The 57,671-nt window shown below is 55.7% G+C and carries 50 protein-coding genes (1 of these 50 only partly in view); 18 read left to right on the top strand and 32 right to left on the bottom strand.

What is annotated here, in order from left to right; translation table 11 throughout:
• Positions 1 to 398 precede the first annotated feature (398 nt).
• Positions 399 to 1,235, top strand: coding sequence for an FkbM family methyltransferase (locus MSL71_RS14830; protein ID WP_180141724.1), 837 nt, complete (start codon positions 399 to 401; stop codon positions 1,233 to 1,235).
• A gap of 469 nt (positions 1,236 to 1,704) precedes the next feature.
• Here MSL71_RS14830 and MSL71_RS14825 read toward each other — a convergent pair whose 3' ends face one another.
• Both MSL71_RS14825 and MSL71_RS14820 read right to left on the bottom strand, forming a co-directional pair.
• Positions 1,705 to 2,010, bottom strand: a complete 306-nt coding sequence (locus MSL71_RS14825) for a hypothetical protein (protein WP_180141721.1) — start codon at positions 2,008 to 2,010, stop codon at positions 1,705 to 1,707.
• Between the two features lie 444 nt (positions 2,011 to 2,454).
• The gene (locus MSL71_RS14820; RefSeq protein WP_180141719.1) at positions 2,455 to 3,066 is read right to left on the bottom strand and encodes a flavodoxin family protein; all 612 of its coding nucleotides are present in this window, start codon (positions 3,064 to 3,066) and stop codon (positions 2,455 to 2,457) included.
• A gap of 312 nt (positions 3,067 to 3,378) precedes the next feature.
• Here MSL71_RS14820 and MSL71_RS14815 point away from each other — a divergent pair, with 312 nt between their 5' ends.
• Together MSL71_RS14815 and MSL71_RS14810 are read left to right on the top strand one after the other, a co-directional pair.
• Positions 3,379 to 4,350 carry a LysR family transcriptional regulator gene (locus MSL71_RS14815; RefSeq protein WP_180141716.1) on the top strand — a complete coding sequence of 324 codons (972 nt, stop codon included), beginning with the start codon at positions 3,379 to 3,381 and terminating at the stop codon, positions 4,348 to 4,350.
• Between the two features lie 380 nt (positions 4,351 to 4,730).
• A complete protein-coding gene (locus tag MSL71_RS14810) occupies positions 4,731 to 5,495 on the top strand; it encodes a class I SAM-dependent methyltransferase (protein ID WP_246317800.1) in 765 nt (254 codons plus the stop codon).
• Between the two features lie 127 nt (positions 5,496 to 5,622).
• Here the strand turns inward: MSL71_RS14810 and aspA are convergent, their stop codons facing one another.
• Positions 5,623 to 7,035, bottom strand: a complete 1,413-nt coding sequence (gene aspA / locus MSL71_RS14805) for an aspartate ammonia-lyase (protein WP_180141714.1) — start codon at positions 7,033 to 7,035, stop codon at positions 5,623 to 5,625.
• Positions 7,036 to 7,663: 628 nt separating this feature from the next.
• The gene (locus MSL71_RS14800) at positions 7,664 to 9,235 is read right to left on the bottom strand and encodes a sigma-54 interaction domain-containing protein (RefSeq protein ID WP_180141712.1); all 1,572 of its coding nucleotides are present in this window, start codon (positions 9,233 to 9,235) and stop codon (positions 7,664 to 7,666) included.
• A 205-nt stretch (positions 9,236 to 9,440) separates the two neighbouring features.
• Between MSL71_RS14800 and MSL71_RS14795 the strand changes: the two genes are divergently transcribed.
• Positions 9,441 to 10,175 (top strand): DUF169 domain-containing protein, encoded by a 735-nt coding sequence (locus tag MSL71_RS14795; RefSeq protein WP_180141710.1) that lies wholly within the window; start codon positions 9,441 to 9,443, stop codon positions 10,173 to 10,175.
• 117 nt (positions 10,176 to 10,292) lie between these two features.
• Here MSL71_RS14795 and codB read toward each other — a convergent pair whose 3' ends face one another.
• Positions 10,293 to 11,561, bottom strand: coding sequence for a cytosine permease (gene codB, locus MSL71_RS14790; RefSeq protein WP_180141709.1), 1,269 nt, complete (start codon positions 11,559 to 11,561; stop codon positions 10,293 to 10,295).
• Between the two features lie 523 nt (positions 11,562 to 12,084).
• Positions 12,085 to 13,068 carry a phosphoribosyltransferase gene (locus tag MSL71_RS14785; protein ID WP_180141707.1) on the bottom strand — a complete coding sequence of 328 codons (984 nt, stop codon included), beginning with the start codon at positions 13,066 to 13,068 and terminating at the stop codon, positions 12,085 to 12,087.
• Positions 13,069 to 13,547: 479 nt separating this feature from the next.
• On the opposite strand from MSL71_RS14785, the gene MSL71_RS14780 reads away from it, so the two are divergent.
• Together MSL71_RS14780 and MSL71_RS14775 are read left to right on the top strand one after the other, a co-directional pair.
• Complete coding sequence (locus MSL71_RS14780; protein WP_180141705.1) at positions 13,548 to 14,354, top strand: crotonase/enoyl-CoA hydratase family protein; 807 nt, start codon at positions 13,548 to 13,550, stop codon at positions 14,352 to 14,354.
• Between the two features lie 2 nt (positions 14,355 to 14,356).
• A complete protein-coding gene (locus tag MSL71_RS14775; RefSeq protein WP_180141703.1) occupies positions 14,357 to 14,890 on the top strand; it encodes a GNAT family N-acetyltransferase in 534 nt (177 codons plus the stop codon).
• On the opposite strand, the gene MSL71_RS14770 is transcribed toward MSL71_RS14775, so the two are convergent.
• The 6 genes from MSL71_RS14770 to MSL71_RS14745 all read right to left on the bottom strand — a co-directional run bounded on the left by MSL71_RS14770 (position 14,877) and on the right by MSL71_RS14745 (position 19,714).
• Entirely contained in the window at positions 14,877 to 15,437 is a 561-nt protein-coding gene (locus MSL71_RS14770; protein ID WP_218951044.1) for a hypothetical protein, read from the bottom strand. The two genes, MSL71_RS14775 and MSL71_RS14770, sit on opposite strands and share 14 nt — an antisense overlap.
• A gap of 122 nt (positions 15,438 to 15,559) precedes the next feature.
• A complete protein-coding gene (locus tag MSL71_RS14765; protein WP_180141701.1) occupies positions 15,560 to 17,008 on the bottom strand; it encodes an amidohydrolase family protein in 1,449 nt (482 codons plus the stop codon).
• A gap of 233 nt (positions 17,009 to 17,241) precedes the next feature.
• Entirely contained in the window at positions 17,242 to 17,694 is a 453-nt protein-coding gene (locus MSL71_RS14760; protein ID WP_180141699.1) for a DUF3465 domain-containing protein, read from the bottom strand.
• Positions 17,695 to 17,772: 78 nt separating this feature from the next.
• Complete coding sequence (locus tag MSL71_RS14755) at positions 17,773 to 18,270, bottom strand: GNAT family N-acetyltransferase (protein WP_180141697.1); 498 nt, start codon at positions 18,268 to 18,270, stop codon at positions 17,773 to 17,775.
• A 184-nt stretch (positions 18,271 to 18,454) separates the two neighbouring features.
• On the bottom strand, positions 18,455 to 18,976 hold the full coding sequence (locus MSL71_RS14750; RefSeq protein ID WP_180141695.1) for a GNAT family N-acetyltransferase: 522 nt from the start codon (positions 18,974 to 18,976) through the stop codon (positions 18,455 to 18,457).
• Between the two features lie 195 nt (positions 18,977 to 19,171).
• Positions 19,172 to 19,714, bottom strand: coding sequence for a GrpB family protein (locus MSL71_RS14745; protein WP_180141693.1), 543 nt, complete (start codon positions 19,712 to 19,714; stop codon positions 19,172 to 19,174).
• A gap of 425 nt (positions 19,715 to 20,139) precedes the next feature.
• Here MSL71_RS14745 and MSL71_RS14740 point away from each other — a divergent pair, with 425 nt between their 5' ends.
• From MSL71_RS14740 to MSL71_RS14715, 6 genes are all read left to right on the top strand, one after another.
• The gene (locus MSL71_RS14740; protein ID WP_180141691.1) at positions 20,140 to 21,696 is read left to right on the top strand and encodes a zinc finger protein; all 1,557 of its coding nucleotides are present in this window, start codon (positions 20,140 to 20,142) and stop codon (positions 21,694 to 21,696) included.
• Between the two features lie 114 nt (positions 21,697 to 21,810).
• Positions 21,811 to 22,725 (top strand): lysophospholipid acyltransferase family protein, encoded by a 915-nt coding sequence (locus MSL71_RS14735; RefSeq protein WP_180141689.1) that lies wholly within the window; start codon positions 21,811 to 21,813, stop codon positions 22,723 to 22,725.
• A 308-nt stretch (positions 22,726 to 23,033) separates the two neighbouring features.
• Positions 23,034 to 24,662, top strand: coding sequence for a hypothetical protein (locus MSL71_RS14730; RefSeq protein WP_180141687.1), 1,629 nt, complete (start codon positions 23,034 to 23,036; stop codon positions 24,660 to 24,662).
• 111 nt (positions 24,663 to 24,773) lie between these two features.
• Positions 24,774 to 25,340, top strand: a complete 567-nt coding sequence (locus tag MSL71_RS14725) for an LPP20 family lipoprotein (RefSeq protein ID WP_180141685.1) — start codon at positions 24,774 to 24,776, stop codon at positions 25,338 to 25,340.
• A 331-nt stretch (positions 25,341 to 25,671) separates the two neighbouring features.
• On the top strand, positions 25,672 to 26,076 hold the full coding sequence (locus MSL71_RS14720) for a hypothetical protein (RefSeq protein ID WP_180141683.1): 405 nt from the start codon (positions 25,672 to 25,674) through the stop codon (positions 26,074 to 26,076).
• Positions 26,073 to 27,302 carry a transglycosylase SLT domain-containing protein gene (locus tag MSL71_RS14715; RefSeq protein ID WP_180141681.1) on the top strand — a complete coding sequence of 410 codons (1,230 nt, stop codon included), beginning with the start codon at positions 26,073 to 26,075 and terminating at the stop codon, positions 27,300 to 27,302. The genes MSL71_RS14720 and MSL71_RS14715 overlap by 4 nt, the downstream gene beginning before the upstream one ends.
• A 12-nt stretch (positions 27,303 to 27,314) precedes the next feature.
• Here MSL71_RS14715 and MSL71_RS14710 read toward each other — a convergent pair whose 3' ends face one another.
• Positions 27,315 to 27,782 carry a hypothetical protein gene (locus MSL71_RS14710; protein ID WP_180141678.1) on the bottom strand — a complete coding sequence of 156 codons (468 nt, stop codon included), beginning with the start codon at positions 27,780 to 27,782 and terminating at the stop codon, positions 27,315 to 27,317.
• 453 nt (positions 27,783 to 28,235) lie between these two features.
• Here MSL71_RS14710 and MSL71_RS14705 point away from each other — a divergent pair, with 453 nt between their 5' ends.
• Together MSL71_RS14705 and MSL71_RS14700 are read left to right on the top strand one after the other, a co-directional pair.
• Positions 28,236 to 28,850, top strand: coding sequence for a YkgJ family cysteine cluster protein (locus MSL71_RS14705; protein ID WP_180141676.1), 615 nt, complete (start codon positions 28,236 to 28,238; stop codon positions 28,848 to 28,850).
• A gap of 356 nt (positions 28,851 to 29,206) precedes the next feature.
• A complete protein-coding gene (locus tag MSL71_RS14700) occupies positions 29,207 to 30,886 on the top strand; it encodes a DEAD/DEAH box helicase (protein WP_246317799.1) in 1,680 nt (559 codons plus the stop codon).
• Positions 30,887 to 30,970: 84 nt separating this feature from the next.
• On the opposite strand, the gene MSL71_RS14695 is transcribed toward MSL71_RS14700, so the two are convergent.
• From MSL71_RS14695 to MSL71_RS14660, 8 genes are all read right to left on the bottom strand, one after another.
• Positions 30,971 to 31,378 (bottom strand): hypothetical protein, encoded by a 408-nt coding sequence (locus tag MSL71_RS14695; RefSeq protein ID WP_180141672.1) that lies wholly within the window; start codon positions 31,376 to 31,378, stop codon positions 30,971 to 30,973.
• 182 nt (positions 31,379 to 31,560) lie between these two features.
• Positions 31,561 to 31,935 carry a hypothetical protein gene (locus MSL71_RS14690; RefSeq protein ID WP_180141670.1) on the bottom strand — a complete coding sequence of 125 codons (375 nt, stop codon included), beginning with the start codon at positions 31,933 to 31,935 and terminating at the stop codon, positions 31,561 to 31,563.
• A 369-nt stretch (positions 31,936 to 32,304) separates the two neighbouring features.
• Positions 32,305 to 33,498, bottom strand: coding sequence for a metallophosphoesterase (locus MSL71_RS14685; RefSeq protein WP_180141668.1), 1,194 nt, complete (start codon positions 33,496 to 33,498; stop codon positions 32,305 to 32,307).
• 314 nt (positions 33,499 to 33,812) lie between these two features.
• Complete coding sequence (locus MSL71_RS14680) at positions 33,813 to 34,544, bottom strand: amino acid ABC transporter ATP-binding protein (RefSeq protein ID WP_180141666.1); 732 nt, start codon at positions 34,542 to 34,544, stop codon at positions 33,813 to 33,815.
• Between the two features lie 2 nt (positions 34,545 to 34,546).
• Positions 34,547 to 35,551: an amino acid ABC transporter permease gene (locus tag MSL71_RS14675; protein WP_180141664.1), complete on the bottom strand. Its 1,005-nt coding sequence runs from the start codon at positions 35,549 to 35,551 to the stop codon at positions 34,547 to 34,549.
• Between the two features lie 204 nt (positions 35,552 to 35,755).
• A complete protein-coding gene (locus MSL71_RS14670) occupies positions 35,756 to 36,571 on the bottom strand; it encodes a transporter substrate-binding domain-containing protein (protein ID WP_180141662.1) in 816 nt (271 codons plus the stop codon).
• Between the two features lie 80 nt (positions 36,572 to 36,651).
• Positions 36,652 to 36,816, bottom strand: a complete 165-nt coding sequence (locus MSL71_RS14665) for a hypothetical protein (protein WP_092209903.1) — start codon at positions 36,814 to 36,816, stop codon at positions 36,652 to 36,654.
• A gap of 32 nt (positions 36,817 to 36,848) precedes the next feature.
• Entirely contained in the window at positions 36,849 to 37,607 is a 759-nt protein-coding gene (locus MSL71_RS14660; RefSeq protein WP_180141660.1) for a dimethylarginine dimethylaminohydrolase family protein, read from the bottom strand.
• A 526-nt stretch (positions 37,608 to 38,133) separates the two neighbouring features.
• Between MSL71_RS14660 and MSL71_RS14655 the strand changes: the two genes are divergently transcribed.
• Positions 38,134 to 38,742 carry a MarC family protein gene (locus tag MSL71_RS14655; RefSeq protein WP_180141658.1) on the top strand — a complete coding sequence of 203 codons (609 nt, stop codon included), beginning with the start codon at positions 38,134 to 38,136 and terminating at the stop codon, positions 38,740 to 38,742.
• Here MSL71_RS14655 and MSL71_RS14650 read toward each other — a convergent pair.
• From MSL71_RS14650 to guaA, 4 genes are all read right to left on the bottom strand, one after another.
• Positions 38,735 to 39,193, bottom strand: a complete 459-nt coding sequence (locus tag MSL71_RS14650; protein WP_180141656.1) for a hypothetical protein — start codon at positions 39,191 to 39,193, stop codon at positions 38,735 to 38,737. The genes MSL71_RS14655 and MSL71_RS14650 overlap by 8 nt on opposite strands.
• Before the next feature lie 26 nt (positions 39,194 to 39,219).
• On the bottom strand, positions 39,220 to 40,752 hold the full coding sequence (locus MSL71_RS14645) for a SidJ-related pseudokinase (protein ID WP_180141634.1): 1,533 nt from the start codon (positions 40,750 to 40,752) through the stop codon (positions 39,220 to 39,222).
• Between the two features lie 76 nt (positions 40,753 to 40,828).
• Positions 40,829 to 41,659 (bottom strand): coiled-coil domain-containing protein, encoded by an 831-nt coding sequence (locus MSL71_RS14640; RefSeq protein ID WP_180141632.1) that lies wholly within the window; start codon positions 41,657 to 41,659, stop codon positions 40,829 to 40,831.
• Between the two features lie 6 nt (positions 41,660 to 41,665).
• Positions 41,666 to 43,198 (bottom strand): glutamine-hydrolyzing GMP synthase, encoded by a 1,533-nt coding sequence (gene guaA, locus MSL71_RS14635; RefSeq protein WP_180141630.1) that lies wholly within the window; start codon positions 43,196 to 43,198, stop codon positions 41,666 to 41,668.
• A gap of 498 nt (positions 43,199 to 43,696) precedes the next feature.
• On the opposite strand from guaA, the gene efp reads away from it, so the two are divergent.
• Positions 43,697 to 44,260 carry an elongation factor P gene (gene efp, locus MSL71_RS14630; RefSeq protein ID WP_180141628.1) on the top strand — a complete coding sequence of 188 codons (564 nt, stop codon included), beginning with the start codon at positions 43,697 to 43,699 and terminating at the stop codon, positions 44,258 to 44,260.
• Between the two features lie 92 nt (positions 44,261 to 44,352).
• On the opposite strand, the gene topA is transcribed toward efp, so the two are convergent.
• From topA to MSL71_RS14595, 7 genes are all read right to left on the bottom strand, one after another.
• Positions 44,353 to 46,650 carry a type I DNA topoisomerase gene (gene topA / locus MSL71_RS14625; protein WP_180141626.1) on the bottom strand — a complete coding sequence of 766 codons (2,298 nt, stop codon included), beginning with the start codon at positions 46,648 to 46,650 and terminating at the stop codon, positions 44,353 to 44,355.
• Positions 46,647 to 47,792: a DNA-processing protein DprA gene (gene dprA / locus MSL71_RS14620; RefSeq protein WP_180141624.1), complete on the bottom strand. Its 1,146-nt coding sequence runs from the start codon at positions 47,790 to 47,792 to the stop codon at positions 46,647 to 46,649. The genes topA and dprA overlap by 4 nt, the downstream gene beginning before the upstream one ends.
• Before the next feature lie 171 nt (positions 47,793 to 47,963).
• A complete protein-coding gene (ybgF, locus tag MSL71_RS14615; protein ID WP_180141622.1) occupies positions 47,964 to 48,737 on the bottom strand; it encodes a tol-pal system protein YbgF in 774 nt (257 codons plus the stop codon).
• A gap of 241 nt (positions 48,738 to 48,978) precedes the next feature.
• Complete coding sequence (gene secF, locus MSL71_RS14610) at positions 48,979 to 50,028, bottom strand: protein translocase subunit SecF (RefSeq protein WP_180141620.1); 1,050 nt, start codon at positions 50,026 to 50,028, stop codon at positions 48,979 to 48,981.
• A gap of 23 nt (positions 50,029 to 50,051) precedes the next feature.
• The gene (gene secD, locus MSL71_RS14605; protein WP_180141618.1) at positions 50,052 to 51,656 is read right to left on the bottom strand and encodes a protein translocase subunit SecD; all 1,605 of its coding nucleotides are present in this window, start codon (positions 51,654 to 51,656) and stop codon (positions 50,052 to 50,054) included.
• Between the two features lie 228 nt (positions 51,657 to 51,884).
• Positions 51,885 to 52,193 (bottom strand): preprotein translocase subunit YajC, encoded by a 309-nt coding sequence (yajC, locus tag MSL71_RS14600; RefSeq protein WP_180141616.1) that lies wholly within the window; start codon positions 52,191 to 52,193, stop codon positions 51,885 to 51,887.
• 352 nt (positions 52,194 to 52,545) lie between these two features.
• A complete protein-coding gene (locus tag MSL71_RS14595) occupies positions 52,546 to 54,006 on the bottom strand; it encodes an Rne/Rng family ribonuclease (RefSeq protein ID WP_180141614.1) in 1,461 nt (486 codons plus the stop codon).
• An 871-nt stretch (positions 54,007 to 54,877) separates the two neighbouring features.
• On the opposite strand from MSL71_RS14595, the gene leuS reads away from it, so the two are divergent.
• Positions 54,878 to 57,466, top strand: coding sequence for a leucine--tRNA ligase (leuS, locus tag MSL71_RS14590; protein ID WP_180141612.1), 2,589 nt, complete (start codon positions 54,878 to 54,880; stop codon positions 57,464 to 57,466).
• Positions 57,467 to 57,530: 64 nt separating this feature from the next.
• On the top strand, positions 57,531 to 57,671 hold the 5' end (the start) of the coding sequence (lptE, locus tag MSL71_RS14585) for an LPS assembly lipoprotein LptE (protein ID WP_180141610.1). The gene runs 378 nt beyond the window's last position; 141 of the gene's 519 nt are visible here — the first part of the coding sequence; its start codon is at positions 57,531 to 57,533; its stop codon lies beyond the right edge, outside the window.

Genomic DNA, 57,671 nt, shown 5'->3' with positions numbered 1-57,671 from the left:
AGCCCCAGGTTTTCAAACGCATGGACTGTACGCGCATCCATTAGATGTTCACATATATTCCTGTTGTGGTGGAAGGCAGGGTTAAGCCAGTTTAAAATATCTTTCTATAGATGTATATGAATACACCCTTGCATTTGTGTGGACTAAAGAGTAAGAAATAGCGTTTGGGTGAATAACTCGATTTGTTTTATCAGAAGAGTTTCGAATGAGGAATGGTAGGATAAAAGTGAATCCATAGGGAACTTTGTTTGTTTCGAGAAACTAATTCTGAATACGGTGTATGGTTAGAGCTATTGAATGAGACGGAGTATTGGACAGGAATAGCTTGTAACCTGTAAGGATACAGCACAACTTTATGCTCCAAAACCTAATGCAAGTTAAATATAGAAAGATATTACATGAAGCCGAAAAATTTATTTCAGCTGATGGGCTTTAAAGGAAAGCCCAAGCACTTTTCGTATGAAATCATGGAATGCAGCATTAAAAATATTGGCCCCGTCAAGTACGCACAATGGTTGCACCCAAATGCAGTCGACCAAATTATAAATGCCGATCTTGTTGATGCTTACGGCGAATACATAAAGGAAGGCGATTTCTGTATTGATATTGGGGCACATTGCGGCGACACATCGTTGCCCATGGGATTGGCCGCTGGAAAAACAGGGAGCGTGTTGGCATTGGAACCCAACCCTTATGTCTATCCGGTCTTGGAAAAAACGGCACGGTCAAATAGTGACATTGCAAATATAAAAACAGTTATGGCTGCCGCTGGGTTAGAAGAAGGCTTCATGGTGTTTGAGTATTCAGACTCTGGTTTTTGCAACGGGGGACGTCACGAGAATATCTCGGCACTGAGGCATGGTCACGCATTCAACCAGACGGTTTTTGCTATCAACCTTGAGCAGGAACTAAAATCAGACTATGCAGCCTTGCTGCCAAAGCTTAGCTTTATAAAAATAGATTCTGAAGGCTATGACCTTTATATCCTTCGGTCTATTGAAGGTATTCTTAAGGAGTATCATCCTGTTATTAAAGCGGAGGTGTTTAAGAAGACGGATTATAATTATCGTAATCAGCTGCTGAGTTTTTTACTGGAGAGGGGGTATTCGGTTTTTAAGATTACCGGTGAACCCTTGACAAAGGGTGAACCGCTTACTCAGAAGAATATTGATGTCGGAACACATTATGATATTTTAGCATTGCCTGATACCTGTTCAATGAAGATTGCCTCGTGACCGAACGTCTCATTAAGCCTTTGCTTAAGACGTAAGGCCTTCGAATAGAGAAGGGGGGGGATTGTTCCTTGCTTCTTGGCCGACAGGAGAAAGCCCACCTCGGGGCTTGAGGTGGGCTTTTTTTTACGAACGGCATTGGGATCACCCATTTAATATCTTGTAAAGTTAAGTTATCGATAATATTTGTGCGTTATATTGCTAATCAATCGATTCTCCTATTCGATATAGGATAGGTTTGATGCCATTGTCTTCCTGAAGTGTGGGGCCTTCCTTCGGAATAGTCAATTCCGCGTTTTGGCAGTAGCCTTGCATAAATGAATTTCAAGATAAAGCTTGTGCCTATATCTCTGGTGCTAATCAGGATGAATATGAGTAGGTCGGCGCGGTCACTTTGAGGGCCTGGCCTTAAAAACCTGAGTGCTGTGAATATCGCATAGAGACTTTGGCTTCGTTGACCTATACCCTGGCTCTATCCGTTTTTCCCAAAAATACCCATTTCCTTCATTCTCTTTTGCTCTTCTTGGTAAATGATCATCATGCGGTTTATCTTGTTGTATTGCCGGGTCAGCAGGTCTTTAGTGATGGTCCGAATCCCCCACCGCTTGAAGTCAAGGTGCAAGCAGTTCCCACCTGAATCATCTGTCTCCTCCAGTTCGGTTAATAAATCACCAACCGATTTGAGCAATCGGTGAACGTCTTTGATGGAATCACACAACTCGGAAATCTCCGACCCGGTAAACATGTCGGGAGAAGATAAGCTGCTTAATGAGGTCATGATGAAGCCCCCAGTTTCATTAGTGGCTAATTGACAGTGAATAGGAAATAGAATTTCCCCAGAATGTTCTCAGCGGATTGATTCCCTCCAGCCTGTTAGGTGCAGGGAACCAAAAAATGTCGATATTGGAAAATTGTATCGTGAAATGCGCAATCTCTGTTCGGGTGAAACCTCTATGATTATAGGTTCTCCGTCATTTTTACAGAACAAACCCGACTTCTTCTCAATGTTTAAGTGCGAAGGTGGCAATTGAAGCCGTTCGTATCCGTTCTAAAACCTAAAATTAGGGGGGGTCACCCGAAGGGTGAGAAAACTGTGCGGAAACGGTGGGTTATATTTGCCTTTTTGAAAATTCTAAATATTGTCGAGTAATCATCTGTAATAATATCTTATCGATTTGGCCCGGTCGTTTTTTATGCAATGTCCGGGCTAAAGTTTTGTGAGTCAGATCGCCTTGGCAAGCTCCCGACCCAGTTGAATGGCTTGGTCCAATACCGCCTGGTCATCGCCGACTTTGCCTTTGTCAAAAATGCCGTAAACAGGAAGCTCGCCTTTCATCTGATAGCCAACATCAGCCAATGGCAGCCGCATGGCGTCCAAGGTGACACCCATGAATGCCGGGTTTGGCTGTTCACAGATTCCGGCAATCAGCGCTTGTCGGCCCTGGTTAGCCAAATGGCTCGAAAATTTTCGAGGGCGGTCATCTGTAAATTGATAAAAGCAGTAGAGTCTGTCGATAAAGGCCTTGAGCCATGAGGTGATATTGTAGTTGTGGGTCGGCGACACCATGATCAGCCCCCGAGAGGATCTGAACTTGGGATAAAGTTCCTGCATGTCGTCATCAAGGCTATGACAGGCCCCGTCGGTGCGGCAGGCTTCACACCCGATACAAGGCAGGATATGGAAATCTCGTAGTTGAATGACTTCACAGGAAATATTTTCCGTTCGAACACCCAGCGCGAAATGATTAAGTAATACATCCGAGTTTCCGCCTTCTCTGGGGCTGCCGCTAATAGCCAGTACTTTTTTTTCAGGGTATTGTAATATACTATTCACTTAAAACCTCTAATCCTTTTTTTGAGACACCGATATCTTGTTTGTTTTTTTGATGTCCCATATAATGACCGTTAATATTTGCTTGTAGAGCCTATCCAAAAATAAATCACTGCGAGTGAAAATGAATTGTAACCATTGGGATGGAAGGACATTGATTGCTCTGCTTCTTTACTTGCCAATTGGTCATCTGTTGATGACTTCTCTTGTTTGTAATGAAATTTGTCTATAGACAAAGAGATACTATGCAGAACAGTGAAATGCCATTTGGAATAACCGAACGAGTTGTTATGTATTCATGAACAAGGATGACCAATGGAACTCTACCAGCTGCGGACGTTTGTAACGGTTGCGGAAGAAATGCATCTCACCAAAGCCTCTATGCGGCTCTTTCTCAGCCCCCCAGCGGTGAGCGCTCACATTAAAGCCCTGGAAGAAGAGTTGAGTGTGCGTCTCTTTGACAGAACGCCTAAAGGAATGGAGCTCACGGAAGAGGGGCATCACCTGAAGGCCCAAGCAGAGAAGGTGCTTTCCTCGGCAAACGACTTTCTCAATCATGCCAAGCTGTCCGGTCAAGAACTGATAGGAGAATTTACACTGGGGTATTGCTCAAGCGGCAGTCTGCTGCGGATTCCGGAACTGGTGTTGGAGATGGCCTCCCACCATCCGAACCTCATGTTAAACCTGGAGCAGTGCCTCAGCTTAAAGCTTGTTGATGCCCTGAGAAAGCGTGATATTGATGCTGGATTTTATTTCGGGAATGACAATCCGGCCGAGGTAGAGTTGGTTAAACTGAAGACCATGAATCTGGTAATCGCTGCACCTGAAAAATGGCGGCAGCAGATTGAATCAGCCAAATTGAAAGATTTGACTGGTTATCCATGGATCTGGACTTCTGAGGAGTGTTCCTTCCGAAAGGTTGCCGATGCGGCCATCACCATAAGGCGGCTCAACCTTAGCCATGCAATTGTGGTGAACGAGGAGGCGACATCTAAGGGCTTGATTCAGGCAGGAGTCGGTCTTGCTCTGATGTTGGAAGATGAGGCCAGAGATGCGGAAAAGGCAGGGCAGTTGGTAATCTGGGATAAAGAGAGCCTCAAGATTGATCTATCCCTGGCCTGGCTCAAGGGTCGAAAAAGCGATCCCTCCATCAAAGCCTTAAAGGCCCTGGCTCGGAATATTTGGCAGTCGCCCCCTTGTGGTGGTGGGGAGTTAACTTCATTGGGGTCACCCATAGAAAGACCTCTGGTTGTTCCTGAAAAGGAGCTTGTCGGCGCAATTGACTAAAGGGTGATTTGCTGGGGATGAAATATTTTATTGACGGTCCCTCTGGACGGGATAGTGAAATTCCTAACAAATTTGGGTGCAACGGGGAGGGTGTGAGGGAGGCATTCTAGGTTAGGCACAATAAGGCTATTGATGCTGGGCAACACGACATGTGTGCGTCATGGTCTCAGCAGAGATAGGCATAGCCTCATCATTATTATCTTTTCGATTTAACAATGCGAATGCAGCCGACGCAAATAACCGTGCGGCTGCTTGGCGGTTTTGGTTTGCTGGTAGAGTAGTCTCTCATTTAATATATTGAAAATAACATCTATTAAAGCGTCTTGAGGTGAATGGTGGACACTGATTCATATATCCGTAGCCTTTTGGTGGCGAATCCCTTGAGAGAGTCGATCCTTCGCAGCGTGATCGAGGCAATACAGCTCCCTGCCGGAAGCAGCGGACTGGATGCGGGGTGTGGGATCGGGCTTCAATGTTTGCTGTTGGCCGAGGCGGTGGGATTCTCCGGGCATGTCACCGGGCTTGACCAAGCCTCGGGGTTATTGAATTGCGGGGAAGAACTTGTGAAAGAGGCAGGTCTTTCACAAAGGATTTCATTTCAGAAAGGGGATGTGACAACTCTTCCCTTCGACAATCATACCTTTGATTGGGCATGGAGTGCCGATTGCATTGGGTATGCTCCTTTGGAGCCGCTGCCGCTGTTGAAAGAACTCTCACGGGTGGTGAAACCCGGTGGGATTGTGGCAATATCTGGATGGTCTTCGGAAAATCTGCTTCCTGGATATCCTCGTTTGGAAGCCCGTCTGAGAGCGATATCGGGTGGACTTGCTCCTTTTATACACGGGAAGAAACCAGAGACGCATTTCCTGCGTGCACTGGGGTGGTTTCGTGACATAGGTTTAAAGGAACCCAGGGTAAAAACTTTTGCTGATGGTTTCTATGCTCCCCTCAGCTATGAAATACGAGCAGCGTTGACGGACTTGATTGAAATGCGCTGGCCGGATGCAGAGCGTGAGCTGTCATCCGATGACTTGTCAGAATTCCAACGGTTGTGCCTGCCGGACTCACCGGATTTTATCCTGAATCTTTCAGACTATTATGCCTTTTTCACACACACACTGTTCTGGGGCTATGTTGCCGGATGACTTGCACAGACGTGGGAAAGAAGGGGGAAACCCGCATTTTTACCTTCAAAGTGTTTGACTGTGAGAAGGCGTCCATACATTAGGGTAAAAGCCCCCGGCCATGATTCGCCGGGGGCTTTTTGTTCTGTTAGTCTTTTTTATGGAAATACCGGGGCTTGATCATGTTCTCAGGGGAGAGGATGTCGTCCAGGTCCTCTTTTTTCATATACCCCTTGGCAAGGACGATGTCGTACACTGACGTGCCGGAGGCAAGGGCCTCGTGGGCCACTTCTGTGGACTTTTCATAGCCGATATAGGGGTTCAAGGCCGTGACCAGGCCGATGCTGTTGCGGACGTAGTTGCGACAGACGTCTTCGTTGGCGGTGATGCCGTCAACACATCGGGTTGCCAGGGTTTCAAAGGCGTTGCGCAGGTACATGAGAGAGCTGAACAGGCTGTGGGCGATCACCGGTTCCATGACGTTGAGTTCCAGCTGACCGGCCCCGCAGGCCATGGTGACGGTCATGTCCGCACCGGCTACATAAAAACAGGCCTGATTGACCACTTCGGGAATGACGGGGTTGACCTTGCCCGGCATGATGGAAGACCCCGGGGCCATGGGGGGCAGGTTGATTTCGTTGAAACCGCAACGGGGGCCGGAAGACATCAGGCGCAGGTCATTGCAGATCTTGGAGACTTTCACCGCAACACGCTTGAGCACCCCTGAGAGCTGGACATACGCTCCGGTATCCTGGGTCGCTTCCACCAGGTTTTCGGCCTTGATCAGGTTGATGCCCAGCAATTTGGACAGCTTTTCCGTCACCAGATCCGCATATTCGGGATGGGCGTTCAAGCCCGTGCCGATGGCGGTGGCTCCCATGTTGATCTCACGCACCAGGTCCGTGGTTTCCTGCAGGCGCATCATGTCTTCGCCGAGCATCACGGCGTATACGGAAAATTCCTGTCCCAACGTCATGGGCACGGCGTCCTGGAGCTGAGTACGCCCCATCTTGATGATGTCCTTGAACTCCTCGGCCTTTTTTTCAAAGGACTTTTTCAAAAATGCCATGGCCTCGATAAGCTGGCGTATTTTGGCAATCAAGGTGATACGCATGGCTGTGGGGTACACGTCATTGGTGGACTGGGACATGTTCACATCAATGTTCGGGTGCAGGAACTCGTACTCACCGCAGCGATGGCCCATGCCTTCCAGGCCGAGGTTGGCGATGACCTCGTTGGCGCACATGTTGGTGGAGGTTCCTGCACCGCCCTGGATCACATCGACCACAAACTGATCGTAGTATTTCCCTTCCAGGATCTTTTTACAGGCCAGTGTGATGTGTTTTGACTTGTCTTCCTCCAGCAACCCCAGCTCACAGTTGGCCTGAGCTGCGGCCATTTTGATATATGCCAGGGAGTCGATCAGCTGGGGATAATGGCTGATGGGAATGTTGCTGATTTTGTAGTTTTCAGCAGCTCTCAGGGTCTGGATGCCGTAATAGCATTCACAGGGGACTTCTCTTTCACCGATGCAATCATGCTCAAGACGATAACTTTTCACTGCATTTCCTTCTTACTATCACTGTGTTCCTGTTTCCCGGGGCCAACAGCACATGTTGCTCTGCCGGGGAATATATCAATTGGGTACAGGGTGGTTCCGTGTACTGCATCCCATTCACTTCATTTCTTTCTTTCAGCTACCAGAAACGGCCGCTTGAGAGAAGGGGGCAGGCATGCATATTTGATACTATCCTCTTTGAAAGAGTCTCCCAGGGAACTAACATGCTAAAATAGCATTGTTAATTTTTTTGCTTATTTTTAGAATGATTTATTTTGGCTTTGCAGAAAAACAGATCGCTATGAATTGGCGATCAGTCTCTATAGACGCGGGTATCTCCCCGTCACTCAGGCGGTTTGGCGGGATCGAAAGGTGAAGACCCCCATTTTTTAATTCCCGGGTTTACCCCCACGGGAACTGACGCCGAAGGCTTGGTGCCAATCGAACCCGTTCCTCTTCTGATGATTCAGTCATCGAAAATGACGATCACAGAAGCCTGGGTGAGCTGGATTTGCATGGTCACAATGCAAGAGGGATGTGGTGGAGAAAAAAATTGTAAGGAGGGGCGTGGACGGCATGTTGTCCACGAAGCGGTTCACGGAATGGTATCCCTTGCGGCGATGTCCCAACTCTACGAGGGCTTTTGGGCTTTTGTTCTATGGAACCGGATGTTGAGCTTTTTTATTTTACTTCTCAGGGTGTTCGGCTTCATGTTCAGGAGTTTTGCAGCGCCATTGGGGCCTTCTATGCGCCCGCCTGTGCGCTTTAACACCTTGACGATGTATTGTGAAATCATGTCATCGAAGGGGATAATGTCATCATCGTTTTTATCCCTCGGAATTTCCGAGGCGTTACGTGTGGCAGAATTGATATGCAGGTGATCAAAGGTGAGTGGGGTGTTGCGGTTTAGAATCAACGCTCTTTCGATGATATTCGAAAGTTCTCGTACATTGCCGGGCCAGTCATAGTCCATCAACTGATCCATGGCCCGGGGGGCAAGTCTTTGAGGCGGGTAAAGGTTTAAATCTTTGGCTTTTTTTTCGATAAAGTAATGGGCGAGGGCCGGGATATCTTCTTTTCTCTTCCTTAGCGGCGGAATGTGGATAGGAAAAACGTTTAGTCTGAAGTAGAGATCCTCACGAAATGTGCCGGATTTAATCAACTCATCCATATCTCGATGGGTTGCAGCAATAATACGTGTATCCACAGGAATTGTTCGGGTGCCTCCCAGGCGTTCGATTTCCTTGAACTGGATAGCCCGTAACAACCTGACCTGGGCAACCAGGGAGAGCTCGCCGACTTCATCTAAAAAAAGAGTGCCGGAGTCAGCGCGTTCGAATTTTCCTCTTTTTTGGGAAACAGCACCGGTAAATGCGCCTTTCTCATGGCCAAACAGCTCAGAGTCTATAAGGTTTTCCGGGATAGCCCCGCAGTTAACCTTGACAACCGGTCCTTCGTGTCTTTTTGAAAACTGGTGAATAGCATTTGCAATGACATCTTTGCCTGTGCCTGTCTCCCCAAGAAGCATCACGGGACTTTCCACTTCAGCCACATGCCGGGCAAGGGTCATGACCTCTTTTAAGCCGGACTCCGCGCCTATGATTTTATCCCCCGAGATTTTCATCAGTTCAAGGTAGAGCCTCTGGGTCTCTTTTTTGAAATTTTCCGAGCGGTTCTGTACGTCACGGTGCCTCAGGGCATTGGACATGGCCATCGAAAATGGCTCCTTTACTGCTGAAAAGAGCTTTGCATGGTCTGCTGTGTAGGCATGTTGAGAAAAAGAGTACAGGGAAATCGTTGCAGGGAAACTGTCCTCAAAGTCCACCGGCAGGACAAGATTGGATGCTTCCTTGAGGTTAAGGACTTTGGCAAAATCCTTACTGATGGGATTAATGTTCGGTGCATTGAAAATCAGGACATCGTCAATTTTTTTATTCTCTTTTTTCTCAAAATACCGTTGCTCTTCTTCTATGGATTCAGGTGAGAACGGAATAAGAATATCCTGAATTTCGACCCCTTCTTTTGTTACCCTGACAATACTGACTGTGGCGCCGTTAGGTTCGGTAATATCGAATTGAAGACCATCTGCCGGGATGTATTTCCTGATATACTGAAAGCACTTAAAGAGCGCCTTTTCAAGGTCAAGGCTGCAGCAAAGGCTTAGCGTTACATTTCGGAAAAATTGGTGTTTATCAACCGTCATCTGAACCCCCTTTACGTGAACCAGACAAAATAACCATGATATTAAATAGTTTATCATGTAGCCACGAAATTTAGTAGCTGAAAGCCATTTAATATCGTGGTTTTGAAAAATGCGTCTCGATATTTATCGTATTTACGGCCTCTTATATTTTGGCATGTCTTTTGAAATAATAGATATCAACTTTTAAACACAAGGGGAATTGTAAATGAATTCAGAAATAGTAAAAGAGAGCCTGAGGAAATTTTCAGAAGTCGTGTCTTTTAATTATCCTGCCATCGGCTGGTATTTTTCACCTGAAGAGATAGAAGACTCGTTTGTTTATCAAAAGGAACGATGGGTCTGCATGTTCATGTATCTGAAAATGATGATGAAACAGGGAAAAAGAATCCGGTTTTCAGAGGATAACGGCAAGGCATGCACCGGCTCGACGGAATATTTTGGCTTTGCAGAACTGGAAGATGACGGGGGCGTATTTTTAGCGGAAACCGAACGGTTTTTTAAGAATCTCGAGCTTTCAAAGGCATATACCCGTGAGTCGGCAACCCTTATCCAGCCGCCAAAAGAAAAGTATCTGTACATGGAACAAGTCGAAAAGATCGATAAAAACAGGGAAATTGAGGTCGTGAATGTTTTTCCGGCAGACCTCACCAACCTGACAAAGCTTGTCACCCTGTCAGGCTACGACAGCACGGCCAGTTTGATGGACAATGTGTTGATTCCCAACTGTTCGGGTTGCCAGTCTGTCTTTACGCTTCCCTATAATGAAAAATTTCAGGAGCATCCCAGGAGTATCGTCGGGTTCATGGAGCCCATGGTCAGGAATTTTGTTCCAGAAGACATGGTGTCCTTTTCGTTGCCTTCCACTCGTTTTGTTGAAATGGCGAACAATATTGAAGGCAGTTTTCTTGATAAAAATTTCAACAATCCCAAAGGTTTTTGATTCTTTGCCGCCGGATCAAAGGCATATCGGCGTTATCAGCCATAAAAAAACCGATGCCCACGGGAGTGCGGGCATCGGTTTTTCGCGTTTTATGTGTGTCGCTGATTTGCTTATGAATTAAGCCGCTTCGCTTTCAGGCCTTTCGCCGTTTTTGATGATGAGTCCCATCACATGTTCAGCCACAAGGTAGACACCCACGGCGGCCAGGACGCTGTTGACCGGGGCGATGCCGGGGATCACCCTGGCGGCTGCCACGCCTGCGGCCCACGCCAGGATGGCGGTGGGGCGAATGGTTTCGAAGCGGGTTTTATCCAGGTGGCCATAGAGGCGCTTGCGGACCATGAAGTAGTCTGCGATGAGGATGCCGCCGATGGAAGGGAGCATGGTGTTCAGAAAGGCGAGCCAACCAACGAAGTTGTTGTAGAGGTAAAGGGCGGCAAGGGTTCCCACCACACCGTTGGCAAGGACCACCCATTTTTTGGGCAGGCCGGTGATGTTGGAGAAACCGAGGCCTGAGGCATAAAGGGCGTTGTCGTTGGTGGTCCAGATGTTGAGCCCCAGGATCACCATGGCCCAGACGATCATGCCCTGTTTCAGGAGCACGTCGGATATATCCGCCTGCTGGTAGAAGGCCGCGCCCACGGCGCCGAAGAGAAACATGAGGCTGTTGCCGAGGAAAAAGGCCATGACCGTGGTGGAGACGGCGGTTTTGGTGTTCTTGGAAAACCGCGTGAAGTCCGGGGTGAGGGTGCCGCCGCTGATGAAGGAGGCCACGCAGATGCCGATGGCCGTGAACAGGCCCATGGGCTCGGCAGGGACCATGGAAAACCAGGCGTCCAGGCCGCCGAAGTCGGTGAATGCATTGCCCACGGAGAAGCTGCCCAGGACGGCGATGGAGGGCACGGCGATGAAGCTAAGAATGGTCAGCGCGCGGATGCCGAACCAGGCCGTGGCCGTCATGACAAGGCCCGAGGCCAGGATGAGGGCGTGGATGTTCCATCCGGTGACCTTCTGGACGGGAAGGGCGAACATGGCAACCCCTACGCCGAACCATCCCACCTGGGTGATGGACAGGAGAAAGGAGGGGAGGTAGGAGCCTTTTTCCCCAAAGGAGAACCGGGCAAGCAAATGGGTTGAGAGACCGGTTTTGGCGGCGATGGCCGCAAGCAGACCTGTGTAGCATCCCAGAAGAAGGTTACCGGTCATCACCGTGGCGATGAGCTGCCAGGCGGTGAGCCCGGTGCCGAGCTTTCCGCCGGACCACATGCTGGCGGAAAAAAAGGTAAAGCCGAGCATCACCACCAGCATGGGCCAGAACCCTTTGCGGTGGGAATCAGCGACATGGGTGAGGGCGAAATCAGCGTCTGTTGTGTGGTCTTTCTTCATCTGTTTCTCCTATAATATGTACTAAAAGCGTGCCTCCGGGGTGCAGGGGATGAATCCCCTGCACCCCGGGTTCGCAAATGCTCCGTGCCTTCGTTCCTCAGGTACGTCACACTTGCTGACGGGCTTTGCCCGTGACAAGCCGCAAAAACGTTTCGGTTGCAAACGAATCGTCATGATGCGTGGAGGTTACCGTAAACCTCAGGACTCGTTTTGTTTTAAATGCCTGGTAACTATTCAGCTCAAAAAAAACAGCCTCCGGCGGCAAGGTGTGCCACCTTGAAAGCAGGTTGCGGATGTGTTTTGCCCCTCGTTCCTCGGGTCAAATCACATCCGCCTTTAAAGTAAAAATTCACTCAAAAAGATTTTTTAAAACCTGTTTGTTAAACCCGCCTTTATAAAATCAGGCAAACGTTTAGCCCCCGGCAGGGCCGCCGGAGGCATAAGCTGAATAGTTACAATGCCTGTTTGTCAAATTTTTCAAAAGTTTGGCCCCCGGCAGGGTTGCCGGAGGCATTTTTTCCTATCAGGCGTCCAGCTGTGATATCTGCTTCCGGCAGATTTCGGCCAGGTCCACTTCGCTAAACCGGCCCGCGTCGAGTTCGGGGAATCGTTCTTCGAGCAGCTCGGCAAAGCCCATGCCTTTTTCCGCCAGGGCCAGGGTGTCGCCCCAGTATTCTGTGAGGTCCGCGATGTACTCCGGGGTCCAGAAGGCCCGGGAACCCGCATCGTAGATGGCGCAGCGCTGGATGGGGTAGGAGGGATCTTCGTACTGGGACTCGATGAACTCCGGTGCCATGAGGGCGCCCTTGCGCAGGAGGTCGGTGCCGGTGATCTTGATGGTGAGGGGCGTCTCTTCCGTGGGGACCACAAAACGGCCTTCCAGGTAGATGAGGGTGGTGCCTTCGTAGGAGGGAAACCGCTTGCGGCACATGGCGTCGGCCGCTTCCAGGATCTCCTCGGCGCGGGGCCCGCCGAAGGTGAAGAAGACGATGGATCGCAGTGCGGTTCCCTGCTTTTCGGCTTCGGCCACCAGGGCTTTCATGGCATGCTCCAGGCTGGTACCGGTGGCCACCACATCCCCGATGACGATGCTGGCGGTTTTGGGCATGTAGACCTTGCTGTACTCGCTCTCCATGATGTGCCAGTTCTCGGGGTCACCGTCTACGCGGGCGCGCTGGGCGCTGATAAAGGAGCAACCGTGGCGGTTCCAGCCGAAGGCGTCGGCCAGGGCTTCCCGGAGGCCGAAGTTGAGTCCGCCGCGGAGGATATCAAAGACGATGGTTTCGTCTTCGGTGAGGCAGGTTCGCTTTTCGGTGTTGAGGATGGACAGGACACGCGTGCAGGCGGCCTTGAGGCGACGGGTGTAGTCGACTCCCATGACTCTGGGGTCGTTTGCGATGGCACGTGTTTCCGGGGTGGAGACAACAAGTCGGTTGACCGTTGACGGGGTATGGTCTTCAATGCGGTGAATGGCGCATTCGGGGGTGTTGACGACGGGGTGCAGCATGGGCAGTTCTCCTTGGGCGTTGTACGATCCGCCATGGTCTGCCATGGCGGAGCCCGCCGCAGGGCATTCCCGCTGAGTGCGGCAAAGGGAGTTGCACCGTAAGGTTTTCTCCAGGCACAAAAAAACCCGCGCGATGACGGGTACCCTGAGCCGGTGCCGACAAAAGAGCACCATGCTGCGAGCTTACGCTTTTTAATAGGAGATTCCTTCGGTGTCAAGTCTTCTGTCATGAAAAAATGCATCGGCCTCTTCTGAAAGGTAAGGGCACGGCCCTGCCCGCTGCATCTTCCAGGCCTTATGGTACAACTCCTTGATGGTGCGGGGTTTTTCATTTTCGGTGAAATATGGGGCCTGGTTTGTTACAGTGTCTGAGACAACGGCCCGGCCTCACATCGGCCCGGATATTTCACGGCCTGCTTGCCATGTATCCGGCCCCGGCGGGTCACCGGAAAGGCTCACTTGATGGGAAAGGAGAGACCATGAACGGGTTTACCGACATTTGCGTGGAGCAAAGCGGGCGGGTTGTGACGGCAACCCTGAATCGCCCGGAGAGTCGCAACGCCATCACCGGAGAGACCATGGTGGAGGACCTATGCAGGCTGGTGGACGAGGTCAACAAAGATCCCGGCATCAGCGTCCTGGTGTTGACGGGAAGCGATCCGGCCTTTTCATCCGGGGGCAACATCAAGGACATGGCCGGGAAAAAGGGTATGTTTGCAGGGGAGGGGCCGGAGCTGGTGGCTCGGTACAAGAATCATGTCCAGCGAATCCCCCTGGCCATGGAAACCCTGGAGATCCCCGTTATTGCAGCCGTCAACGGACCGGCCGTGGGGGCCGGGTTCGATCTGACCCTCATGTGCGATCTCCGTATCGCCTCGGAGCGGGCGACATTTGGGGAGACTTTTCTCAATGTTGGGTTGATCCCCGGTGACGGCGGGGCCTGGCTCCTGCCACGGGTCCTGGGGATGGCCAAGGCCTGCGAACTGGCCTTTACCGCAGAGGTCATCGACGCGCAGCGCGCCCTGGAGATGGAGGTGGTCTCCCGTGTGGTGCCCCACGGGGCCCTGATGAAGGAAGCCGCGGCCCTGGCCGAAACCATTGCGGCCAAGCCGCCCCGGGCCCTGCGCATGACCAAGCGGCTTCTCAAGATGGGGCGGAACACGGAGCTGCCTGATTTTTTGGAAACCTGCGCCCTGATGCAGGCCCAGTGCCACGGCTCCGAGGACCACAAAGAGGCCCTTGCGGCCATGTTTGAAAAACGAGAGCCCCGCTTTACAGGAAAGTGACCATGGGAATCAATCTGATCAAAAGAGAGCTTTATCCGGTGTCCGGCCTGTGTTCGGACGGATTCCGGACCCCACGCCTTGCCGTGTCTCCCTTTGTCCCTTCGGATGTCGCAGGCATGGAGACGGGGTTTGACTCGTCGTCCGTCTGGAGGTTTTCACGGGGCATCGACTCGGCTGCGTCTGCCGGAGAGTGGCTGGTCTCCACCCTGGAAGATGCCTCACAGGAGGCTTTTACCGTTCGGATACGGGAGACCGGCGAGCTGGCTGGGTTTTGCGTGCTGTTGCCTTTCGGCAAGGATCGTGTGGAGGCGGGGGGCTGGCTCGCGTCGCAGTTCTGGCGCCGGGGCCTGGGGCGTGAGCTTCTGGATGCGTTGACTCAGCACACCTCCGATCCCAAGGGTCATTGCCCCCTGGTGGCCGATGTGGACCCGGAGAACAAGGCGGCCTGCTCTCTCCTTGCCTCCGCAGGGTTTGTGGCCTGCGGAGGGCTCTGGGCGCACCATTCGGTCTCTGGGGGTGGGGCTATCGCCACTTGAATACCAGGTCGTAATCGGAGGTCGTTTCCACCGACGTGTCTGCGTCCTTGATAAAGACCTGCTTCTCATCGGATACAGGGTAGGTGAGGTATTCCGAGCACTTGGCGGACTGTCCGGTGCCTACGACGATTTTTGTTCCGGGCTTCAACCTGCCCACCACCAGTTTGTCTAATGGGGACCACTGGTAGCAGATTTCACAACCCGAGCGATAGGCGGAGACCAGACCCGTGGGCTTGCTGAAGGACCACCACTGGCCCATTTTGCTGTGCGGGTTTGTGCTGTTCCACGCTCGGTAGATGGTAACGTCTGAATTTTCTTTGGCCACATACACCTGGCCCCAGCACAGTTTGCCCTTGTCGGGCGCTCCCAGTGCAAGATCCAATAACACACTGTCCTCCGCCGCTTTGAATTGGTCTTTAAATGCTGCGGGAATTTCCGTATCTCCGAGACAATCCGGCGTTAAGGCCGTGGTGACGGTTTTGTTGTCCATGGAAGAGCAGCCAAAGGCAAATAAGACAGAGAGTAAAAGAAGTGTTTTTTTCATCATGGGGTACCTGTGGTTGGGGTGTTGTTGTCATGCGGCGGGCCCGGCGGGTTTTGACGGGGTGGTCTCCAGAGCAGTGTCAGCAAGGACACATGGGTTCGAGGGGCCCATCCCGTCAGCACGGATTATTTCATCATTGAAGCTGAATACTCAGACATTTCGGCTTCGAACGATTCAAAGCGAAGGTCAAGGGACCGAAGCAATGAATCTTTATCTTCTTTAGAAAGAAAAGAGTGGTGAATACTGTTGTATACATACGCTTTGATTGCTTTGTAGCTGGGTTTATATCGTTCCGCCAGCAACACGTACTCACCGGTCAAATTGTTTCTGGAAACCCCGGAATCATCCGTGCAGATAACCATCGGGACGCCGTAGGCGGAATAGATAAGATACGGGTGGGTGTTGCCCTTGACACCCAGGATAAATTCATTGCTTGTGAGGCAGATCTCAACGGCAGCGTTTTCTTTGATTTCCTGCAACAGGCCAACGGGGTCTTCTTCATAGGGCAGGTCCACGCCGTGCCCGATCCTCTGGGCTTTGGCGACCTGGATTGCCTGGGAAATATGGAAGGTGAGATTTTTGGGGCGCACCATGCCAAGGGTCAGCTCTCCCGCATGCAGTGACCTGTTAACATTCGGAAATTTTTCATGCAAATATGCAAACATCTGCATGTGTAAGGCGTAATCCTTGATGGCAACCACACCGTTTTCAGGGCCGACGATGTTGACGCCAACAAGGAGGTCGGACTGATCAACGGCCTTAAAAGCAGAATAAAGACCTGAAAAGACAATGCTTGGCGGGCTGTTTCGTGATGTGTATGTCTGATAACGCATCATAAAGCGGTCATCATCTATGCCCTTGTGAGCAGCTTCCATTGTGGTGATGAAGGCGTCGATTTTTGTCTTAAACCCATCATCTGCATCCATTTTCGAAGACATCTCATCCAGATGAGCCCAAACAGATTCGGGGCTGGCATTCTTTCTGATGTGCTCATCAAAGGACGTATCCGAATACGAGTAACCAACGGACTTAAGCATCACTTCAATAAAGCTGACATTTTCTTTGATGGCCCGCTCTTTTAAAATCATCAGGCCTTGATTGTAGTTCTGGGCGATGGGTCCAAAGTAACCGAAGGTGTCGAAAAAGTTTTGGTCGGGGGGCGGCTGTGAGTGGTAATGGTTCTGGTAGTCGTTGTCGGACCAGCGTGTCAGCAGGGTTCTGTAGAGGCTTGTGTCGGAACGTAATTCATCAACAGACAGACTGGTGTCCGTCTTGACCTTGCTGATATGAAGTGTCTCTTTGTCTATCCAGTAACCGGCGTCCTTGACCCAATCCAGATATGTTTCCGCGTAGATACTTCCCGAATAATGGTTGTGCAGGTCGCCGCCCTTGGGCATTTTGGACATGAAGAGGGTGAGTTGGGCGGTGTTCGGAGCCTCGCCCTCGATCAATTTGTCGTACAGCAACGCTGTTTTCCGTTCATTGTCGGCATCAGCATTTGATTTGATTTCGAAGGTCGAACATCCGACGATCGCCAACATTGCAACCATGATTGTGCATATTCTAAACTTCATCTCTCTCCCCAAATCATTACGACACATTCGTTACTGCCGACGCTGGTACCCGCGGGCTTGTATGCCCGGCACGGGCAAGATCTTCGTCGATACGTCCTTATAAGAGGGAATACTACCGGCCAGAAAACGATTTAACATAAGTACTAACTTAAGACAAGGCTGGCCTGGATGAAGTCATTTGGCGGGATGCGGGGCGAAGGGTAACCCTGGCTGGGTTGTTGCAGGGATCAGGCTCACCGGTACAGTTTGCCTCCATGGTTCAACCAGCCGTCCTCATGACGCCCGCTGGGGTCATGATGCGTCCAGTGAACTACGCCCCCTTTGGCGTTCCATTCGTACTGGCCGTAGAAATTGATGTGGTCGCCGACCCGGAGAGCGTCAATGCGTGGGGCAAGGTCAATGTTGTGGGCAATCAGAAGTGTCTGACCGGAATCAAGCCGGATAATAAAGCGTTGGTGCCTGCTCCCCCGGGTGTCGTCGGGCAGCATGGTGATCACTTTGCCTGAACCACCGACCTGAATACCGCTGAGCTTCTCGTCAAATGCTCTCTGGAGGGCTTCATCGCTTGAAGACACCTCGGAGGTGAAGAGGGAAAGGATGGGTTTGATGGAAAAAGGGACGTTAAACCGAGTAAAAGCCCCGTAGGCACCCAAGCCGATAAGGATGATAATGACTGCTTTTTTCATGTCAGGCTCCGTATGCTGTTGGCTCAGGGCACGTCATACCCGGCGGTGGGTTGAAATTGATTGCGCGAGTCTATCGGTTTAAGGCAAAGACCCAGTCGGCATAATTGTCGGTTCCCTCTTTTTGACAAAAATTTGTTGTTCATGGTTGATTTCAGTTTTTTGAAAGCCACACACCTTTTCGTAAAAGTAATGGTTTCTTGTGGCCCAGGTGGGCGTTTCAAGTCTCCAGTATTTTGATGGATACCTTGTTTCAATGAAGTTCCAGGCTTTCCGTCCGATCTGCATGTTGTGAAAACAGGGGTCGATGAAAAGTGCGCCCAGAATGCTCATGCCTTGCTCAACCCACCAAATAATAAAGGCGCCAACGCTTTTGTCGTCAAGGACGATTTTATAGGCGATTGATTTTGGATCATCAATGGCCCATTTTTGAAGGAACGACCCATCGTTATAGCCCGGTGGACCGCCTTTTTCGATACCGTCATAAATCTTGGCATCGTTCTCAAAGGCCCTTGTCATGGGGCCTGTCAGGCCATCGATATCGTTTTCCTCTAAAGGGATGAATTGGATGTCAGGCATTGGTCATATCCCACTGATGTTGAGCACTGAAAAACGTCGGCACTGCTTTTTGAGAACGCTGGCATGATCCTGTTTTGCCTCATAAGGCTTTTTACAGAGCACGCCCTTTATACCGGGCAAATTCGTTTTCCTGCCACCATATATGTGGCAGATTAAAAAAGTCAAATGTGCAGGCCTGGTGCCGTCATTCTGTCTTCTCGATTATTTTTCTGTACTCAAAAAGCCTGAACGGATTGTTGGGGATTGGTTGGGATTCACCAATTTTAGTATAGCCGTTTTTCTCGTAAAAATGATGGTTTCGAAACGATTTGTGAGGTGTTGACAGTACCCATTCTGCTGCGTTGCTATACTGCTTTTCGATTAGCCCTAAGGTCGTCGAGCCAATTCGTCTGTCTTGATATTCCCCACTGATAAAAAAGTACTTTATTTCGATTCGGTCACCATCCGATGGAATGACGCAGATGCCACCAACAAGGTCGCCGTTTAATAGAATTTTGTAATAATGGCCTTTTTTAATCTCTGATTGATGCCAGGCCAACGACTCAATCCCCGGTGGGTAAGAGCCGTACTGATCATAGTCAGTTGTGAACGCCTCCACACTCAGGGCTTTGAGGGCTTCGGCATCATTTATATTTGCCGGTTCGAGTGTTGTCGTCGTCAATTTTATGTCTCCCTGCTTTTTGCCTGGTGCGATGATGCGGTACATGACGTATGGATGCTTCACCCAGCGGGTGTCGAAGACGGACGTGGTGTAGAACGTCCGTTTAGACCTCGCCGGTGTGGCTGATTTGAATGTTAAAAAAAGTTGTTATGATCTGGATGCCTTTCTGGGGCGCCCGGTATACATCCGATGTGAGTGCCATATTGATCCGGGTTGCGTGGAGGCAGGGGGGAAGCCCGGCTACTCTATTTCGTTTGCTTTTTTTATTGCATATATTTCAGTAAGAGAAAAATTATATTGAGCCAGAACGCTTGAGATAAATTCCGTTTTTGCTTCGCAATAGGCATCTACATTATTGGGGTACTTTTCGGCAAGTTCATGTTTGAGTCGTGCATACCTTTTGGCAGTTTCAGGGTGACCTCTCAGGTGGTCTCTGAAAATAAGGTGGTTTTTGACTGCCAACGCATGAGGGGCACATACATATGCGTTGTGGGGATGTATCGGGTTGCTGATTTGAAACATTTCCCGCCCCTCGAGGCCTAAATTCCCTCTATGGTAATAACCGATTCCTTCAAGTGCTTTTTTTGCAGGCTCAAAATGATCGAAATCATCTAAGATAATATCAATGTCTATTATTGGTTTGGCGTCTAATCCTTCGACAGAGGTGCTCCCGACATGCTCAATGCGACATGAGATGTCCTGAAGGGCATACGATAGCTTAGATGACAAGTCTTCGAACCAGATTTTCCATTCTGAAGAATACGTGACAACATGAACGCTCATATTTTACAAAATCCGATAGCTAAAATGGTTACGGCCAGTAGAGGGCTCTTTATAACGTGCTTTTTCTATCTGCTCTACCGTTTATCAGGGGTTTTGATGTGTGATCTGTCCGGGGAATGTGTGACCCAACCTCGTGAATATATATTTACTCTATTAAAATAGATAATTTCAAGGGGGATCCGTCTCGGTTTGCAAGTGCACCGAAAAGGGCTGTGAGTTTTTGCTGCACAAGCAGGCATGATGTCCGGAGGGCGGATGGCCGCGACGGCCGTGTTGGGGTCGGGCCTTAGGGCCATCTCGGTTGCGCTATGGGGCCAGTTGTTGTACGTTTAGCTTGTTTTGACAAGCTGGCCGTTACCATTACAAGTCCTTAATCTATACTCCTCGGTACCCCACAGGTGACTATGTCGAGTTCTACAAATGGGATGAAATGCCCGGTATGCGGATATCTGAATGACCCGGAGGATGTGGAGTGCATTGCCTGCGGATCGGACATGGCCCTCTCTGCTGAGTCCATTGCCATTGAAAAGCAGCGCAGCAAGGAGGCCATGGAGCGCTATCGCCTTCAGCAGGAAGAGCTGCGGCGGGAACTGGGCATAGACGAACCCGAAGAAGGGCCCCTTGTCATGGCCCGGGAAGAGGAAACCCCTGCGGCTTCAGAACCCGGCGACTCTGGCCCCCTTGAAACATCCCTTGAGATGGAGAGCATCCCTTCTGATTTTTATTCAGACGTGTTTTTGTGCCCGCAATGCGGCTTTCGGAACGCCCGGGAGGCCATCGAGTGTGTGCGGTGCGGGGTGATATTCAGCAAGCTCAAGGGAATGGGCGATAAGGGCGTTACTGAGTCTTCGGACTTGCCCGGTGGCACGGGACCTGTTCTTGATGACCTGGGAGAGGCGCCCCTCGATACGGGGACGGGATACTCTCCTTATGTGCCCGGTGCAAAGCTCGAGTCCAGGTCCACCGGAGAAAAGGTGAAGGCCGCCTGGCGGGACGTTGACTTGTCGGGGAAAAGCGAGTCCGCGTTGAAGGGGCTTGGGGGCATGGGCACCCGGATGAAGGCTGTTCCACCGAAATGGTACGGGCTGGCCCTGGGGGTGGTTCTGCTTCTTGTCGCTCTGCCCTTTGCATGGAAGGGGGGCCTTTTACTTAAATCTGAATGGGCGCAGCGCTCACGGGTGAAGCTTGAAGCCTCCCTGGTGGATGAGTTTACCGGGAACCGTGCGGCCATCGGGGCAGAGGTGAGAGCCTTTGCCGATTCGGAAAAGTTTGAAGAGGCCCGGGCCGTTTTGGATCGGTTCGATATCGAGCCCCTCCAGGCAGAGCTTGAACCCTTGAAACGGTATCTGGAAGAGAAGGAAACCTACGCCAGGGTGCTGGCGGTTCCGGCCTGGAAGTTTGAAACCAATTACACGCTCTTTTCCCGCCTCGTTGCGCTGTCACCCTCCAACACATTTTACAGGTCCAAACAGGAATTTTACAAAAAGCGCCTGGCAGGGCAGTGCCATGACAAGGCCCTTCGGCTTTACCAGAGCCGGAAGAACGATGCGGCAAAGAGTGCAGAGGCCGTCTCCCTTATAGAGAAGGCTGTGGGGTTTTATCCCAAAAATCGGGCATTCAAAGAGCTTCGAGCCAAAGTGATCTACGCAGACCTTCTTTATTACAAGGGGAACGGAAGCCTTCAGATGGCCCTTCGTGATGAGGGTCTGGGAAAAAGTCTTTATAAGAAGCAACGGAAAATCACCATCTGGCTTCGCAACACAAGCGATGAAATTCTGTATATCAATCCGGACTTTTTTACCCTCGAGACCCGGAACGGTAAGAGCTTGAAATATAACAACGTCATGGAGACCGGCTTTCAGGGTAAGCTTTCGCCCGGTGAGAAAACAGCGGGGGTTCTTTATTTTCGAAGTCTGGCCATGCCGAGGGCGCTGACCTTTGAACACCTGGTTGCAGGGACCATACAAAGGGAGTTTCCTTGACCAGTCGGCTGTGATATGCCTGTGTCCGACATGGATCGTTGCGTCAACGGCAACGACCCGGTGCCGCGTGCGGCATTGTTTTTTTAGGATTTTCAGCATGGTTTGGACGATTTAATGAACAAGCGTTTCGTGAAAAAGATCAAGAATGATATCATCTACTACGCCATTTTGGCTCTCATCACTCTGCTTCGGACGCTGAATCGGCGTGCCTCTATCCTGTTGATGCGGGGCGTCGGGCGCCTTGCCTGGTACCTTGCTGTCCATGAACGAAAGAAGAGTCTTCGCCATTTAACACGTGCGTTCGGGCATGAGATGTCCCGAAAGGAGATTATCCGCCTGTCCAAGGGCGTGTTCGACAATCTTTCCGTGTGTGTCGCAGATGCCGTGCGATTGCCGAACCTGGTACGCCAGGGGCTGGATCGTATTGTGAAGGTAGAGAATTTTCACTATCTTACCGATGCGGTGGCCAAGGGCAACGGGGTCCTGCTCCAGACCGGTCACTTCGGCAACTGGGAGCTCATGGGGACCTGGCTGGTTCAGAAGGGGATCCCCTTGCGCGTCATCGCCAAACGCTCCTATGACCCGAGGCTCGATGCCATTATCGTGGGCTACCGCAACGGGGCCGGATATTCCAATACCGCACGCGGAAATGCTTTGAAGACAATGCTTGACGGTCTGAATAACGGCTGTGTGTACGGCATGTTGTTTGACCTGGACACCAAGGTGAAAGGGGTCTTTGTGGATTTTTTCGGCAAGCCTGCCCACACCGCGGTGATCCCCGCCATGATGGCGGTAGAGCACGATATTCCCATTGTTCCCGTGTTTATTCGTCTCAATGACGACTATACCTATACCATTGAGTGTCAGTCGCCTCTCTCTCTTCAACACACCGATGAGCCTTACGTCGATGCACAGGTGAACACCCAGACCTGTTCCAATGTATACGAGTCCATGATTCGCCGTCATCCCAGGCAGTGGATCTGGATGCACTCCCGATGGAAAAAGCAGCCCCCGAAAGCCGCTGCGTGATGCATCCCGTCCGTTTGCCGGGGGTGCCCTTTCCGGGCACTGCGTCCTGCCTTCCCCGGCGCAGCGAAACCCGTGGGAACAAAGGGTCGAGATATCTTTTGACCCTGTGATCCCACTCACAACCCCCAACCGGATTCCTGTGGTAAATATATGGGTAAGTGGCAAGGCTGTCATGCCCGCGGTGCGGGCCGGCAGGCAGCGCGAAAGGCCATTGAAAACAGGGGCGTGTTCATGTATTTTTTAAAAACAGACTAATGAAGAAAACACCATGGCTCCTGCCATCTTCCATACACGGAGACTTTCATATTATGGCTTCATTTAACATACGCATACGCACCGGTTGTCTCGTCGCACTGGCGTTGCTGATAGCGATGCCGCTTTCGGCCGACGAATTCGAAGATTTTGCCAAAAGTGAGATGGGAAGTTTTGCCCAGTATCGCGATGAGCGGGATGCTGAATTCGTCAATTTTCTCAAGGCCCAGTGGGCGGAGTTCGATGCCTCCCGCGGGGTTGTCAGGGACAGTATCCCCAAGCCGTCGGCCATCCCCGTGGCCAAGCCGCCGGCTCCTGTGACCGAGGGCGAAGAGGATGGGGGGCAAGCACCCCCTGAACCTGCCACGCCTGTGGGGGAGATCGTGCTTCCTGCCTTGCCGCCGTCTTTGCCTCCCGAGCCCGTTGCTCTTCCCGGTGAGGACGGGGAAGAGGGCGTTACACCGGCCCCGGCAGAGCCCCCTGTGGTGGTGGTACCTGTGCCCGAACCGGACGTTCTCGTGGTTCCGGAAGAGCCCTCACCCTTTGACGAGCCTTCCGGCGTAGAGCCCGAGATGATCCCTGTTGGGCTTTCCGTCTCCTTCTTCGGTGCAAATCACCTGTTCCGCGGCGAGTTCTCTTTTCCCGAGGCGTCCCTTACGCCTCCGCTCAAGCCGGCCATCGCCGCCTACTGGGAAGCCATGAGCCAGTCGGCGCAGTTTGAGGCCTTTTTGTCCCAGGCCCGGGACATGTCCGGGGACCTCGGTCTCAATGACTGGGGATACCATAACTTTCTTTTTACCTGCGGCCTGGCCGTGCACGGCAACGACCGGGATCTGGCCAACCTGTTTACCTGGTTTATGTCCGTTAAGAGCGGGTACGACGCCCGGGTGGGGTATTCCGATGATCGGGTCTATCTGTTGCTTCCGTCGCGAAACACCCTCTACAGCGTGTCGTACCTTACGCTCCAGGGAACCCGGTACTACGCCGTGACCTTTGACGGCAGCAGGGAAAAGCTGGGGAAGCTTTACACATACAAGGGCAAGTATCCCAAGGCTGACCGCCTGATGGATTACCGGCTTCTCAAGGTGCCGACCCTGAAGCCCGAGATTACGGAGAAGGAGCTTCGTTTTGAGTACGGAGGGGAGCCCCAGTCCGTTAAGGTCTCGTACAACCAGAGCCTGGTAGACTACTACCGGTACTATCCCCAGACCAACATCAAGATTTACTTTGATGCCCTGACTTCCGATGAACTGAACTACTCCATGGTCAGGGAATTGAAGGAAAAACTCGAGGGCAAGAGCGAGAAGGAGGCGGTGGATTACCTCCTGGGCTTTTCCCAGAAGGCCTTCGCCTACAAAACCGATGATGATCAGCTCGGCCGTGAAAAGTACATGCTCCCCGAGGAGACCATCTGGTATCCCTATTCGGATTGCGAGGACCGATCCTTTCTTTTTGCTTACCTCGTTCGCCGGATCCTGAAGCTCGATGTGGTGGGGCTCAATTACCCCGGCCATGTGGCAACGGCGGTTCGGTTCAACGATAACGTACCCGGAGATTACGTGGTGATGAACAACAGGAAGTATATCGTTTGTGACCCGACGTATATCAATGCATCGGCCGGTATGGCGATGCCTAAATACAAACGACGGAATCCCGATGTGGTGAAAATCCGGAACTGGCAGTAACCGACTTCCGTGTTACAGCTATGACCCTGGTCAAGGATGCCGTGAAAAGGTGGTGGTCTCGAAAAAACGATACCGGGCTGCCCCATCAATTACACAAAGGAGAATGAGACGATGAAACGAGTATGGACAGCGGTACTGCTGGTGGTATGTTGTGCATTTGTGATGACCGGTTGCCAGAGCAGCCCCCAGGTTGCGCCCAGCGATCTTCCCTCTTGGGTCCTGATGCCCCCTGAAGGCGGGATCAGTGCCGTGGGTTCCGCCAAGGTCGGCCCTGCCGGGATGAGCTTTGCCAAGCTTGAGGCGACCTCCAATGCCCGTGACGAGATCGCTCGCAGCATCAACGTCAAAGTGAAGAACATGATCAAGAACTTCACTGAGACCACCGGCGTCGGCGACGACACCACCGTGGACAAGGTGTTCACCAATGTGTCCAAGCAGGTTGCCAAGGTGGATCTTACCGGAAGCCAGATCAAGAACGTTCATCTGGACAAGGCCAATGAAGAGATCTACGTGCTCGTGGCCCTTCAGCCCGAAGCTGTTGCCGGGGTTGCCGACGCCATGAAGCAGGCGGCCGTGACCAGCTACAAGAACGACAAGGCCCTCTGGCAGAAGTTCCAGGCCAAAAAAGGCCACGAAGAGCTGGATAAAGAGATCGAAAAAGAGTTCGGCAGCATGTAGTCCTTCGGGTGCCGCTGACCGGATGATTCCACGACGGGGGGAGGGCTGCTTAGGCCCTCCCTCCCTGGGTGGGCGTGATAGAGGGGGGTGAGGGCTCGCGTGAAACGCCGGGTGGCATTGAACACCGGCGGGCACCGGTCAGGAACGATACATGACGCGCCTTTCGGGTGCCGTGGGCGAGAGTTTCTCTGATTTTTTTTGCCGCGTGTGTGATACCTGTTCACAGGCGCGGTGTTTTGTTTTGTGATGCGGGGTGGGGGCCCGAATGCTCGGGCAAAATATGGATCGTCCGGACGCGTGGGCGGACGTGCATCACATGGGAGGATGCGGTGTGAAACGAGTATATGTGCTTGTGGGTATGATGGCCTGTCTGTTGGTTTTGGGGGGATGCACCGGTGCAACGGCACCTGCCACACATCCTCCGGCATGGATCCTGAATCCGTCGGACGGCGGGGCGATGGCCGGTGTGGGCAGTTGCCGTCCTCACCTTAACGGCTACAGCGCCCAGAGGAAGCAGGCCATTCGGCGTGCCCTTGATGAAATTGCCATGCAGAAGGGGACAACCATCAGCAACGTGTCCCTGGTGGGCACAACCGGCACCAGGGCCGGAACGAGTACCAGCATGGAGAGCTGGAGTTTCCAGACTGTCGACAACCAGACGGTGACGGCTGTTGTCAGGGCATCCTGGAAGGACCCTGTAACCGAGGAGCTGTTTGTATGGGTGGTTTCAAAATGAATGTACGGTGTGCAGTCGCCCTGCGGGGGGCTGCTTTGGCCCTTTGTTTTGCCCTTATCTGTGGGGTGACGGCCTCGGCATGGGCCGAAGGGATGGCAGACGCCCAGAGCGAGTTTGCTGCCTTTAAATCCGATGAAGCGGATTTTGAGCGCTACAAAACGGGAATCGCCGACGAGTACGCGGCTTACAAGGCCATCATTGACGAGGAGTTTGCGTCGTATCGGAGCAAGATCCTCAAGGTCTGGGGCGTGCCCGAGGTCTCCACGAAAAAAACCTACGTGGGCTACTCCTCCGATTTCAAGGTAAAGAAGGTCGTGGACTATGAAAAGGGAGTCATCAAGGTCAGCGTGGTGGTTCCTGCATCGGAAAAGAAGCCCGAGAAGGTCCTTGAAGGGCACCTAAAGGACCTGATGCACCAAAGCGCCAAAGGGGCGTACAAGGCCGACCAGTTTACCGCGGGGGTGGAGAAGAAGCTGAAAAAGCAGGTGGCCCCCTCGCAACTGGAGCAGGCCGACGTGGGGAGCAAGCCCATTGTGGCCGACATGGTGACGGGGAAGCTTCGCCCCTCCGACAAGGAGATCGATGCGTCCATGGCCGGGCTGATGGGAACGGCCACAACGGCCGTAAAGAAAGCCCCCAAACAGGCCGGGGCCAATGTGGTAACCCTGGAAGTGAAGATTCCGTCCACGGGGCGGGCTGTCAAGGCCAGGGCCTATCTGCCTGACGTGAAGAGGCAGGCCGCCAAGCGCGGTGTGGACCCGGCCCTTGTGCTGGCGGTCATGGAGACGGAGAGTGCGTTCAACCCCATGGCTCGTTCTTATGTGCCGGCTTACGGGCTCATGCAGATCGTGCCCAAAAGTGCCGGTCGGGATGCCTCCAAGGTGGTCCTCGGCAAAGATGTTGTGCTCTCGCCGTCGTACCTTTACAACGGACGGAACAACATCGCCATGGGCGTGGCGTATCTCTATATTTTAAACGATCGCTACCTGGCGTCCGTCAAGAACCCGGAAAGCCGTCTGTATTGCGTGATTGCGGCATACAACACCGGTGCGGGCAACGTGGCGCGGGCCTTTATCGGCACCACGAATATCGAGAAGGCGGCAAAGAAGATCAACAGCATGCCGCCGGAGAAGGTCTACAAGGTGCTTGTCCGGAAATTGCCCCACAAAGAAACCCGCGACTATTTGCAGCGGGTTTCCATGCGCATACCGACGTATCGGGCGTAATGTGTATTTTTATTAACCGATGCCGTACTCCAGGGGGCGGGAGGCCTGCTCTTCGCCTTCTGGGTCGGACGGCGGGCTGGAGAGATTAAAGAAGCCGGATTGGCCGGTGATGGTCCAGCCGGTGGTATCCCAGAGGTTGGCCCTCTCCATTTCTGAGCCGTGGTAGTAGAGTTCTCCGAGGGGGGTTGTGAGGGTCTCTCCCTTTTTGCCTGAAACGGGAGAACCGTTATGAAAGAGGTCTCCGTGGATGCCCTGGCTTCGTGTGCCTTTGTTGGTGACGTAGACCACGAGCTTCCAGCCCTCTTTTTCGTAGATTCGCTCGGGCATCTGTTCGCATGCCCGGGTTGTTTTCATTGCTGCGTTGTGGCCCATTTCGCGCGAGGCGTAGGTGGACCCGGATTTCATGGTGGTTCCACCGCAGGACGCGATGAAAACCGTTAAGGCCGTTACGATCAGGATCGACACTTTTTCAAGGCTCATGCAATCAAACTCCTTACAGAAAAAACGTGGCACGCCGCAGGGGGTGTTGCCGGGATTGCTGTCAACGCATTAGACAGTCACAGGCGTTGTCGTAAATCCCAAGGCGCCCTGTTGCCGGGTGTCTATGTCAAACGAGTCCATACATATCACAATTAACTTCCTGAATCCACCTTAAAAAATGCTTTTCATGGGCGCCGGGCTCCAATGGGGGGAGGGAACTTTTTTTCGCGGGCGGGTATTTACCTGGAGACAAACAAAGAAATAAGTTGACATCCTGCCGTGAATGACCGATGCTCCCGTCCGTACCTGACTCCTTTGGGAGATGTCCTTATATCAAGGCGACCTCATATCTGAACGTTCCCGCCCTTTTATAAAGTCCTTCTCAAGTTGGATCCAACATGGTGTTGAGTGCCTTTGGGCCAGGTTTATCCCTTACTTGAAAAGGTGAAAACCATGGCTGAAGGTGCATGGGACGCCGCGGTCCGCGAGGTGCTGGTGCGTGTTGCCGAAGAGTGCCCGCAGGAGGAAGCAGGCCCTCGTCTTGCAGCTGTCGGCTGTGAGATGGGCGAATACATGGTGGCAAAGGTGGAGGCGGATCAGGGGCTTGAAGGGGTCTCGGACTGCCGGAAAGGATGCGGCTGGTGTTGTCATGCCCAGGTTCCCGTGTCCCGACCCGAAGCGGAATGGCTGCGTGACTGGATGGATACCCATTTTCAGGCGGCCGAGCGCGACGACACCCTGAAGCGGATCGCCCGCAACCTGGACCTCACAAAGGGCCGCTCCCTGGATGAGCGCGTCGCTGTCTGGCACCGGACGCCTTGTATTTTCCTTCATGAAAACGTCTGCCGGGTTTACCCGGTACGGCCCCTGGTGTGCCGAGCGTGGCACGCCGTGGACAAGGAGCAGTGCCGAAGGGCCTTTCTGGCCCGGGAGGCAAACGCCGAAGTCGACAACACCCCCTTCAGGAATTTTATCCTCGGGGTGGTTCGGGACGAACTGGCGCGCCTCATGTCCTGGCCCGGAAACGGTGTTTTGCCGCTCCCGGAGGCCATGGCGTTTCTGGTGTAGAACCGCACCTTTCTCCGCGACTGCACCCCCATGGTTATGAAAACCGTTTTTATTTGATATGTTCGGGCGATCCACCGGGCTGATCCAATGCCTGCGTGCCGCCCTTTTTGTATGCCCTGTTCCCGGACCCCTGTCCGGGGCTTGCGGCCTTCAGGGAAGGCCTTTAAGAAAAATATGTTCGCGACACGTCCTGGGTTTGATGTCTCTTGTGCCTTGTGATGCACTGCGGTGCCGGTGCGAGAAAGGGAAGATATCAGTGGATTCGGTGACGGTTTGCGACAACAACCACCACCACGCCCGTGCGTGATGAAAGAGAGTAAGCGAATATTATGTCCCTTTGTTTTGATGAGTTTGGATTGCGTCAGGAACTGGTTGACGCCGTAGCCGCCCTTGGGTTCACCGAGCCCACCCCCATTCAGGAAAAAGCCCTGGACACCCTGCGAGAGAACACAGGGGACCTTGTGGCCCTTGCCCAGACAGGAACCGGCAAGACCGCTGCCTTCGGCCTTCCCCTGATCAACCGTATCCAGACGGACAACCGCCGTATCCAGGCCGTTGTGCTCTGTCCCACCCGTGAACTCTGCATCCAGATTTCCCGGGATTTCCTTGCCTTTGCAACGAACATCCCCTCACTTCAGATCGCCTCCATTTACGGCGGTTCCTCCATTGCCCTTCAGATCCGTCAGGTCAAGCGCGGATCTCAGATCGTTGTGGCTACCCCGGGTCGTCTGCTGGACCTCATGGGACGTGGCGTGGTGGATCTCTCCAATGTGACCAATGTGGTTCTGGACGAAGCAGATGAGATGCTCAACATGGGTTTTAAAGAGGCCATTGACGACATCCTCAAGGAGACCCCGGACTCTTCGGCAACCTGGCTTTTCTCCGCCACCATGCCCAAGGGGGTCGCGGCCATTGCCCGTGGCTTCATGACCGATCCGGTGGAGGTGACCGTGGGCAAGAAAAACAGCACCTCGGCACGCATCGACCACGAAAACTACGTGGTTCGCCCCGGCGCACAGCTCGTGGCCCTGAAGCGCATCATCGACGGCTACCCGGATATCTACGGGGTCGTCTTTTGCCGCACCCGCCATGAAACCCGGCAGGTGGCAGAATCCCTTCTGGAGGCGGGCTACGATGCCGATGCTCTCCACGGTGACCTCTCCCAGCAGCAGCGCGATGTGGTGATGCAGCGTTTCAGGAACCGTCGCCTCAAACTCCTCGTGGCAACAGACGTTGCCGCCCGCGGGATCGATGTGGAAGGGATCTCCCACGTGATCCACTTTGGCCTCCCCGATGAGGTGGCGGCCTATACCCACCGCAGCGGGCGAACGGCCCGTGCGGGTCGATCCGGAAAGTCCCTTGTGATCATGAGCTGGCGCGATCACCGCAAACTCGGCCTTGTGGCCGCGCGGTGCGGGATTCGTTTTAAGGCGTGCAAGGTGCCCGAAGGGGAGGCCATCTGCAAACTCAAGCTGGCCGATATGGTGGAGAAGCTCAAGGCTGTTGAGGTGGACTACGACGCCGTGGGCGAGTACCTGCCTTCTGTTTACGAATCCCTTGAGGGGTTGACCAAAGAAGAGCTGATCAATCAGATCGTGGCCGAGCGGTTCAACAGTGTGGCCGCAGCCTACAAAGGGGCGGAGGACATCAACGACCGCGGTGCGCAGCCCCGTCGTCCCCGTCAGGACCGTGGGAACCGATCCTACGGTGACTCCCGCTCTTCAGGCATGCAGCGCATTACTTTCAACAAAGGGGCCAACAACCGCATCAACCAGGGTGCGGTCATTCGCCTGGTGTGCGAACGTGCCGGTATTTCATCCCGCCAGATCGGACGCATCGACATCGGCAAGGACGCCTCCTACTTCGAGGTGGAAGGCGGGCTGGCCCGTCACGTATTCCATGCCATGAAAGGGGCGACCCTGGACGGGCAGCGCCTGTTCGTTGAGATGCAGGGTGGAGGGGACTCCGCCTGGCGCGGCGCGCGCCGGACCAACCGTGGCGGCGGTCGCCGACCCCAGGGGCGACGCGCTTCCTGAGCCATGCCCTGACATGTGATTTCGTGAAAACAAAAAAAAACGGCCGACGTCTGATGACGTCGGCCGTTTTTGGTTTATGGGGGATCAGAAAAAGAATCCGCCGGTTCCGATGCCGGCCGGGATGGTGATGACCGTGGCCGCTGCCGCAGGCATCATGAGAAGGTCCTGGCTGACCGTCTGGAATTCACGGTGAATAAGGTGGGGCTGCTGCACCGTGTGGTTCATGTCCCGGATCTCCCTGAGCACATCGGAGGGCACAATGGCATTGAGGGTCGAAAGGACCTGGATTGCGTCTTGCCGGTTCTTCTCTTCGCGGCGTTGCTCTTCCGTTGCCCTTTCTCCTTGAAGGGTGGCAATACCGCTCTGGGCGGTTACGTCCATCATCTCCCGGTCTGTCATGCCTTTGAGCTCCGCAAGGGCATAAGGGGCGGTGAACACCAGGCTGCCAATCATCACTAACGTATATGCGCATTTCTTTGTTGCAGGTGTCATCTTTGTTCTCCATGGGCGGGCCGATCCGGGGGGCCCCGTTGAATCGGGGGCCCGCCGGATTAAACCCGTACCGGTAGTGTTCCGGGCCCTCGGGATGCCGCTGCGGTTGGGGTGGTGAGCGGCACGGGCCCGTTGGAACCCGGCTGGCGGGATGGTTGCCGTACGTTGGGAGTCGGGAAGGCTTAGGGGTTGGTGATTTTCAGGGCTTCGTCGATGAAAAACTGGGGAAGCCGCCCGGGCGTGGCCTCATCAAAAAGCTGGCTGATGGTCTGGCCGGATGCCTTTCCTGCCTCGAAGTTGGCGAACTCGGTGAGGCGTTCGTGGGAGTTTTCCACCGGGTATTCGGTGGTGTTGTTGCGCCTCAGGATCTCCCGGTTGACCTCGGTGTTGCGTTCGGCAAGGTGTGCGAGGGCATGCTCGGAGTGGATGCCCCTTGCGCCGGAGATGGCTTCCATGGACCCCTCGGAGAGGCTTTGGGGTTCTGCCTGGGCGTTGACGGCAACAAGAAGGGCGCCGACGGCAATAAGGGCCAGAATGGTTGACGAAGGTGTTTTCATGGGGCTTCTCCCGTGCCTTGGTCAGGCTGTTGCATGGTTTGGTGTGTCAGGCCGTCACTGCACGCGGAGAAGAGGTGAAAGGGGCGTCGGTTGAAAGCTGGCTTTGTGACCTGAGGTGTTGCTTACAGGTAATTCACGTTCCATACCAAGGCAGAGAAAAGGGGGCTTTTTTTTTAGGCAGGGGGAGCGATAGGGGGGAGATGGCTTGAATGACGAGGACTTCCAGAGCTTATGATCGCATGTGGGGGAAGGCCGGTGCAAGGCTTGGGTACAGGTGTACCACTTTGGTTTTGTTCACTATACCACATCTGTGGGGATCTTTCCCCTATGGCGAATATGGGAGACGTTCACTATCTGGAACACAGGGGGTTACGAAAAGAGGTGGAGGGTGATCTCCGACGGGGAACCGAGGCGAAAAGGGGGGCCCCAGAAGCCCGTGCCGCGGTTGATGTAGAGGCGGTGGCCGTCTTCCTCGTAGAGCCCTGCCACCCACGGCTGGACCGCGTGGATCACCCAGGTGTAGGGCAGGTACTGCCCGCCGTGGGTGTGGCCGCTGAGGGTGAGGTGGCAGTTCTGGGCCTTGGCCTCGGTGAAGGAGAGGGGCTGGTGGGCCAGGAGAATCCGATAGGCGTCTTCCGGGGCACCGGAGAGGGCCTGCTTCGGGCTGGAGGCGTGTTCGGGCACCAGGCGGCCTGCGTGGTAGTCCGTGACCCCCGCAAGGACCAGGGGCGCCCCCTTGTAATTCAGGGTCAGGTGGCTGTTGAGGAGCGTGGTGAAGCCCAGCCGTGCGACTTCGTCGAGCCAGGGACGCACCCCGGAGTAGTACTCATGGTTGCCGGTGATGAAGTATTTACCCATGGGAGGGGCAAGGTCTGCCAGGGGAGCGACATCATCCCTGAGCATGGCCACGGATCCGTCCACGAGATCCCCGGTGAAGACCACCATATCCGGTGACAGGGCAGAGACCTGGCTTACCACCCGTTCCACCATGCCGCGACGGATGGTGTGGCTGACGTGGAGGTCGCTGATCTGGACAATGCGAAGGCCCTTGAGACCGGGCTGCTCCGCAGGGTGGGTGACGGTGACCACCTCCGGTGCCTTGAGTCCCCCTTTAAGGGCCAGGCCGGCAAGGGTTGCGGTGCTTCCTGCGATGGCCAGGTTGATGCCGTTGATGAGAAAGCCACGGCGGGCAGGGACAAAGGGCAGGGCCATGGCCGCGTGGCCCTTTGTGGAGGTAAAAGGCAGCAGGGAGATGAGGGCCCCCGCCAGGTCCCGTGCCATCACCCCGCAGATCAGGATGGAGTAGATGCCCATGAGGAGATAGCCCACCCAGGCCATGGCATCGAAGAGGGGGCCTTTCTGCCCTAAGGTGCGCAGGTAAAAAAGCAGGGGGGAAAAGAAGAGGGCGTAAAAAAGGCTCATCCAGAGAAGAAAACGGATAAAGACCGGCAGGGGCAGCTGGTTGAAGAAGCGGATCCCGCCGAACCAGATGAACACGGAGATGGAGACGACAAGGAAGAGGATAAAGAGGCTCATGGCTCGATTCGTTGTCTGGGTTGTCATGGCGTCAGGGCTGCGCCGGGTGGCAGCCTGTGTCGGTAACGCTTGGCCTCCGGTGGTGTCGGAGATCAGGCGGGGTTGTTTTTTCTCATGAAATCTCAAGGCCAATAGGCATGATCCATAGTAGAGCAATATGGGGACGCGGCACAATCTCAAAATACGAGGTGCCGGTGTGAGGGCATAAAAAAAGCGGCCGCCCTGTGGAGGGGCTGGCCGCTTTTTATTGGTATCGGGGCACAAATACCGCGATGCGCTAAACCGGATGTCTTACGGGTCGGGTGCGCTTATCTGCAAGGCACCGGGATGACCTGTCCGGGTTAAAGGATCTGGTTTAGAAAGGTCTGTGTGCGCTCGCTTTTGGGGTTGGAGAAGAACTCCTCGGGCGTGCCCTCTTCGATGACGCACCCGCCGTCCATGAAGATGACCCGGTCGGCCACCTCCCGGGCAAAGCCCATTTCATGGGTGACCACAACCATGGTCATCCCCTCTTTGGCCAGGCCTTTCATGACGTCCAGTACCTCGCCCACCATCTCCGGGTCCAGGGCGCTGGTGGGTTCGTCAAAGAGAATGACCTTGGGGTCCATGGCCAGGGATCGGGCAATGGCCACGCGCTGCTGCTGGCCGCCGGAGAGCTGGTTGGGGTAGACCTGGGATTTCTCCTCGATGCCCACTTTTTTAAGGAGCATCATCCCCTTTTCCTCGGCCTCGGCCTTGGATCGTTTTCTCACGCTCATCTGGGCCATGGTGAGGTTTTCCAGCACGGTTTTGTGGGGAAACAGGTTGAAGGACTGAAAGACCATGCCCGCTTCGGCCCGGATGGCGTTGATGTTGGCCTTGGGGTCGAGGACATCGTCGCCGTCGATGGTGATGGAGCCGCTGTCGGCGTACTCCAGTCGGTTCAGGCAGCGGAGGAAGGTGCTCTTCCCGGAGCCCGACGGGCCGATGATGACCACCACCTCGCCGGGGGCCACCTCAAGGGAGGCGTCCTTCAGGGCGTGGATTTTGTGGGGCGCATAAAAATATTTATTCACATGTTGTGCACGTATCATGATTACACCGCTCTTTTTTCAAGTTTCTGGACAAGCAGGGAGAAACCGAAGGTGAGGACCAGGTAAAGGGCCGCACAGACGATCCAGAGTTCAAAGGGTTGCAACGATGAGGTGACCACCTCACGGGTGACTTTGGTCAGCTCACGGACGGAAATGACCCCCAGCAGAGAGGAGTCTTTGATGAGGCTGATGAACTGCCCGGCCAGGGCCGGTAAAATCCGGTTGATGGCCTGGGGCATGATCACCTTGCGCATGGCCTCGGCGTAGCTCATGCCGAGGGAACGGGCCGCCTCCATCTGGCCCACCTGCACGGACTGGATCCCCGCACGGACGATCTCTGCGGTATAGGCGCCGGTGAAGATGGCCAGGGACAGGATCCCGAACCAGAGGGTAGGGATCTTGGAAATGCCCAGGTCCATGAGAATTCGGTTGACCAGGGTGCCGATGACAAAATACCAGATCATCAGCTGAACCAGCAAGGGGGAGCCTCGAACCAGTTCAATATAGGTGATGGCGGACCACTTGAGGGCCGGGTTGTCCGAGATGCGCATCAGGCCGGTGACAATGCCGATGACCAAGGCCAGGATGATGGCGTAGAAACTCGCCTTGAGGGTGATCCAGAGGCCGTAGAGGAGAAGGCCCGTCTGCCACTTTTTTTCCATGCCCAGGGGGTCGCCGGCGTAGATATAGTCGCCTTCCGCCGCAAGGAGGCTGCTGGTGGGAAGGGTGTAGGTCTCGGCTTCGCCGACGCCTTCCACGGTGACGCGGGTGGTTTTGCCCTCGGTCTCAATCCGGGCCACGAGGCCGTCGATTTCGCTTAAGGTCTCCACCTCATCCTGATACACAAAATAGTCCGGCACCTGGTACCAGCGCCACACGTAATCCACCGACTTGGTGGCCACATACAGGCCGGCCATGCCGAGGATGAGGGCGACGAAAAAGATGCCTGTCCAGAGGGTTTTGTACGCCTTGGGTCGCGGCGCATCCAGACCCGGGTAAAGTGACATGTCCTGCTCCTTTGTCCGCGGCCGGCATGTGTCGTTCTGCCTGAGGGCTGCGGGAGGGGTCGCACCCGAACCGCTTGCCCGGGGGCGTCGGTTCGGATCTTAAAGAGGGTGAATCGGTCGGCACACAAGGCGGCCACGCAACAAATCACCCCGGAAGCTCAAGGCTGCCGGGGTGACTGTGTGCGGAAAACCGTCGGGGTCCGATTACATATTTTTAAACCACTTGGTGCTCGTGATCCACTTGTGGTGGAGACGGTCGTAGGTGCCGTCAGCCTTGATCTGGCGAACGAAGTTGTTCAAAAAGTTGAGGAAATCGGGGTCGCCTTTGCGGATGCCCATGCCCAGGGGCTCGTAGGTGAAGGGCTCGTCCAGGAGGATCGCTTTGCCTTCTCCGTGCTGGGCCATGAACACGACGCCGAAGGGCAGGTCGTAAACAAAGGCGTCGGACTGGCCGTTGACCACGTCCATGGCGCCGTCGGCCTCTTTGTCAAAGGACTTGTATTTGGCTTTGGGGATCATGCGCTTGGTGGCCATCTCGCCGGTGGTACCGATGCGCGAGGCAACGGTGTACTTGGGATCGTTGAGATCTTTGTAGGAGTGGACCTTGTCCTTGAGGCGCTTGTTCAGGATGATGGCCTGACCCACCACGATGTAGGGCTCGGGGAAGTTGATCTGGGTGTTGCGGCTCTGGGTGATGGTCATGCCGCTGAGGATGACGTCGAACTTGTCGGTGAGCAGGGCGGGGATGATCCCGTCGAAATCGGTGTTGACGATGGTGAGCTTGACGCCCAGGGACTTGGCCAGGAGCTTGGCGATGTCAATGTCGAAGCCGACGATGTTTCCCTTTTTGTCGGTCATCTCAAAGGGCTGGTAGCCCGGGTCAAGGCCGATGCGGAGTTCTTTGCGTTCCAGGATCTTGTTCAGAGTGGACTTCTTGGCCAGTTCAATGTCGTCTGCGAATCCCTGGGCGGCAAATGCCAGCAGGCACAGGGACGCAATCAGCATCTGTTTGAGCTTCATCGGTGAATAATCCTCCAGTTCGTTCTCTCCGTTAACACATAACCCTTACGGTCAGGCGTGGGCAAGGCACGGCCTTTGGGTCAATACTTGCCTTCCGTAAGGACCTCTTTGATGATCATTTTTTTCCGACAGACGGGGCAGTCCGGCATTTTTTCATCGGGAAGGTAGATGATCTGGCTGCGTTTGCACTGCGGGCAGTGCACCTCCACCGCTTCCCTTTTGTATCGGTTTTTGATGACGTCCATGGGACCTCCTCGTCAAAAAAAGACAGGTAACATTAAAAACGAAGGGACAGGCAGGTGAGTCCCCCGTCCATTTTCCGGGTTTCGCTGGTGTCGAGTTCCACGATGGGAAGCTCCAGCGCCTCAAGTTTTGCCCGTGTTTTGGGGAAGCCCTTGGGCATGATCAGTGTGTCGTTGATAAGAAGGGTGTTGCCTGCGTACTCTTCTTCCGGGTCCAGCACGATGAGGGTGTAGTCCTTGAGCTCGCTGCGGTCTTTGAAGGCGTCGGTGACCAGCAGGGTGTTTTTGCCCACGTAGTTGACGCTGGACTTGAAGTGGAGACCGGCGGCCACGGGGACGGGTGTCCAGGTGTAGCCGTGTCGGCTGACGATGTCGCCAAGCTGGGAGGCACCCTCCTGGTTTGTTCGGTCGGAGACGCCGATGAAGAAATGGCGATCCACCATGAGGATATCGCCGCCGTCCACGGTGCCGGGGGCCGTGATCTTTTCAAGGGTGCGGTGGGCGGCCAGGGCCTTTTCGATGGTGACCTCTTCGCCCTTTCGCGCATCGGCTCCGGGGTTGGTGATGACGGCTGCTTCAGGAAAAACCACGGCGGTGTCCTCCACAAAGTGGGCATCCGGGTAGGCCTCTTCCGCCTCAAGCTCCTCCACTGCAATGCCAAGGTCCTTCAGGGCCTGAACATAAGCGGCGTGCTGAGCAAGCATTGTATCATAATCCGGGGCACCCAGGGCCTGCGTGGTGATGCCGTTGGCGAAATTTTTACAGGGTTTTCTGACGATAGCTTTTTGAAACATAGCGAAACCACCAACTCCTTACAACAATAACGGTAACCGATCCCTTCCACAGCAGAAAAACGGCAACCATGCATAGCCATGGTGCCGTCGGCGGGCAACAAACGGGTCAACAGAGCCGGGACCGTTATGCGGGCAACCCGAGAGTGCGAACGTATCCTAAAAAATAGATGACGTTACGTTTTTAGTCGTGGAAGGGAGTCATGTCAACCCTATTTCAAAAGGGGCCCGGAAAATAGGGGGGCGACGAAGCGAAAGCCCGGGCGTTCCGCTGAAACATCCAGAGATACAAGGGGTTGCCGGGCGGGTGAGGCAGGAACAGAGGGCCCGGTTTTAAGCTCGGTATGGAAACTCCTTTCTTTTGTTCTTCAGGTGGGTTAGAAAACAGGGGTTGCCTCTTTGAAGCATTCCTTAAAAAAAACGGCGGTGGGCACAACCGCCTGTGCCGGGCCTTTTTCGGCCGGACGGGTGGCTGGTTGTGGCGTGCCGCTTTTTATCACCTTATCATTCGTTTTTCTGGAACCGAACCATGCCCGTTGAAACCTTTCTCCACGCCCTGACATCGTATTTTGTCATCATCGACCCCTTAGGGGCCGCCATTATTTTCTATGCCCTCACCGACGGAAAGGGCCGATCCTACAGCCGCACCATGGCCGTGAAGTCCATTGCGGTCTCCACGTGCATTATCCTGACCTTCGGCTTTTTCGGGGAGGTTATCCTGACCCGCCTGGGCATCAGCATCGAGGCGTTGCGCGTGGCCGGGGGGCTTCTTTTGTTTTACACGGCGTTTCACATGATCACCGGCACCGATTCACATCAGCAGAGCGGGAGCATCCAGGGGCTGACGGACATCAGCGTGTATCCCATGTCCATCCCGCTTCTGTCCGGGCCCGGCTGCCTGACCCTTACCATCCTGCTCTTTTCCGGCGCCACAGGCACCGCCGAGCTGGTCGCCGTGGTGGGGGCCGCCCTGATCATCAACACCGTGACCCTGATTTCGTTTCTTTTTGCCGGCACTGTCATGCGGTGCATCGGGGGGACCGGCGACGACATCATCAAGCGTCTTTTCGGCGTGCTCCTGGCTGCCCTGGCCATTCAGTTTATCGCTGATGGTATCCGGCAGCTGGCCGCTATGTAGGGCTGTTTGCCGGGCCGGTGGGCCTTGCGAAGGTGTCGAGGTGGGATTTCAGCGTGTTTTTCTCGGCATGGAGAAGGGGTCGCCAGGTGATGGTGTAGATGGTCTCATCGCCGTCGTGGTATGCGGGGGTGAAATGGGCCGCGTGGAAGGCCTCTTTGAGAAAGGGGTCGCACTCGATCCACAGGGTGCGCCGGATGCACAGGTCAAAGGTGCTGAAAATGTGGCGGCCCAGGCTCTCTGCGCAGATACGGCGCCGCGGGCCCTCGGAGATATCTTCTGCAAGCACCACATGGCGTTTCAGGGGCATGGCAAAGGGGGTGTCCGCGGCCAGGTCGATGATGCGCAGTCGACACGTGATAAGGCAGGGGGCATTCTGGTCGTCCTGACCCGCACACTCCCTGCATCCCCCGTCGGGGCCGTTCCAGCGATAGATATCATCGTAGATAAGCAAAACCGGCTCTCCTTCTTCCTTGTGGCTCATGGGGACGGGTTACGTGCCTTTGCCAGAAACCCGTCGGTTATTGTAATGGATGCGAGGGTGGCCGTAAACTCAATTAATTCGGGGCAGGAGATTTTTCCGTTGAAGCGGCCCAGGTGGGGGCCGGTGAAAAGGACCATGTCGGCCGCCCCCTTTTGCACGCGTTGTGTTTCCTCTTCGGTGTAGCCCCGTTCCATCAAGAAATCCCTGAAGGCTTCCTCCTCCATGGTCTGCTGGTCCCGTGCCCGCAGGATCTCTTCCATGTGGTGATCCTCCCCCATTTCGTCTGTCATTCGCCCGGCCAGGACCCTGAAATTCCTTGAAGAGAAGTGGCTCTGCTCCCTTCCCGTATATCCTTTGTGGTACCCGTTTGCGATGGCCGCGAGCATGTCGGTGAGTTTGTCCTGGGAAAAGAGGGACCGGTGATCGGTGCGGCCGGGGGAGGGGGCTGCTTTGCCCTCCCTGCTTCGGAAATGGCTCCCCGCCACCAGGAGGAGGCTCAGGACCTGGTCCCCCATGGTGCGGTAGGTGTCGCTTAAGGAGAGCTCCGGTGCGGTTTCCATGTGCTCAAAATCCCTGAGTCCGGACAGCCCGAAGTTGGGAAACCGGCAGGAGGCGAGCCAGCGGTCCAGCCGTCCTCCCTTCTGCCACAGGTAGATTCCATCGTCGTCCCTGCGGTCGGTCTGGACGCGGTTGTGAAAGAGGGGGACCGGTGCGGTGTGGAGGATGCCCCGTGAGGCAAGGTACCCGAAGAGAAACGCCGCTGTTCCGAGGACCTCAGACGCTTGATCGGTTTCCATGGGGGCCGTGGGTTCGTTGGGGTAGGTGAAATAGGCCGGTGTGGTGAGAAAGGCCATGGCCGTATCCGATGCCGCCTCCGGGGGAAGCCCCGTCATGCGCATGAGGGCTGGGCCCACCGGGGTGGGGACGTGGGTGCCTGCGGGGAGTATGGGGGCCAGGGCGCGCATCCAGTGCCATTCGGCAGAGAGGCCCGCCGGGTCTTCACCGGGCCGGGCGCATTTGATGACCAGGGTCTGGGAGCGGTGATGGAAGAGAAGGCTGCGGCCCGCAGGGTGGGCCGTGGTGTTCAGGGGAAATCCCGCCTCTTCGAGCACCTCGGCCAGGGACCGAAGGCCCGGGTCGGGGCATGGCCCGGCAGGGGGGAGGGCGGCCTTCCGGGGGGCAAGGCCGCGGCAGGCCGTGCAGATGGCCATGTGACGGGGCCCCGATGCCTCACCGCACAGGGCGCTTATGCCATGCAGGGCCAGTTGGGCAACGGGGTGGTCCGGGCCCAGCTTCAGCGCGGTGTCGGTGAGGATACGCGCCAGGCGTTCGTAGAAGAAGTAGGCGGTGCGCCGGTTCTCGAACCGGGGGTCAGCCAGGCAGGCGAGGAGCATGCGGGTCCCTTCTTCCGTCAGGTTTTCCGGGGTTTCCTCGCAGGCGTTTTCCAGGGCACCGGCGGCGAGAAACAGGGCGTTGTAACCCCGCGATGCGGAAAAGATCCGTTCGATGTCTTCGGCGCTGGAGGTCATGGGCTCCTGTAAGCAAAAGGGGCCATGCCGTAGCATGGCCCCTCGGGTTGGTGTATGGCTGGCGGGAAACGACGGGTCAGCCGCCGATCTCCTGCTCGCTGATGGTGCCGGCCGGTGAAGCGGGCGGGGGTGTGTCCGCAGGAGGAGCTGCCGGCGCTGCCGGTGCCGGAGTGGCGTGGCTCTCCCTTTCCAGGGCGTCCATGCGGGCGCCGAGGGCGGTGCGTACCTCGTCAATGCGGACCTGAAGGAGGATGCGCTCCTTTTTCAGGCGCTTGTCGAGCTCCGCCAGGGAGGGCAAGGAGCCGGATAGCTGGGTGAGCTCTTTGCGGGCAGCGGCAAGGTCGGCTTTGAGCCGTGTGATCCCTTTGGCGTCGGCCGCGCTTTTCTTCTCCAGCTTCCGGGTGCGGTCGATGGCTTCGTCCACATCGGACTGGGCCAGGGCCAGGGCCTTGTCGTTTTTATCCAGTCGGCCGGTAAGGGCCCCCAAGCGGGTCTCGGTCTGCTTCTTGGTGAGTCGGGTGGCCACGATGAAGTCAACATCCTTCTGGGCTTTTCCGACCTTTTTCTCCAGGGTTCTGATCCGGGTCTTGATGCCTCCCAGTTCTTCGCCCAGGAGTTTTTCAAGCCGGGCGTTTTTGACCTGGAGGGAGGAGACCATACGCTCCATGTCCTTGGAGGCGCTGCGCACCTCCTTGGAGCCGGTGTCTTTGAACGCCGCCATCCTCCGGTTCATGTCCACATAGCCGAAGATCATCACGATGCCGATGAGGCAGGGCATGATGACGGCGATGAGCGTCACCTTGAGGTTGAGGCTGTCCAGCCGGGAACGTTCGGGTTCTCCGATGTTCACCGGCTCATCCCTGTTGTCGGACCCGAACACGAACCGTTCGTCGTTTTTCTTGTCCATACGGGCCTATTCCCATTCAATGGTTCCTGGGGGTTTGGAGGTGATGTCGTACACCATGCGGTTGACCCCGTTGACTTCGTTGATCACCCGGTTGGAGATGCGGGCCAAAAGGTCGTGGGGGAGGCGTGCCCAGTCGGCGGTCATGGCGTCCTTGCTGGTGACGGCGCGCATGGCCACGGTGTAGTCGTAAGTCCGCTGGTCGCCCATGACGCCCACGCTCTTGATGGGGAGCAGAACGGCAAAGGACTGCCAGACTTTCTTGTAGAATCCGGCCTTTTTGATCTCTTCCACGATGATGGCGTCGGCTTCCCGAAGGATGTCGAGGCGTCTCTTGGTGATCTCGCCCAGGACGCGGATACCCAGGCCGGGGCCGGGGAAGGGCTGGCGCCAGACAAGGTCGTCGGGGATGCCCATCTCTTCGCCCAGGGCGCGGACTTCGTCCTTGAAGAGGTACTTCAGGGGCTCCACGAGCTTGAGCTTCATGTCTTCGGGGAGGCCGCCCACGTTGTGGTGGGACTTGATGACATCCGAGGCGCCGCCGAACACGGACTGGGACTCGATGACGTCCGGGTAGAGGGTGCCCTGGCCGAGGAATTCGGCCCCATCCACTTTGGAGGCTTCGTCTTCGAAGACGTCGATGAAGATGTTGCCGATGAGCTTTCGCTTCTGCTCAGGGTCGGAGACGCCGTCCAGGGCGGTGAGGAACCGCTCGGAAGCATCCACGAACTTGATGTTCAGGTCCAGCTTGTTGGTGAGGGACTCTTCCAGCTTTTCACGCTCGTTGAGGCGCATGAGGCCGTTGTCCACGAAGATACAGGTGAGGTTCCTGCCGATGGCCTTGTGGATCAGCACGGCGGCAACGGTGGAGTCCACGCCGCCGGAGAGGCCCAGGATCACCTTTTTGTCGCCCACAGTGGCCTTGATCTCCTCCACGGAGGATTTGACGACATTCTCCATGGTCCAGGTGCGCTCGCACTTGCAGACGTCGAAGAGGAAGTTGGAGAGCATCTCGCGACCCTTGAGGGAGTGCTCCACCTCGGGGTGGAACTGCAGGCCGTAGAATTTGCGGGAGGGGTCGGCCGCCGCTGCAAAGGGGGTGTTGTCGGTGGTGCCGGTGGGCACAAAGCCTTCGGGGAGCTGGGTGATGGAGTCGCCGTGGCTCATCCAGCACTGGGTCGGGGACTCGATCCCCTCGAAGATGCGGCAGGGCTCTTTGATGGAGAGCTCGGCAAAGCCGTACTCGCGCTTGTCGGAGCGCTTGACCTCGCCGCCCAGGGTGCTGACCATGAACTGCATCCCGTAGCAGATGCCCAGGACCGGGATACCCAGGTCGAAGATGGCGCTGTCCACCTGGGGGCTGTTTTCATCGTAGATGCTGCAGGGACCACCGGAGAGGATAATGCCCTCGGGCTTGAGTTCCTTGATGTAATCCAGGGTGGCGACGGTCGGGGCGTCCACCTGGCAGTACACGTTGAACTCACGGACGCGGCGTGCGATGAGCTGGTTGAATTGTGAACCGAAATCGATGATTAATATCATGATATTCCTTTTATGTTTGGTCGCTTTGCAGATAAAGTGCGATGTTGCCTTTCTTCCAGGGGCGGCACCGCAAATACCGGATGCTTTTTTGTAGGGTTTACAGGGACATCGGATGTGGTGCCGTTTTTGGTGAAACCGATGGTCTTCACTTTAATCCGTGCATTTACCATATCAGGAAAAAAATGGAAAGGGGATCATCCCGCGCCCTTCGGGGCCCGGCGTTGCCAAGGGGGACGTCATGTGGTAAAAAAACGGTGAGCCGTCTGTGTTTCAAGCCAGGGGGCGTTGCAGTCGGTAAATAGGGACATGGAAGAGATCGGGCCGAATGCGTGGTTGCTTAGACCCTGCACCTGAAGGGTGACGGGCCGTTGTCACGACGTTGGGACGGCCCCACTGTGCGCAAGGCGCGACGATTCTCTCCTGTGATCCACAAGAACAGATGATATCAACGGGCCCGGACGATGCGGGCCATGAAAAAAAGACAAGGACAGGCAGACGATGATTGAATGTGGCGAACTGCGGAAAGGCCTCAAACTTGAGATTGACGGTGAACCCTATGTGATCGTTCAGTTTGAGTTCGTTAAGCCCGGTAAGGGCCAGGCGCTTTACAAGTGCAAACTCAAGAACATGATCAACGGCACACAGTTTGACAGGACCTACCGCTCCGGTGAAAAATTTACCAAAGCAAGCCTGGAAGAGCGTGAGATGGAGTATCTCTATTTTGACGGAGATGCCTACAGTTTCATGGACACCCAGAACTACGAGCAGGAGTTTCTCTCCGCAGACCAGGTCGCAGACGTCATTCCCCTGCTCAAGGAGAACACCAAGTGCTCCGTGCTCATGTTTGACGGCCGCGCCATCGGCGTGACCCTTCCCAATTTCGTTGAGCTGCTGATCACCAAGTGCGATCCCTGGGTCAAGGGAGATACCGCCACCAACAACTACAAGCCTGCCACCGTGGAGACCGGTTATGAGATCCAGGTGCCTCCCTTTGTCGACGAAGGCGAGGTCATTCGCATCGATACCCGTACCGGCGAGTACTCTGAGCGTGTGAAAAAATAGGTCGACGCGCCCATGGCGCTGTGTCACCGAACGAAAAAAGGGCCCATCCGCCAGGATGGGCCCTTTTTTTATTTCCGGGCCATGCCGGGGAATCAGGCTTCCTCTTTCTTTTCCACGGGCTCCTTGAAGCCGCAGCCTTCGGTGAGGCACTTCAGGAAGGTGCCGTCGCGCTTGGTGGTTTTTTCCACCAGGTAAGGGGCCCCGCAGAGGTCGCATGGGCGGGGGACGGGTTTGTCCCAGATGGCAAAGCTGCAGTCCGGGTACTTGTTGCACCCGTAAAACACCTTGCCCCGCTTGGAACGTTTCTCAACGATGGTGCCGTCGCACCCTTTTTCAGGGCAGGGCACGCCGGTGTCCGCGCCGGAGCCGGAGCCGCCGTCGCCGTTGACCCCCATGGTGTTCTTGCAGTCGGGGTAGCCGCTGCATGCCAGGAACTCGCCGTAGCGGCCCTGCTTGAGGAGCATGGGCTTGCCGCATTTGTCGCAGACCTTCCCTTCGGCCAGCTCAAAGGAGGGCTCGATGGGGTGGATGACGCCCTTGTCGTCCCGTTCGTAGTTGCGGGAATAGTCGCACTCGGGATACCCGTTGCAGGCGATGAAGGTGCCGTTCCGGCCGATCTTGAGGTGGAGCTTCTCTTTGTTGCACTTGGGGCAGGTGAGCTCGGTTTCGATGCCCACGCCCTTGATGCTGATCATGTTGGCGGTGGCCTCTTCCAGCTCCTTGTCGAAGGAGGAGTAAAATTCACCGAGGAGGGTGAGGTAGTCGATCTCCGAGGCTTCCACCTTGTCCAGGTTGTTTTCGAAGCTGGCCGTGAACTCCACGTTGAAGACGTCCGGGAAGTTGGCCACCAGCAGGTCGTTGACGATGAACCCGAGTTCACTGGGGCGGAAGTAGCGGTTCACCAGCTCCACGTACCCTTTGTTCCGGATGGTGGAGAGGATGGTGGCGTAGGTACTCGGACGCCCGATGCCGTTCTCTTCCAGCTCCTTGACAAGGGAGGCTTCGGAGAAACGGGGGGGCGGGGAGGTGAAGTGCTGCTTGGGATCCAGGTTAAGCAGCGAAAGGGCTTCGCCTTCGGCCAGTTCCGGCAGGTGCTGCTTTTTGTCGTCGTCTTTTTTCCCCTCATCATAGGTGTAGAGGGTCATGAAGCCGGGGAACCGGACCGTGGAGCCGGAGACGGACAGGGTGAACCGGCCCGAGGCAATGCCCACGCTGACCTGGTCGATGAGGGCCTGCTGCATCTGGGAGGCGATGAAACGCTTCCAGATGAGGGTGTAGAGCAGGCGCTGATCCTCGTCCAGGTAGGCTGCGACCTTTTCCGGGGTGTTGAAGACGCTGGTGGGGCGGATGGCCTCGTGGGCGTCCTGGGCTTTGTTCTTGTTCTTGAAAAAGCGTGGGGCGTCAATGGCGTAATCGTTGCCGAATTTCCCCCGGATGAACTCTCCGGCTTCCACGGCCGCCTCGTTGGCGATACGCGTGGAGTCGGTACGCATGTAGGTGATGAGGCCCACAGGTTCGCCCGGTCCGAGTTCCACCCCTTCGTAAAGCTGTTGGGCCACGCTCATGGTTTTGCGCGCGGAGAAGCGGAGGCGGTTGATGGCCTCCTGCTGGAGTTTACTGGTGGTGAAGGGTGGCAGGGGGTTCCGCTTTTTGGTGCGGCGGGTGATTTTCTCGACCTTGTAGGGATTGTCCCGCAGCTCATCCACCATGGCATGGGCGGTTTCGCCGTTTTTGATATCGGCTTTTTTACCGTCCACCTTGGTCAGCTTGGCCACGAAGGAGCTGTCGGCCTGGCCTTTGAGTTCGGCGGCAATGCTCCAGTACTCTTCGGGCTCAAACCGATGGATGGCGTGCTCGCGTTCGCAGATGATGCGAACGGCAACAGACTGTACCCGTCCTGCACTGAGCCCGCCCTGAACCTTCTTCCAGAGCAGGGGAGAGACCTGGTACCCCACGAGCCGGTCGAGGATGCGTCGGGCCTGCTGGGCGTCGTAGCGGTTGTAGTTGAGCTCTGTGGGGTTGTTTAAGGCCTCCTCGATGCCGCGCTTGGTCAGCTCGTGAAAGAGGACCCTTTTAAAGGTGCGATCTTTTCCCTTGAGGATGTCGGCCGTGTGGAAGGCAATGGCCTCCCCTTCGCGGTCGGGGTCGGGGGCGAGGTAGATCTCGGTGGCATTTTCCGCAGCGGCCTTGAGTTCCTTGATGACCTTGGACTTGCCTTTGATCTGGAGATACTTGGCCTTAAACCCCTTTTCAATGTCAATGCCCATCTCTCGGGGGGGCAGGTCTTTGATGTGACCTGATGTGGCCGCAACATTGTAGGTTTTTCCAATATATTTTTTGAGGGTCCGCACCTTGGTGGGGGACTCCACGATAACCAGGGGTTTGCTCACGATTTCTCCTCTTTCAGCGAAAAGAGTTTTCCGGGGGATCGTACCACCACGCCTTTTAATTCGAGGCTCAACAACACGGCGGATAGGCGACCCGCCCCCATGGGAACATTTTGTAAAATATCGTCAATATGAGACGGATACAAGTCAAGGACCTTTAATACAGAGATCTCCTCATGATCAAGAGAAAATTTCGACAGGTCCGGTTTCTTCGGGTTTTGGCCCGAGGCGGAATCGCAGAGATCACGGGGTGTTGGCGTTGATTTTTCGGCGGCGTGGATGTGGGCCGCGAATTCTTCCGTTATATCTGCCGACGACGCCACCAGTTTAGCCCCCTCCCGAATGAGGTGATGGGTACCGGTGCTCTGGGAGGCGCGAATGTGGCCCGGAACGGCAAAGACCTCTCTGTTCTGGTCGGCCGCGCAGCGGGCGGTGATGAGGGAGCCGCTTTTTAGGGAGGCTTCCACCACCACGGTGCCCAGGCTGAGGCCGCTGATAATGCGGTTGCGCATGGGAAAATGGTGGGCCTCGGGTGGGCTGTCGTAATCAAACTCGGAGATCAGGGCGCCGGAGCAGGCAATGGCGTCGGCCAGCCGCCTGTTTTCCGGCGGGTAGACCCTGCCCAGGCCGCAGCCGAGAACGGCAACGGTGTGTCCCTGTGCAGCAAGGGCGCCTTTGTGGGCTGCTGTGTCGATGCCCCGTGCCAGGCCGCTGACCACGGTGAACCCGGAACCGGCAAGCTCTCCGGCCAGGTCAGAGGCGTTTTTGAGGCCGTAGGAGGTGGCTTTACGGGATCCCACAAGGGCCACCATGGCCGACTCGGGGTCCAGGTGGCCCGAGACCTGGAGCAGGGGTGGCGGATCGTGAATGGTCGCCAAAAGTCGCGGATAGTCCCCGTGGGTCAGGGGCAGGAGGGTAACCCCTGCGTCACGGGCCCGGTCATGGCTGCGACGGGCACGGTCGCTGAGCCTGTGGGTGCGGATGGTCTCGGCAAGGCGATGGGAGATGCCGTCCACGCGAACCAGGCTTTTTGCATCGGATTCAAAGACCTTTTCGGGGCTTCCGAAGGCCTGAATCAGTCGTTTGAACAGCAGGTTCCCGACACCGGGGACTTCCTTGAGGGCGAACCAGGGCAGAAGGTTCATCGGTATAAGATCCGAATCGTGCGGTGGTTTGGGCTCAGCCACCAAAAGGGCATGACGCGACGGGGGGGCCGGGGGGAGCGTCGACGGACCGGCCCGGGCGCCTTGAACCCAACAGGGGAGGGCGCCGTGGGACCGGGTCGCAGGGGTGCGTTGATTTTGGTGCGTGAACCCTTAGTTATCGTCCAGGGAATTGAGCGCTTTTTCCGCTTTGGCGCCCGACGGGGTGAAGGGGTGCTCCATGACCACCCGCTTCAGGTATTTTCTTGCGGATTCCTTGTCGTTTAACGAAAGGAACGAGTACCCGGTTTTGAGCAGGGCATCGGGGACTTTGCTGCCTTTGGGGTATTTTTTCAGGAGTGTCCGGAACGAGCTGATGGCGGCCGAATAATTTCTCTCAGTATAGTGGATTTCACCGGACCAGTAAATGGCGTTGTCGGCCAGGTTGTCGTTGGGCCATTTTTCCGCAACTTCCCGGAAAAGCAGGAGCGCCTTGTCGTGGTTGCCCTCTTTCATGGCGGCAAAAGCGTCGGTGTAGGTTCGGCTGGCAAGGTTGCCCTTATCGGATTTTTTTGCCTTGGCAGGTACCGGGGCTGCCACCATGGCCGGGGCGGAGGATTCCTCGGTGATGGCAGGGGCCTTGACAGCGGGCTCGGCCGGACCGATGGGCTCCATGGGGGGCTCTGCGGGCAGGGGCGATGTTCTTTCCAGATCGGCCAGGGCTCGCTCGTGGCTGTCCACCATGAACTGCATGACCGAGAGACGGTGATGCATCTCGTTCATCTTCTGGCGGGTCTCCTGCAGCTCGCGGGCCAGGGTGGCTGTTCCGGGATCGCGCCTGTGCTGAACCGTTTTGCACCCGGGGGCGACAAGAAGGGCAATGATGACTGCCGCTGCGGCGGATTTTCCGGGGAATCTGTCTCGTCTCTTGGCCGTTGCCTTCATCATCCGTGTATAAACTCCTGTGCAAATAAAAGTGGGGGGGCGGGTCGGCGTGCGACAAAGCACCCGGCGCCGGATTTCTGCATCTCTTTGGCGTGGGGTGCCCCAGGGATGCAGGCGGACAAAATATGTCAGAAAAAGCTACCAGAATGGATCGTGGAATGCAAAGCAAAAAGCGCCGCAGGAGAAAGGGAGGTGCCGCCGGCTGGGTGGCCCAGCCGGCGGAAGAGATGCGAGGTGTCGGTGATCAGTTCTCGTCTGTTTTCCAGGCCAGGAGAATGGGGCTGGCCACATAGATGGAGGAGTACGTTCCCGTGACAACGCCGATGATCATGGCAAAGGCGAAATCATGGATGACGCCGCCGCCCAGGACATACAGGGCCACCACCACCACCAGGGTGGTCAGCGAGGTGAGGATGGTACGGCTCAGGGTCTCGTTGACGCTGCGGTTGATGATGAAGTCCAGGGGTTTTTTGGTGTACTTCTTCCCGTTTTCACGGATTCGGTCAAAGACGATGATGGTGTCGTTGAGCGAGTAGCCGATGATGGTCAGAAGTGCCGCCACGATGGGCAGGGTGAACTCGACGTCGAGCAGCGAGAAGATCCCCACCGTGATGGTGATGTCGTGGACCAGGGCGATGATGGCCCCCATGGCATACTTCAGCTCCAGGTACCAGCAGAAGATGATGCTGATCACAAGGGCAAGGACAATGAGAAAGGGCATGCCCGAGCTGACAAAGGCGATGGACTGAAGCTGGGTTACCCCGTAAACCGCACCGCCCAGGATGGCGGCCAGGGCTCCGGAGAGGCCCCACTTCAGCTCGAATCGGCCCGAAATATAGATGATGATGAACAAGAGGGCGTAGAACATGGCCAGGAGGGCTTTTTGCCTCAGGTCCTTGCTCACCTGGGGGCCCACCATATCGAGGCTCAGGTCTTTGACTTCCACGCCGGTGCTTTCACCCAGGGCCTGCTTGACCTTGGGGGCAAAGCTGCTGTCCGCCATGAACGCCTGCTTGGTCCGAATCTGGAACTCATGGTCGCTGTCGCTGCCGAAACGCTGGACAGAAGCCCCTTCGAGGCCGGCGGGCTTGAGGCCCTTCTTGACCGATGCGATGTCGACGGCATCGGTGAATTTGACCTGCACGGCGCTGCCGCCGGAGAAGTCGACACCGTAGCGCGGCCCTTTGTGGATGAACAGCGAGATGATGCTGACGGCGATCAGGGTCAGGGAGAGGCAGAACGCGATCTTCTTGACGCCGGTGAAGTTGATGTTGGTCTCTTTGATGAACTGCATTTGGGATATCTCCTCACTAAGGGCTAAATGCTCAGGGTTTTCACGTTCGCCTTCTGCAAGATGGAATCAAACAGCAGTCTGGATACCACAAGGGCCGTAAAGAGACTGGAGAGGATACCGATGCCGAGGGTGACGGCAAAGCCTTTCACCGGTCCGGAGCCGAACTGGAAGAGGACCATGGCGGCGATCAGGGTGGTGACGTTGGCGTCCAGGATGGTGAGGGTCGCCTTATCGAAGCCCGCCTCCACGGCAGCCATGGGACTCTGGCCGAGGTTCAGCTCTTCTCGTATCCTCTCAAAGATGAGCACGTTGGCGTCCACGGCCATGCCGATGGTCAGGATAATGCCCGCGATGCCCGGCAAGGTAAGGGTCGCCTGAAAGGCGGCCAGCCCCGCTGCAATAAGCAGGACGTTGAGGATCAGGGCCACGTCTGCGATGAGGCCGGAACCTTTGTAATAAACAACCATGAAGACGATGACGGCCAGGCCCCCGATGAGCATGGACCAGATCCCCTTGCGGATGGAGTCGGCTCCCAGGGTGGGACCGACGGTTCGCTCTTCAAGGATCTTTACGGGGGCGGGGAGGGCGCCTGCGCGCAGGGCGATGGAGAGGACACGGGCCTCTTCCATGGTGAAGCCGCCGGTGATCTGGGCGCGCCCGCCGGCAATTCGGTCCCTGATGACCGGGGCTGAGTAGACGGTGTCGTCCAGGACGATGGCCAGACGCCTGTTGACGTTGGCGCCGGTGATCTTCCCGAAGATACGGGCCCCTTTGCGGTCGAACTCAATGGAGACGTAGGGCTCGTTGGTCATGTTGTCGAAAAGGATCCGGGCATCGGTGAGGGAGTCACCGGTGAGGAGGACTCGCTTTTTGATCAGCATGGGGGTGGATGATTCCACGCCGCTGACGGGATCTTTGTGGACCAGGTTGAGCAGCTCGCTGCCTGCCGGTGCATGGGAAGCAAGGGCTGTCTGCACATCGCCGTCTTCATCCACCAGGCGGAATTCGAGGATGGCGGTCTTGCCGATGAGGTCCTTGGCCGCTTTTGTGTCGGTGACCCCGGGAAGCTGGATAAGGATGCGATCGTCACCCTGTTTTCGGATGTCGGGCTCGCTGACCCCGAATTCGTCAATACGGTTTCGGATGGTCTCAAGGGCCTGGTCCGCGGCGAATTTTCTGACGCGCTCGGCTTCGTCGGCTTTCATGGACAGGGTCACCAGGGTGAGGCTGCCGCTTTCGGAGGTGTCGCTCACGGCAAGGTCTTGGAAATCGTCGGCAATGATACCCCTGAAGGCCGGCAGATCATCTGCAGAGAGGAGTTTGACGTGGAGCTTGGTGCTCTGGGGCACCAGGGTAACGCCCCTGTTTTTCATGGTGTGTTTGCGAAGGGCCTGGCGAATGTCGGATATCTTCAGGGACATGGCGTTTTCAACGGCCTTTTCGGTCTGGACTTCCAGAACCAGGTGCATACCGCCCTGAAGGTCGAGGCCCAGGTTGATCTTTTTGTGGGGCCATATCTCGGGCTCGCTCGTCCCTTTAATGTACATGGTTGCCGTGGGAAGGATGTACACGGCAGCCATGATGATAACCACAAGAACCGCTATCAGTCTCCAGGATAGATTCTTCAATGGTGCTTCCTCTCAGCCCGATGGGTGTTGGTGATCGCGTGAAAACATGCTCAAGGTCAGGGTCTGGTTTTAAGCGGAATTCAACGAAAGAGTCACTGTCCCCTGGGTGCTCACTCTGGTAAAAGCTGTTCGAACAAGAAAGAATATAAAAGCACACAAGCCGCTCAGGGCACCTTATGTGCTTTTTATTCGCTATGGGGGCAATCGTGGATCAACGCGACGGGCGGATCAGAGCTTGACGCTGATGTTGGCCCGGATCACCTTGATGTTCACCTTTTCGGCAATCTCAAGGGTGACCGTAGCATCATCCACCTTGACGATGGTGCCGTGGATTCCGCCTGAAGTGACCACTTTGTCGCCTTTTTTAACGGCGTTGATCATCTCCTGGTGTGCCTTGGCTTTTTTCTGCTGGGGACGGATCAGGAGAAAATAAAAAATGACGAACATCAAAATAAGGGGAACAAAGGCGGCAAAACCTCCCTGCTGCCCTCCGGCGGCACCCTGGGTTCCCATGGCGTATGCGGTGCTGGTGAACATGATACTCCTTTATATGAATCAAAGGGGTTTGTGTATGACGGCTTTGTGATAAAGCCCTGTGCATGCCTGCATCGTCAGGGCATGCACATGGTTACCTGTCAACGGTCGTTGTCTTCGGCTTGCCCCCGACGACCGAAAAGGGGGGCAACGGGTGCGGCGGTATCAAAAAATCAGCATGAAAAACCGCGTGTCCGGCCCTGCGCAAACTGCCCAACAGATACAGTAAAAGAGCCTCGGGTGTCAACACAAATGGGCTGTGGCGCGGCCCGCCACGGCCCCTCGGGGTGAGCCGAAGGGGCCTGCAGTTGCTTCTTTTTCGGCCGGTGCAGCAACGGATCGCTTCCCCGCGGGGTTATTCGCAGATGATCCGGCTGTCTCCATGGACCATGGACGCGTTGCCCTCGATGGCGATGGAGATGCTGCGTTTGATCTCGATGTCGAGGATCTCCGCACGCTTTTTGTTGAGGAGGTAGACGGCCACGTCCGGGGGCACGTAGCCCTTGGCGATGGTGATTCCGTCTTTCAGGGTTTCTAAGCTCAGCTTTCGCAGGAAGGCCAGGGCCACGGTCTCCGTAGAGAGGATCATACCCTTTCCCTTGCAGTGCTGGCAGGGGACCATGCTTCCGAACTCAATGGAGGGGCGGATGCGCTGGCGGGACATCTCCAGGAGCCCGAACCGAGAAATGCGCCCCACTTTGGTGCGGGCTTTGTCCGACTTCAGGTTTTCCTTGAGCTTGGCTTCCACGGCGCCCCTGTTTTTGGGCTCCTTCATGTCGATGAAGTCAATGACGATGAGGCCGCCCAGGTCACGCAGCCTGAGCTGGCGGGCCACCTCTTCGGCGGCTTCCAGGTTGGTCATCAGGGCGGTCTGTTCGATGTTTTTCTTCTGGGTGCCCTTGCCTGAGTTGACGTCGATGGCCACCAGGGCCTCGGTCTGGTCGATGACGATGGATCCGCCGGAGTTCAGGGAGACGCGGCTCTCGAAAATGGAGGCGATCTGGTTTTCAAGCTGGTGCTTGGTGAAGATGGGTTTGTCGCCGGTGTAAAGACGGGTCAGCTTCACGTGCTTGGGGGCGATGAGGCGAATGAACTCCTTGATCTCCTTGAAGGCATCCGGGTTGTCCACCAGGATTTCGGACACATCGTCGGTGAGGTAGTCCCGGATGGCCCGTACGGCCAGGTTTTTCTCTTTAAAGAGCAGGGACGGGCCGGGGGTGTTGGCCGCCTGCTTGTTCAGGTCTTTCCACACCTTGGTGAGGTAGGTGACATCCTTGGAGATCATGGTCTTGTTGCAGTTTTCCCCGGCGGTGCGGACAATGAGGCCGTAACCGTCGGCCAGCTTGAGCTTGCCGATGATCTCTTTTAAGCGGTTGCGCTCCTTCTCGTCTTCAATCTGGCGGGAGACGCCCCGGTTGCTGCTTCCGGGCATGAGTACGGCGTGGCGGCCGGGCAGGGAGATGAAGGTGGTGAGCATGGCCCCTTTGTTCATGATGGGGTTTTTGGTCACCTGGACGATGAGCTCCTGGCCGCGCTTGATGAGTCGGGTGAGGTTTTTTTCGTGTTCACCGGTCTGCTGGAAGTACGAGTTGTGGATCTCCTGCTTTTGGAGAAAGCCGTTTTTTTCGCTGCCGAAATCGACGAAGACGGCCTGAAGGCTCGGCTCAACGCGTGTGACCACGGCCTTGTAGATGTTGCCCTGGATGCTCTCGCGCGAGGTGGTCTCCAGGTGAAACTCTTCAAGGCGCGAATTGGTGACTTTGGCGATCCGGCACTCTTCCGGATCAACCGAGTTGATGAGAATTTTACTTGTCATAGTAATGTGTTGTCCTTAGCGAACGTGAGATAGGGATCTGAAGAAGGAGCGGTACCCGGCAGGGCTCTGCGATGGGAATGTGGGTGCACGGCAAATCTGCCAAGCATAGTGGCCCTTGAAGCAGCTGACAGCCTCCATCCCGTTATCGTCTCCTCCATTGCGCCTGGTGGTGGATTGTGCGGGATGGGTCTGCAGCGGGTAGCAACATCGTGCCGGAGTTCGTTACCGCTGACTCGGGTGGGTTTTATGGCCGTATGCAAACCAAAAAACGAAACGGTGGGCAGCTGCCTCTCCGGGGATGCTTCTGATCCGGTGGTTGTGATTTGTATGATGGCCTGCGAAGCGGTTTCCTCGACCTCTCTACGGCGCGCGGGCGTTACCCGCGGCGTCGGGTCGTGACTCAAGACGGAGGCATCATGATTTTGTGAAAAGACGCGAAATTGATGAAAGACCGGCCCCATGAATTTGATGGGCGCCGCCCTGCAATAAGGGGCTTCGACCGTTTCGAAGCCCGGTGTTCTTTTCACTGCCATTGATCGCTGCACAGGGCCGGGGAGCTGTATGCATCATGGCCCTCGCCATGTGCCCGCCGGTTGGTTGTCCCATATGCAGCGTTCATGTTTGTTCTCATTAAATAGGGGATTGTCGGAGGCAAGTCAATATTAAACCTCCCGGGGCACAGGGGGCGGGGGGCCTGGTTTTTCCCGGCTGGACGGGGGTCAACGGGCTGCGTGGCAGGCCTTTTGCTTGCCATTTATCTATGATTATGGCATTTAAATTTGTTTGGCGCACTTGCGTTTGTTGGGAACCTTGCGCCCACGACTCTGAATCCACTTGCAATATCACACGCACTCTGGAGGTTTGAAATATAATGGAAGATAAGTATCTCCCGGACTCGATTGAGTCCAAATGGCAGCAGCGCTGGGCCGACGAAGGCTCGTTTCGGGTGGTCGAGGATCCTGAAAAAGAAAAGTATTACCTGCTGGAGATGTTTCCATACCCGTCGGGCAATATCCACATGGGACATGTTCGGAACTACACCATCGGCGACGTGGTGGCCCGGTACAAAAAAATGCGGGGCTTCAACGTGCTCCACCCCATGGGATGGGACGCCTTCGGCATGCCTGCGGAGAACGCCGCCATCGATAACAACACCCACCCCGCCGCGTGGACCTATGCCAACATCGACACCATGCGCAGCCAGCTCAAGCGCATCGGACTCAGCTACGACTGGGACCGTGAGATCGCCACCTGTACTCCGGAATATTACCGGTGGGAGCAGTGGCTCTTTATCAAAATGGTCGAAAAGGGGATGGCATACCGCAAAGAGTCGTACGTCAACTGGTGTGAGTCATGCCACACGGTGCTGGCCAATGAGCAGGTGGAAAACGACTGCTGCTGGCGCTGTGGGGAAAACGTGCAGCAGAAAAAGCTCTGGCAGTGGTTTTTCCGGATCACCGATTACGCTGAGGATCTCCTGGTTCACTGCGACAAGCTCGACGGCTGGCCGGACAGCGTCACCACCATGCAGAAGAACTGGATCGGCAAGAGCGTGGGCTCGGAGGTGACCTTTGAGGTGGAGGGTGCAAAAGAGCCCCTCTCGGTCTTTACCACGCGCCCGGATACCCTTTTCGGTGCCACCTTTATGTGTCTGGCGCCGGAGCATCCCATGGTGGCGTCCCTCTCCAGAGGCACTGAGCAGGAGGAGGCCGTGGCTTCCTTTGTGGATCGCATCCTCAAGCAGGAGCGTTCCAGCAAGGCCCTTGAGAACTACGAAAAAGAGGGCGTCTTCACCGGTGCTTACTGCATCAACCCCCTTACAGGGTACAAGATGCCCATCTATGCCGCCAACTTTGCCCTTATGGAGTACGGCACCGGGGCCGTGATGTCGGTTCCGGCCCACGACCAGCGTGACTTTGACTTCGCCCGCAAGTACGGGCTGGAGGTGAAGGTCGTTGTGAGCCCCGAAGGGGAGGTTCTTGACGGTGCCACCATGGAAGAGGCCTACGCTGGCACGGGCGTGATGGTGAACTCCGGCGAGTTCGACGGCATGGCCAACGCGGACGCCAAAGAGGCCATCACCAACTCCCTGGAGGAGCGCGGTATCGGGAAGAAGACTGTTTCGTTCCGCCTGAGGGACTGGGGTGTGTCCCGCCAGCGGTACTGGGGAACGCCCATTCCCATGATTCACTGCGACAGCTGCGGTGCGGTGCCGGTTCCCGAGTCGGATCTTCCCATTGTGCTGCCCGAGGACGCCCAGCTTCTGGAGTCCGGTGGCTCTCCCCTGGGAACCCTCGACTATTTCAATAAGGTGACCTGTCCCAGGTGCGGCAACACCGAAGCGCGACGCGACACCGACACCATGGATACCTTTGTGGAGTCCTCCTGGTACTTTGCCCGCTACTGCTGCCCCGAGTATACCGAGGGCATGGTGGACAAGGAGAAGGTGGCCTACTGGATGCCCGTGGATCAGTATATCGGCGGCGTGGAGCATGCCATCCTTCATCTGCTCTACTCCCGCTACTTCACCCGGGTGATGCGCGATCTCGGGCTCGTGGAGTTCTCCGAGCCCTTTACCCGGCTCCTGACCCAGGGCATGGTGACCAAAGAGACCCTCTCGTGCCCCAACCACAAGTGGGTGTTCCCCACGGATACCGAGAAGGCCGAGGACGGCAGCGTGGTGTGCAAGCTCTGCGGGTCTCCCGTGGAGGTGGGCCGGGTCATCAAGATGTCCAAGTCCAAGAAAAACGTCATCGACCCCAATGTGCTCCTTAACCGCTACGGTGCGGACACAACGCGCCTCTTCTGTCTCTTTGCCGCACCCCCTGAAAAGGATCTGGAGTGGAATGACGAGAGCGTTGAAGGGTGCTTTAAGTTCATCGGGCGCGTGTGGCGCATTATTACGGGCAAGCAGGAGGCCTTTGCCGGTGTTGAGGCCTACCATGGCCCCGCAGCCGACCTTTCCGGCAAGAGCCGGGAGCTTTACACCAAGATCAACGCCACCATCAAGAAGGTGACGGACGACGTGGAGGGCAAGTTCCACTTCAACACCGCCATCAGCGCGGTGATGGAGCTTGTGAACAGCATGTATGCCGTGGATGGCGACGCGTCCCTGAGGCAGGATGTGATGAAGCGGGCGGCGGAGACCGTTATTCTTCTTCTCAACCCCGTGTCGCCCCATGTCACCGAAGAGCTCTGGACGAAATTGTCCGGCCAGGGGCTCCTCATGGATCAGCCCTGGCCCGAATACCGCGAGGATGCCCTTGTTTCCGACGAGGTGCTCATCGTGGTGCAGGTCAACGGCAAGCTGAGGAGCAAGTTCCAGGTGCCCGCAGGCGCCTCAAAGGACGAGATCCAGGAACTGGCCCTTGCCGATGCGGCGGTGAAGAAGTTCATTGAGGGCAAAGAGGTCCGCAAGGTGATCGTGGTCCCGGGCAAGCTTGTCAATATTGTGGTTTAATCCTTGGCGGCCGTCCTTTCCCGTGGGGAGGGGCGGCCGCATCCAGAAGTAGAAGGGAGTGCCCATGAAACGGGTTTTTGCATGGAAAGCGGTTGCTGTGGCTCTGCTGGCGGCTGTTGTCGTGACGGGTTGCGGCTATCAATTTACCGGGAGGGGGACCCTTCCGGGCGGGGTGAGCGGTCTGTGTGTGGCGGTTCCGGAGAAC

It is taken from the genome of Desulfoluna butyratoxydans, from assembly GCF_900699765.1.
Classification (GTDB): domain Bacteria; phylum Desulfobacterota; class Desulfobacteria; order Desulfobacterales; family Desulfolunaceae; genus Desulfoluna; species Desulfoluna butyratoxydans.
This window is presented reverse-complemented; position numbering and strand designations above follow the sequence as displayed.

Coding starts and splice junctions, on each gene's coding strand:
- MSL71_RS14830 (WP_180141724.1), top strand. CDS start 399: ATGAAGCCGAAAAATTTATTTCAGCTGATGGGCTTTAAAGGAAAGCCC.
- MSL71_RS14825 (WP_180141721.1), bottom strand. CDS start 2,010: ATGACCTCATTAAGCAGCTTATCTTCTCCCGACATGTTTACCGGGTCG.
- MSL71_RS14815 (WP_180141716.1), top strand. CDS start 3,379: ATGGAACTCTACCAGCTGCGGACGTTTGTAACGGTTGCGGAAGAAATG.
- MSL71_RS14800 (WP_180141712.1), bottom strand. CDS start 9,235: ATGACGGTTGATAAACACCAATTTTTCCGAAATGTAACGCTAAGCCTT.
- MSL71_RS14795 (WP_180141710.1), top strand. CDS start 9,441: ATGAATTCAGAAATAGTAAAAGAGAGCCTGAGGAAATTTTCAGAAGTC.
- codB (WP_180141709.1), bottom strand. CDS start 11,561: ATGAAGAAAGACCACACAACAGACGCTGATTTCGCCCTCACCCATGTC.
- MSL71_RS14785 (WP_180141707.1), bottom strand. CDS start 13,068: ATGCTGCACCCCGTCGTCAACACCCCCGAATGCGCCATTCACCGCATT.
- MSL71_RS14780 (WP_180141705.1), top strand. CDS start 13,548: ATGAACGGGTTTACCGACATTTGCGTGGAGCAAAGCGGGCGGGTTGTG.
- MSL71_RS14775 (WP_180141703.1), top strand. CDS start 14,357: ATGGGAATCAATCTGATCAAAAGAGAGCTTTATCCGGTGTCCGGCCTG.
- MSL71_RS14770 (WP_218951044.1), bottom strand. CDS start 15,437: ATGATGAAAAAAACACTTCTTTTACTCTCTGTCTTATTTGCCTTTGGC.
- MSL71_RS14765 (WP_180141701.1), bottom strand. CDS start 17,008: ATGAAGTTTAGAATATGCACAATCATGGTTGCAATGTTGGCGATCGTC.
- MSL71_RS14760 (WP_180141699.1), bottom strand. CDS start 17,694: ATGAAAAAAGCAGTCATTATCATCCTTATCGGCTTGGGTGCCTACGGG.
- MSL71_RS14755 (WP_180141697.1), bottom strand. CDS start 18,270: ATGCCTGACATCCAATTCATCCCTTTAGAGGAAAACGATATCGATGGC.
- MSL71_RS14750 (WP_180141695.1), bottom strand. CDS start 18,976: ATGTACCGCATCATCGCACCAGGCAAAAAGCAGGGAGACATAAAATTG.
- MSL71_RS14745 (WP_180141693.1), bottom strand. CDS start 19,714: ATGAGCGTTCATGTTGTCACGTATTCTTCAGAATGGAAAATCTGGTTC.
- MSL71_RS14740 (WP_180141691.1), top strand. CDS start 20,140: ATGAAATGCCCGGTATGCGGATATCTGAATGACCCGGAGGATGTGGAG.
- MSL71_RS14735 (WP_180141689.1), top strand. CDS start 21,811: ATGAACAAGCGTTTCGTGAAAAAGATCAAGAATGATATCATCTACTAC.
- MSL71_RS14730 (WP_180141687.1), top strand. CDS start 23,034: ATGGCTTCATTTAACATACGCATACGCACCGGTTGTCTCGTCGCACTG.
- MSL71_RS14725 (WP_180141685.1), top strand. CDS start 24,774: ATGAAACGAGTATGGACAGCGGTACTGCTGGTGGTATGTTGTGCATTT.
- MSL71_RS14715 (WP_180141681.1), top strand. CDS start 26,073: ATGAATGTACGGTGTGCAGTCGCCCTGCGGGGGGCTGCTTTGGCCCTT.
- MSL71_RS14710 (WP_180141678.1), bottom strand. CDS start 27,782: ATGAGCCTTGAAAAAGTGTCGATCCTGATCGTAACGGCCTTAACGGTT.
- MSL71_RS14705 (WP_180141676.1), top strand. CDS start 28,236: ATGGCTGAAGGTGCATGGGACGCCGCGGTCCGCGAGGTGCTGGTGCGT.
- MSL71_RS14695 (WP_180141672.1), bottom strand. CDS start 31,378: ATGACACCTGCAACAAAGAAATGCGCATATACGTTAGTGATGATTGGC.
- MSL71_RS14690 (WP_180141670.1), bottom strand. CDS start 31,935: ATGAAAACACCTTCGTCAACCATTCTGGCCCTTATTGCCGTCGGCGCC.
- MSL71_RS14685 (WP_180141668.1), bottom strand. CDS start 33,498: ATGACAACCCAGACAACGAATCGAGCCATGAGCCTCTTTATCCTCTTC.
- MSL71_RS14680 (WP_180141666.1), bottom strand. CDS start 34,544: ATGATACGTGCACAACATGTGAATAAATATTTTTATGCGCCCCACAAA.
- MSL71_RS14675 (WP_180141664.1), bottom strand. CDS start 35,551: ATGTCACTTTACCCGGGTCTGGATGCGCCGCGACCCAAGGCGTACAAA.
- MSL71_RS14670 (WP_180141662.1), bottom strand. CDS start 36,571: ATGAAGCTCAAACAGATGCTGATTGCGTCCCTGTGCCTGCTGGCATTT.
- MSL71_RS14665 (WP_092209903.1), bottom strand. CDS start 36,816: ATGGACGTCATCAAAAACCGATACAAAAGGGAAGCGGTGGAGGTGCAC.
- MSL71_RS14660 (WP_180141660.1), bottom strand. CDS start 37,607: ATGTTTCAAAAAGCTATCGTCAGAAAACCCTGTAAAAATTTCGCCAAC.
- MSL71_RS14655 (WP_180141658.1), top strand. CDS start 38,134: ATGCCCGTTGAAACCTTTCTCCACGCCCTGACATCGTATTTTGTCATC.
- MSL71_RS14645 (WP_180141634.1), bottom strand. CDS start 40,752: ATGACCTCCAGCGCCGAAGACATCGAACGGATCTTTTCCGCATCGCGG.
- MSL71_RS14640 (WP_180141632.1), bottom strand. CDS start 41,659: ATGGACAAGAAAAACGACGAACGGTTCGTGTTCGGGTCCGACAACAGG.
- guaA (WP_180141630.1), bottom strand. CDS start 43,198: ATGATATTAATCATCGATTTCGGTTCACAATTCAACCAGCTCATCGCA.
- efp (WP_180141628.1), top strand. CDS start 43,697: ATGATTGAATGTGGCGAACTGCGGAAAGGCCTCAAACTTGAGATTGAC.
- dprA (WP_180141624.1), bottom strand. CDS start 47,792: ATGAACCTTCTGCCCTGGTTCGCCCTCAAGGAAGTCCCCGGTGTCGGG.
- ybgF (WP_180141622.1), bottom strand. CDS start 48,737: ATGATGAAGGCAACGGCCAAGAGACGAGACAGATTCCCCGGAAAATCC.
- secF (WP_180141620.1), bottom strand. CDS start 50,028: ATGCAGTTCATCAAAGAGACCAACATCAACTTCACCGGCGTCAAGAAG.
- yajC (WP_180141616.1), bottom strand. CDS start 52,193: ATGTTCACCAGCACCGCATACGCCATGGGAACCCAGGGTGCCGCCGGA.
- MSL71_RS14595 (WP_180141614.1), bottom strand. CDS start 54,006: ATGACAAGTAAAATTCTCATCAACTCGGTTGATCCGGAAGAGTGCCGG.
- leuS (WP_180141612.1), top strand. CDS start 54,878: ATGGAAGATAAGTATCTCCCGGACTCGATTGAGTCCAAATGGCAGCAG.